Origin of the sequence: Micropruina sp., from assembly GCF_047606665.1 — a bacterium.
Taxonomy (GTDB): Bacteria; Actinomycetota; Actinomycetes; order Propionibacteriales; family Propionibacteriaceae; genus Micropruina.
In genome coordinates this window covers 1-55,360 of sequence record NZ_JASGEF010000063.1, presented here as the reverse complement: position 1 = coordinate 55,360, position 55,360 = coordinate 1, and the positions used below count along the sequence as shown (strand labels likewise).

The window sequence follows — 55,360 nt, the reverse complement described above, 5'->3', positions numbered from 1 at the left end:
GCTGAACTCGGGCTTCAGTACGGAGTGGTCGATGTAGGCCGCGAGCTCGGTGGCGGACATCGCGGCGGCGGGCTTGTCGGGGAGCATGGGAGAACCCTCTGCAAGATTTGTATATACTTACGATGTCCGCAGCCGGTTCCGTTGCAACCTGAGGTGCACGAGCGGCACAGCCGGTGGGCGACAGCGGGTCGGAGCGGCGCCGTACGGACGCCTGCACTAGGTTGTCCACCGTGACGGATACGGAAGGTGTGGGCGGCCGGAGCGCCGTCGTCACCGGTGGGAACAAGGGCATCGGCGCGGCCATCGTCGCGGCGCTGCTGGAACAGGGACATCGGGTGGCCAGCTTTTCGCGAGGCGGGGACGCCCCCGAGGGCGCGTTGGGCATCGCCTGCGACGTGACGGACACCGCACAGGTGGACGCCGCGTTCAAGCAGGCCGAAGAGGCGCACGGACCGACCGAGATCCTGGTCGCCAACTCCGGCGTGACCAAGGACACCCTGGTGCTGCGGATGAGCGAGGCCGATTTCGACCTGGTGTTGGAGACCAACCTCAAGGGCGCGTTCCGGTGCGCCAAGCGGGCCAGCCGCTCGATGCTGCGCCGGCGCTGGGGACGGATCATCTTCACCGGCTCTGTGGTCGGCCTGTACGGTTCGCCCGGCCAGGTGAACTATTCGGCGTCCAAGGCCGCCTTGGTCGGCATGGCCCGTTCGCTGACCCGCGAGATCGGCGCTCGCGGCATCACCGCCAACGTGGTCGCGCCCGGCTTCATCGAGACCGACATGACCGCCACGCTGCCCGACGATGTGGTGGCCGGCTACCAGGCGTCCATCCCGGCTGGACGGCTCGGCGCCACCCGCGAGGTGGCCGCCACCGTGGCGTTCCTGGCCAGCGAGGGCGCCGGCTACATCTCCGGCGCGGTCATTCCGGTCGACGGCGGCCTCGGCATGGGGCACTGAGCATTCGGGCATTTAGGGAAAGGGAGCGGAGTGGGAATCCTGGAGGGCAAGAACATCCTGGTCGCGGGCGTGACCATGAACACGTCGATCGGCTACCGGGTGGCCGAGATCGCGCAGCGCGAGGGCGCCACCGTGCTGGTGTCGAACTTCGGCCGGGCGCTCAGCCTGACCCGGCGAATCATCAAGCGGCTCGATCCCGAGCCGGTGCTGCTCGAACTGGACGTCACCGACGACGAGCACCTGGCCGGCCTGGCCGACAACATCCGTGAGCATGTCGACCACCTCGACGGCCTCGTCCACTCCATCGCCTTCGCCAACCCGGCGACCGCGCTGGGCGGCAAATTCCTCACCACGCCGGCCGAGGACGTGAAGACCGCGATGCACGTCTCGGCGTACTCCCTTGCCAGCCTGACGATGGCCTGCAAGCCGCTGATGGGCAGCGGCGCGTCCGTGGTCGGGCTGACCTTCGACGCCCGGCAGTCCTGGCCGACCTATGACTGGATGGGCGTGGCCAAGTCGGCGCTGGAGAGCACCTCGCGCTACCTGGCCCGCTACCTGGGCCCCGAGGGCATCCGCTGCAACGTGGTCGCCGCCGGGCCGCTGTCGACGATCGCCAAGAACGCCATTCCGGGCGCCGAGACCTTCGACGACATCTGGGCGCAGCGCGCCCCGCTCGGCTGGGACCCGAAGAACCTCGACCCGACCGCCCGCGCCGTGGTCGCGCTGCTCTCGGACTGGTTCCCGGCCACCACCGGCGAGATGGTGCACGTGGACGGCGGGCTGCACTCCACCGGAGCCTGACCTCGCCCGGACGCCGGCCCGCGCGTCCCGGTTCGACTCCCGGCGTCCAGCCGGTAGGTTGGCTCGCATGGCGGCTGTTGCGGAACTGACGGGCGTGTCCATCGTGCGTGGCGAGGCCACGCTGCTGGACAAGGTCGACTGGCGAGTGGACGAGAGTGACCGCTGGGTGATCATCGGCCCCAACGGTGCCGGCAAGACCACCATTCTGCAGATTCTGGCCGCGCAACTGCACCCGTCGTCCGGGACCGCCGAGATCCTCGGCGAGACTCTCGGCCGGGTGGACGTCTTCGAACTGCGGCCCCGCATCGGGGTCGCCTCCGCCGCGCTGGCCGACCGGATCCCGCGCAGCGAGCGGGTCGCGGACGTCGTGGTGTCGGCCGCCTATGCGGTGATGGGACGCTGGCGGGAGAACTACGAGCAGGCCGACTTCGAGCGGGCCGTCGAGTTGATGGCGCAGCTCAAGGTCGGGCACCTTGCCTACCGCACCTTCGGCACGCTGAGCGAGGGGGAGCGCAAGCGGGTGCAGATCGCCCGCGCCCTGATGACCGACCCCGAACTGCTGCTGCTCGACGAGCCGGCCGCCGGTCTCGACCTGGCCGGTCGGGAAAGCCTGGTCGGCACGCTCAGCGAACTGTGCGGCGACGCTTTCGCCCCGGCCACCGTGCTGGTCACCCATCACGTAGAGGAGATCCCCACCGGAATCACCCACGCGCTGCTGTTGAAGAAGGGCACGGTGCTGGCCGCCGGGCCGATCGCTGAGGTGTTGACCGCCGACCGGCTCAGCGAGACCTTCGACTTCGCCCTCGAAGTCACCCACACGAACGGACGATGGAGCGCCCGCGCGCGGGCATGATAGACGCATGTGGGAGTGGTTGAGCGCCAACTGGTGGGCGGTGTGGTTGATCGCCGCTACTGTCCTGGCGTTGACCGAATCGCTTACGCTCGATTTCACCCTGCTGATGCTGGCTGCCGGCGCTCTGGCCGGCGCGTGTGTCGCGTTGTTCTTTCCGGGGATGCTGCTGGTTCAGGTGATCGTCGCGGTCCTGGTGGCGTTCGCGCTGCTCTTTCTGCTGCGGCCGACGTTGCTCGAGAAAGTGCGCACCGCGCCGGGCTACCGCTCGTCGTTGCAGCGCATGGTCGGTAGCACCGGACAGGCGATGACCGCGATCACCGGCAGCTCCGGCGAGGTCAAGGTGAACGGCGAGGTATGGCGGGCCCGCAGTTTTGGGGACGTCGAGATCGATGCGGGCGCCTCGATCGAGGTCTTCGAGGTCGACGGGATCACCGTCGTTGTCTATCCCAAGGAGTCCTGACCATGGAATGGATACTCCCGATCGTCATCGCCGTGCTGGCGGTGGCGCTGCTGACCCAGGCATTGAAAGTGGTCCGTCAGCAACAGGTGGGGATCGTCGAGCGGCTGGGCAAATTCCGCCGCACCCTCGACCCCGGTCCGCATCTGCTGGTGCCGCTGATCGACAACGTCCGCTACACGATGGACATGCGCGAGGCGGTCGTCCCGTTCCCGCCCCAGGGCGTGATCACCGAGGACAACCTGATGGTCAGCATCGACTCGGTGATCTACTTCCAGGTGGTCGACCCGGTCCGGGCCGCGTACGAGGCGCAGAACTACATTCAGGCCATCGAGCAGTTGACAATGACCACGTTGCGTAACATCATCGGCGGGCTCGACCTGGAGCAGACCCTGACCTCGCGCGAAGAGATCAACGCCAAGCTGCGGGCCGTCCTCGACGAGGCCACCGGCAAGTGGGGCATCAAGGTCAACCGGGTCGAGTTGCGCTCGATCGAGCCGCCGGCCACCATCCGGGACGCCATGGAGAAGGGCGCCCGGGCCGAGCGCGACAAGCGGGCTGCGATCCTGCTGGCCGAGGGCCAGCGGCAGTCGCAGATCCTGTCGGCGTCCGGTGACCGCGAGGCGTCCATCCTGCGGGCGCAGGGCGAGCGTGAGTCGGCGGTGCTGCGCGCGCAGGCCGACCGGCAGGCGCAGATGCTGCGGGCCGAGGGCGAGGCGCAGGCCATCACCACAGTGTTCGGTGCGATCCATGCCGGCAAGCCCGACCAGTCGCTGCTGGCCTACCAGTACCTGCAGATGCTGCCGAACCTGGCCAAGGGCGACGCCAACAAGGTGTGGGTGGTGCCGTCCGAGCTCAACGACGCGCTGAAGGGCCTGGGCCGGGCCGCCGGCAATCTGTTGTCCGGCGACTATGGCGAGGCCGACGGCGGCGAGTTCGAGGCGCCGGAGAAGATCGACGTGTTCGCCGAGATCGCCCAGCAGAAGATCGAGGCCGAGGGCGAGGCCGGACGCGCTGTCGAGCAGGCGATCGCCGAGGCGCAGCAGATGGAGAACAGCCGGGCCGCTCGGCGGGCCAGCATCAACACGCCCCAGGCCGAGTTGGGCGCCGGTGTGACAGCGGCCGAGGACGCCGCCCCGCAGCCTGAGCCGCAGGCGGAACCGGAGCAGTAGGCCGTAGTCAGTCCAGCTGTTTGGCGTACCGAGCGGCCAGCGACCCGCAGGCCATCAGCTGGGCCTGATGGAACAGCATCAGCGGCAACACCAGCAGGCCGATCGGCGAACCCGCGAACAGCACGTTCGCCATCGGCAGGCCGGTGGCCAGCGACTTCTTGGTGCCGCAGAACTGGATCGCGATGGCGTCGGAGCGGTTGAAGCCGAGCCGGCGCGCCAGCCAATAGCTGAAGCCCAGCATCACCGCGAGAATCACCAGGCAGACGCCGAGCAGGGCGAGCAGCGCGATCGGCTCGACCTGCTGCCACATGTGCTCGCGCATGCCGGCGGAGAACGCCGAATACACCACCAGCACGATCACACCGTTGTCGAACAGCTTGAGTCGGGGGTGCGCGGCGACCCAGTCGGCCGTCCAGCGTCGGGAGAGCTGCCCGAGCAGGAACGGCAGCAGCAGCTGGAGCACGATGTCGAGGATGGCGGACGGATCGAAGCTGACCGTGCCCGAGATGCTCATCAGCCCCCAGCACAGCAACGGGGTGAGGAACACGCCCAGCAGATTGGATGCCGAGGCGCTGACGATCGCGCCGGCCACGTTGCCCTTGGCCACCGAGGTGAAGTTGATCGAGCTCTGCACGGTGGACGGCACCAGCGTCAGGTACAGCACGCCGGCGTACAGCGCGGGGCTGAGCAGCCACGGCGACAGCACCTGCAATGACCAGCCGACCAGCGGAAACGCCAGGTATGTGAGCGACAGAATGGTCAGGTGCAGCCGCCAGTGCTTCAGGCCGGCGAGCGCCTGCTCGGGCTTGAGCCGGACGCCGTAGACGAAGAACAGCACGGCGACGGCGATCGTGGTCAGCCAGTCGACGACCTCAATGGCGGCACCCTGGGCGGGCAGCACGCTGGCCACCAGCGCGGCGCCGACGATGGCCAGCAGAAACCGGTCGATTCGCTTCAGCCAGCCCATGCCGAAACCCTAGTGGTGCCGAGGCGGCCCGCGACGCGATGCGCGAGACTGGGACGGTGCCCGATCCGATCGACATCGACGACCCGACCGATCCGCGGCTGGCCGACTATGTGGCGCTGCGGGACGCGTCCCTGCGCCGGCATCTGGAAAGCGAGCAGGGCCTGTTCATCGCCGAGGGCGAGAAGGTGATCCGGCGGGCGATCGAGGCCGGATACCGGCCGCGGTCGTTCATGCTGGCGCCGCGCTGGCTGGCGTCGTTGCAGGACGTGGTGCGCGACGCCCCGGTGTACCGGGTCAGCGAGCAGACCGCGGAGCGGGTGAGCGGATTCCACGTCCACCGCGGCGCGCTGGCGTCCCTGCACCGAGAGACCCGGCACACCATGGCCGGTCTGCTCGGGCTCCGCCGGCTGATGGTCTGCGAGGACATCGTCGACCACACCAACATGGGTGCCATCCTGCGCAACGCCGCCGGCCTGGGCTGGGACGGCGTGCTGCTCGCGCCGCGCTGCGCCGACCCGCTCTACCGGCGTTCGATCAAGACCTCGATGGGTGCGGTCTTCTCGCTGCCCTGGGCGCGGGTGGACGACTGGGGCAGCGCGGTGCCGACGCTGCAGGCGTCCGGGTTCACGGTGATCGCGCTGGCCCTGACCGACGGTGCGGTCGAACTGGACGCCGCGGCGTCCGCTCTCGGCTCGGACGACCGGGTCGCCGTGCTGCTCGGCACCGAGGGCGCCGGGCTGTCGGATCGCTGGATCGAGCAGGCGGACGTGGTGGTGACGATCCCGATGCGCGCGGGCGTCGACTCGCTCAACGTGGCGGCGGCCAGCGCCATCGCCGGCTATGTGCTGCGTTGACCGGGACGCCCCGGTCGGCACCGGGGCCGACGGCATCGGTATATGGTTCTTCATATAGATAGGGGTGCATCGTGGCAATGACGAGCGTTGACCTGGATCCGCAGCTGATCGAGCGCGCCAGGGTCCTGACTGGTGAGAAGTCGAACCGCGCCGTCCTCGATCTGGCATTGCGTCGCCTGATCGCGTCGAAGCAGAAAGGGGCGATGATCGACGGCATCGCTGCGCTGGCCGATCTGGAAGCTGAACTCGGCGCTCCAGTTCGATGACCGACTATCTGGTCGACAACGCGGTCTGGGCCAGGTTGGCTTCGGGCGATTCTGGGATCACCGCGCGGCTGCGGCAGATTGAGCGTGCGCCGGCGGATCTTTTCGTGACGTGCCCGCCGCAGGTCCTGGAGTTCTGTCACAGCGCCCGGACTCCCGCTGAGCATGCTCGTTATCGAGAGCAGATCTCTCTCGGGTTCCCGTTGGAGCGTGCCCCGGACGAGTCGCTGGTACTCGATATTCAGAGCGCGCTGTGGAACGCGGGACTCGTCCGCGCGGCGGGGTCGCTCGACATCCTTATCGCCGGCTACGCCATCGTGAACGATGCGACGGTCCTGGCGGCCGATCGTGACTTCGACCACATCGCGAGGGTCACGGATCTGCGGCACGAATACATCGCTCCTTCGCCGGTCAGAGACGAACGTGGCGACCGCTAGGTTGACCCCATGACGATGCCACGCAGCACACCCGCGGCGGAGGGGGTGGACGCGGGCGGGCTGCTCGCCTTGCTGGACGCCTTCGAGACCCCTGATCACGGGCTTCATTCGTTGATGGTGGCTCGGCATGGGCAGGTGATCGCCGAGGGCTGGTGGGCGCCGTACGCGCGCGACCGCGTCCACCTGGGGTATTCGCTGAGCAAGAGCTTCACCGCGACCGTGCTGGGCAATCTGGTCGGCCGCGGCCTGATCGACCTGGACGCCCCGGTGCTGTCCTACCTCACCGACCTGGCGTCCGTGTCGCCGAAGTGGCGGCGGGTCACCGTGCGGCATTGCATCACGATGACGGTCGGGCACACCCAGGACGCCTGGGAATGGCGGGGCGCCGAGCCGGAGCTGGCGTCCATCCTCGCCCGCGAGCCGGACGGCGAACCGGGGCAGGTGTGGGCCTACAACCAGGTGGCCACCTATCTGGTCGCCCAGGCCATCGCGGCAGTCACCGGCGAGCCGGTGACGACCCACGTCCGGCGGTTGCTGCTCGACCCGTTCGGCGGCGGGCCGGGTCGCGCCCAGCGCACCCCGCAGGGACGCGACCTGGGGTTCAGCGGCATGCACGTCACCACGCCGGCCATCCTGGCGTTGGCCCAGACCTGGCTGGACGGCGGTGTCTGGCAGGGGAGCCGGCTGGTTCCTGCCGAGTATGCCGAGGCGGCGCCGCGTCCGACGCCGGCGTCCCTGGCCAGCGACGGGACCGGCGATTGGGACTGCGGCTACGGCTTCTCGTTCTGGGGCGCGACGCACGGCTACCGCGGCGACGGCGCCTGCGGCCAGTACGCGATCGTGCTGCCCGAGCAGGACGTCGCGGTCGCGATCACCTCCGAGGTCGAGACTATGCAGGACGTCCTGGACTGGCTCTGGCAGCATCTGCTGCCCGCGATCGACGTCCGGACCGACCCGTCCGCCGACCAGCAACTTGCCCGGAGACTCCGCAGGCTGGAGCATCGCCCCTTGTCAGGGCCCGGACGCCGGCCGCGGGTTCGGGTGCTGCGGCACGAGGCGTCCCAGCTGCCGAGGAGCTATCGGGCGGTCACCCTGGCCACCACGCCCGGCGGCCATCACCTGCTGACCATTGACCACCCGGACGGCGACCTCGTCACCGTGGTCGGCGACGGGCAATGGCTGGAGTCGCGCTGGGCGACCCCGGCCGGTCCGGAGCTGCCGGTGGTGGCCAGCGGCGCCTGGCGGCGCGGCGTCTTCACCGCTCAACTACGACTGATCGAGACCCCGCACACGATCGTGGTGGACGTCGACCCGGCGGCCGGGACGGCGCGGCTCGACTGGCGGCTGGTGCCGCTCACCGGGCCCGACCCGTTGGCCACGGCGTCCTTCCCGATCTGACGCCGCTCACTCGCCGGCGTTGAACCACTCCTTGGATTCGGGGAACTGCTCGGTCAGGTACTCGTACAGCTGGCCGGAGGTGCCGACCATGCAGCGCACCTGCTGGCGCAGGAAGTCGTCGGTGACGCCGGTCTCGATGTCGATCACCAGATCGCCGAAGACGCCGAGGTGGTCCTCGCCGCGCACCACGCTGGCCTTCGGCCAGAAGTGATCGCGATTCCAGCTGTTGACCGCCTCAAGGACGAAGTCGTAGGCGGCGACCGGCGGGCGGATGTCCCACATCGATCGCATCGCCATCAGGTCGTTGTTGTTGCCCTCGACCAGGAACCACAGCCGCATGGCCTCCCAGTCGGCGTATCGGTCGCCGTCGTCGTCCAGCGCGAACTGGATCTCCAGGCTGGTCAGCACGGCGTCCCAGCGCTCCCGGTTGAACGGCTGCGGACCCTGCGGCGGGTCGGGTGGCTGGGTGGGGCCCCAGTTGAACATCGTCATCTGCTGGATCCTTTCAGTTCGCCCGCCACGCTACTAGCTGAAGCGTCCCGCCGCCGGATCGCCCGGTTCGATGCTGGACGCGCGGCGAGCATCCCCAGGGTGACCAGCGTCAGCAGCGTCCAGTTGTCCTGGGTCAGCTTGCCGACCAGGTCGTGGCCGTATTCGACGGTCCCGCCGGCCGGGTACCACCAGGTCAGCCGGCCGACCAGCAGCACGCCCCAGGCGTAGCCGAGCCCGCGCAGTCCGTTCACGACACACCACAGCACCAGCGGCAACAGCCAGATCCAGTGGTGGATCCACGAGATCGGCGAGATCAGCAGGCCGGCCAGACCGGTCACCACGAGGGCGAGGACGTCGTCGGACGTCCGGCGCAGCACCACGATCGTCGCCAGCAGCACGGCGATCGACAACGCGGCGGTGAGAACCGGGACGCCGTCCGGGGCGGTCGCCCGCGCCACCGCCCCGGTCAGCGACTGGTTGGTGGCGTAGCCGATGCCGATCCGGCTGGGGGCGGCCAGGACGAGGTGGGTCCAGTAGCCGGTCGAGGCGGCCGGGGCCAGCAGCCAGCCTGCGGCCACCGTGCCGGCGAATCCGCCGAGCGTCTGAGCGGCGCCGCGTAGGTCGCGGCGCAGCAGCAGCGGCAGCAGGAACACCAGCGGGGTCAGTTTGAGCCCGGCGGCCACCCCGATCAGCCAGCGCCGGCGTCCCAGGAATCCCTCGGTGACAAGCCAGGTCAGCACGATGTTGAGCTGGCCATAGCCGAGGGTGGACGCCACCGGCTCGGTGACCACCGCCAGCGCCAGGCAGGCCGGGGTCAGATCGGGACGCCTGGGTAGCAGCCGTCCGAGCACCAGGTGCAGGGTGCGGACCAGGGCAGCCAGCGAGATGAGTGCGACGATCACCGCGGCCGCCGGGAACGGCACCGCGAGCAGCGGCAGGTACCCGACGGCGGCGAACGGCGGATACAGCCAGGGCAGCTGGCCGGCCGGCGTCAGGTTCGGGTCGCGTCCGGCGGCCAACTCGGACGCCGCCCACAGGTAGACGCCGAGATCGATCGATCCGGCACCCAGCGCCACGGCGCAGGCACCGAACGCGGACCAGGCGACCAGAGCGCCGACGGCGCTGCGGGGAAGCGGCCGGCGGGGAAGGGGAGGAAGGGAACAGTGCAGCAAGGACCACATGGGCCGAAGCGTGTCGTCGGCGCGACGCCCGGTGCGTCGGGGGCAGCCACCGGAGGGGGGTAGGGCTAACCCCCGGTCAGGACGCCTGGCGGACCTCGACCGGCACGCGCGGATCCGTTCCGGCGATCGTCGCGCCGGGGCGCTGGACGATCACCACCCGAGTTGTCGCGGGGGCGCGCACGGTCAGCCAGATCGTGCATCGGCTGAGTGGGGTCGGGGTGTGGCAGCGGGCGGTCAGCCGGCCCGACTCGGTGGCGGTGACCTCGGCCCGGCCCAGCACCGAGTCGGTCTGCCAGCGGGCGTCGGCGACGCCCTTCTTTCCGCCGATGCGCTCGACGCCGACCTGGACGCCGGCCGCGGCGTCCACCTCGATCGCGGTCACCGCCGCGGACCAATCGGCGCTGTCGTCCTGGTATTCGGTGAACAGCACGGGAAACGAGAAGGCGCCCGCCGCCAGCACGACGAGCGTCGCCAGCACCGCGGCCGCCTGCACCGCTCGGCGCCTCACCGGCGGTCACCGCTCAGATAGGCCAGCACGGCCTGCACCCGACGGTGCCCGCCTTCGGCGCCGGACAGGTCGAGCTTGGCGAAGATGCTTGTCACATGCTTCTCCACGGCTCCCTCGCCGACCACCAGCTGGGCCGCGATGCCGGCGTTCGAGCGGCCCTGGGCCATCCCGGCCAGCACGTCGCGTTCCCGCGGAGTGAGCCGGGACAGCGCCCCGGCGTGCCGGCTGCGCGCCACCAGCTGGCTGACCACGTCGGGGTCGAGGGCGGTGCCGCCGGACGCCACCCGGGCCAGGGCGTCGGAGAACTCGGCCAGGTCGGCCACCTTGTCCTTCAGCAGATAGCCCAGCCCGCGGGCTCCGGCGGCGAGCAGCTCGGAGGCATAGCGTTCCTCCACGTACTGACTGAGGATCAACACCCCCAACTCCGGACGCCGGCGGCGCAGCAGCAGGGCGGCCCGGAGGCCCTCGTCGGTGAAGGTCGGCGGCATCCGGACGTCGACGATGACGGCGTCCAGGCCGGCGGTGGCGTCGACGGCCCGCAGTAGCTGTTCGGCGTCCTCGACGGCACTGACCACCTCGACGCCCCGCTCGGCGAGCGCGCCGGTCAGCACCTCCCGGAGCAGGCCGGAGTCCTCCGCGAGCACTACCCGCATGGCACCTCCACGGTGACGACGGTGGGCCCGCCCGGTGGACTGGACAGGAACAGCCGACCGTCGACGCCGCTGAGCCGGTCGGCGATGCCGCTCAGCCCCGAGCCGCCGGCGACGTCCGCGCCACCCGGACCGGTGTCGGTGACGGTCGCCCGGATCAGGGCCTTGTCGCGGACCAGTTCGATGGTTGCCGGCGCCCCCGCGGCATGCTTGGCGACGTTGGTGAGCAGTTCGGCGGCGGCGAAGTAGAGCATCGCCTCGATCGCCGGCTCCGGACGCCGGTCGATCCGGGCCTCGATGGTGACCGGCATCGGCAGCCGGGCGGCGACCGCGGACAGGGCGGCGTCCAGGCCGCGGGATTCCAGGATCGGCGGCCGCAGTCCACGGGTCAGGGTGCGCAGTTCGTCGATGGTGCCGCTGGTCTCCGCCCGCGCCCGGCGGACCAGGGCCAGCGCGCCGGCGTCCGTATCGTCGGTCAGCCGGGACTCGGCCTGGCCGAGCAGGATGGACAGGGCGATCAGCCGCTGCTGGGCACCGTCGTGCAGGTCGCGTTCCAGCCGGGTCCGTTCGGCGTCCGCGGCTGTGACGGTGCGCGCACGGGCTTCGACCAGCTCGCCCACCCGGCGGGCCAGCGCCGCCGACTCCGGGCTGCCCAGCAGCGCCTGGGTGACCCAGCCGTCCAGCCAGGCCAGCCCGCGGATCACCGCTGGCGCGATCAGGGTGAGCACGATCACCATCGTGACCGGATTGGCCATCAGCGCCCACCACGTGCTCAGGTAGAGCAGCGCCATCGGCTGGTACGACAGGGTCACCGCGGCCAGCAGCGCGACGAGTTGCAGCGTCGGCAGGACGACTGCGAGGCCGAGCCCGACCAGTTCCAGCGCTGCCAGCGCGAGGCGGACGACCGCGTAGCCGGATGCCCGCCGAAGGCCCGGATCGCGCAGCACCGCACGGGCCCGCTCGATGGCCGGCCGGTTCCGCGGCGGCAGCGGCAGAGTGAGGGCCGGGACGCGGTCGTGCAGCACCGCGAAACGTTCCCGCTCGAAGCCGATCAGGCCGGCGAACAACCGGACCAGAAGCAGGAACGGCGGGGCCGCGAACACCGTGAACGGGATGGCCGCCGCTGCCGCCGCGAGCACCGCCACCAGGATTGGAGCGAGCACGATGCCCAGCGCCAGATGGCCCAGCTGTCGCCATGGAAACGGGCGGAGCAGGCGGTGCACGGGCGCTGCGCTCAGTCCTCCGACGCGGAGCTGCGGCGCGGCGTCACCGGCCAGTCGTCGGGGTACAGATGGGCGAGTTCGGTGTGCTGCTTGGTCAACAGCCGACGGGCCCGAGTGGAGAGCCGGTCAGCGAACACCATGCCGTTGAGGTGGTCGGTCTCGTGCTGCAGGCAGCGGGCCAGTAGTCCGGTGCCTTCGACGCGGACCGGGTTGCCGTCGGCGTCCTGGCCGGTGCAGACCGCGACGTCGGGACGAGCCAGTATCTGGTAGCTGCCGGGGTAGGACAGGCAGCCCTCCTCGGTGGAATCCAGGTTCCGGTCGCGCCGGTTGGGCAGAGTGACGACCGGGTTGCAGACCACTCCGCGGTGGACCGTCTCGTCGGCGTCCGGGCATTCGAAGACGAACACGGCCAGATCGAGGCCGACCTGGGTGGCGGCCAAACCGACGCCCTGGGCGGCGCGCATGGTGGCGAACATGTCACGGACCAGTTCGCGCAGTTCGTCGTCGAATTTCTCCACGGGACGGGTCTGGTTGTGCATCACGGGGGTGCCCCAGCGGGTGATCGGCAGCACCTTGCCGCCGGTGGTCAGGTCGTCGCCCATAGCCACCTTTCTCTCGGCCGCCACCGTACTAGAAGGAGAGGGGGCCGCCGTTCCATACGCGCGGGTCGTAGGCTCGGGTCATGTCCGCGGACCTGGTGGAGGAGTGGACGCGGCACCTGCGCGTCGAACGCAATATGTCGCCCCACACGGTGCGCGCCTACGCCGGGGATTTGGCGCATCTGGTCGACTACCTCGACCGCACCGGGTCGGGAGAGCTGACCGTGACAGATCTGCGCACCCTGCGCCGCTGGCTGGCCGGCATGTATGCCGTCGGCGCCGAACGGGCCACCATGCAACGCCGGGCGGCGGCCGCGCGGGTCTTCTTCGCCTGGGCGCATGCCACCGGACGCCTCCCCGCCGACCCGGCCGCCGGGCTGCGATCGCCACGGGTCGACCGGCGGCTGCCGCCCACTCTGGACGCCGGTCGGGCCCGGCAGATGCTGGAAACGCTGGCCGACCGGGCCAGCGCCGAGGACGACCCGGTGGCACGGGCGCGCGCTCTGCGCGATGTCGCGGTGGTCGAGGTGCTGTACGCCAGCGGCATCCGGGTGGCCGAACTGTGCGGGTTGGACGCCGCCTCGGTGGACGCCGAACGTCAGGTGCTGCGGGTGCGCGGCAAGGGCGACAAGGAACGCACCGTGCCGATCGGCGATCCGGCCGCCCGCGCCCTGGTGTTGTGGCGGCAGGTGCGCGAGTTGATCGCCGGCCCGCAGGCCGGGTCGGCGCTGTTCGTCGGCGACCGTGGTGGCCGGATCGATCCGCGGGTGGTCCGTCGACTGGTCCATCGGGCATTGGCGCGGGTGCCGGACGCCCCCGATCTCGGACCGCATGGGCTTCGGCACGCGATGGCCACCCATCTGCTGGAGGGCGGCGCAGACCTGCGTAGCGTGCAGGAGATGCTCGGCCACGCCTCGCTGGCCACCACCCAGATCTACACCCACGTGACTGCCGAACGGCTGCGCGCCGCCTACGCACAGGCGCATCCGCGGGCCTGACGGGTCGCTCATCATAAATACCGGGCCGGGTCGACGAGGCGTCCGTTGAGCTTGGTGGTCAGGTGCAGATGGCACGCGGTCGACCAGCCGGTGCTGCCCACGAAGCCCACCACCTGGCCGCGCTTCACCTTCTGCCCTCTGCGCACCCGATAGCGCTTCTGCGCATGCAGGTAGTGGGTGGTCAGGCCGCCGGCATGCGCGATGATCAGCCGGTGGCCGCCGGAGGAATCGTAGGAGACCGACTGCACCACGCCGTCCGCCGCGGCCCGGATCGGGGTGCCGCAGGAGGCCCGCAGATCGACCCCGGCGTGCAGCCGCCATTCGTGGAAGATCGGGTGGAAGCGGCGTCCGAACGGCGAGCTGATCCGGCCTCCGACCGGGTTCAGCAACACCCCCGACCCGGATGCCTCGGCGGCTCCGGCGGCGAGTGCCGCCGCCCGCTCGGCGGCGAGCTTGCGCGCCTGGGCGACCGCGGACGCCGGCAACAGCCGCACCTGGACGGCGCCGAGCGGATCGAGATAGTCGTCGCCGCGCTTCAACCCGAAGTGCAGGCAGCCGCCGTCGCAATGCCCGGCTTCGACCGTGCCGATGGGGTCTCCGGCCGCCACCTGATCGCCGACCCGGACGCTGGCCCGGACCGGCTCGTAGGTGGTCCGGAGTTCGCCGTGCACGATCGTCACCACCCCGCGTCCGGCGATCACCTGGGCGACGCTGACCCGTCCGGACGCCGCGGCCCGCACCACCGTGCCGACCGGTGCCGCCAGGTCGACGCCCCGATGACCGGGCAGCCAGTCGTTCGCCGGCGGATCGTAGCCGCGCACCACCGGGCCGGGAACCGGGCGCACCGAGCCGAACGCCCGGCTCTCGGGCGCGCCGGCGAGCAGCAGCAGCCAGGCCACCATCAGCACCGACCCCAGTCGGACGACCGTGCGCGACATGCGAACCACCTCCACCCTCATTACGGACTGGTCGGGGCGAAAGTGTTCAAAATCGTGGATTTAGACAACCCCAACGGGCCGTCGTAGAATCGGCGCAGCGGCTCGGCAGATCCGGGTCGACTTCGCATGCACCTCGAACCGTCGCACTCGACGGGTTGCCTCCGCGGTCCCTGCAAGGGGTGGAACGGCAACGGTCGCATCAGGCGGGCCGAAAGTTTCGGTCCGGACAACCCATAGCGGGTCCTCGCTCCGCCGCGCGACCCGCGCAGAAAGGAACGGCCATGGCCGTCGTCACCACGCGTCAACTGCTCGAGAGCGGTGTCCACTTCGGGCACCAGACCCGCCGCTGGAACCCGAAGATGAAGAAGTTCATCTTCGCCGAGCGCAACGGCATCTACATCATCGACCTGCAGCAGTCGCTGAGCTACATCGACCAGGCGTACGCCTTCGTCCGCGACACCGTCGCCCGCGGCGGGCAGATCCTGTTCGTCGGCACCAAGAAGCAGGCCCAGGAGGCCATCGCCGAGCAGGCCACCCGTGTGGGCATGCCGTATGTCAACCAGCGCTGGCTGGGCGGCATGTTGACCAACTTCGCCACCATCAGCAAGCGGATCGGCAAGATGAAGGAGCTCGAAGGCATCAACTTCGACGACGTCGCCGCGTCCGGGCTGACCAAGAAGGAGCTGCTGCAGCAGCGCCGCAAGAAGGACAAGCTGGCCAAGACCCTGTCCGGCATCCGCGACATGGGCAAGCTGCCGCAGGCCGTCTGGGTGGTCGACACCAAGAAGGAGCACCTGGCGATCGACGAGGCCCGCAAGCTGCGGATCCCGATCGTCGGCATCCTCGACACCAACTGCGACCCCGACGAGGTCGACTACGCCATTCCGGGCAACGACGACGCGATCCGTTCCGTCGCCCTGCTGACCCGGGTGGTCGCGGACGCCGTCGCCGAGGGCCTGCTGGTCCGTAGCCGGGGCGCTGCCGCCACCGGTGAAGAGGCCGAGCCGATGGCCGACTGGGAGCGCGAGCTGCTGGGCGCCACCGACGAGGCTCCGGCCGCCGAGGCCCAGGCCGTCGAGGGCGCCGTGACCGGTGAGGCCGAGCAGTCCGGCGAAGCCGAGCAGTCGGACGACGCCGCGCACGACGTCCAGGCCGCCGGCGAGACCGTCGAGGCCGAAGCCGCCAGCGAGACCAACTGACCCATCGCACGAACAGGACGAGAGAACAGACAATGGCAATCACTGCCGCTGAAGTGAAGAAGCTCCGCGACGCCACCGGCGCCGGGATGATGGACGCCAAGAAGGCCCTCACCGAGGCCGGCGGCGACTACGACGCCGCCGTCGAGATCCTGCGGGTGACCGGCCAGGCGAAGATGGCCAAGCGGTCCGACCGTGAGGCGTCGAACGGCCTGGTCGCCGCCGCCGGCAAGAGCGTGATCCAGCTCGGCGCCGAGACCGACTTCGTGGCCAAGAACGCCGAGTTCATCGCGCTGGCCGACGAGATCGCCGCCGCCACGGACGCCGCCGGCGCCACCGATGTGGCCGCCGCCAACGCGGTCGTGCTGGCGTCCGGCAAGACGGTCGCCGACACGGTGGCCGAACTGGCCGCCAAGATCGGCGAGAAGCTCGAGGTGGCCAACGCGGCCAGCTACGACGGCGACGTCACCATCTACCTGCACAAGCGTTCGTCCGATCTGCCGCCCCAGGTCGGTGTGATGGTCGAGCACGAGGGTGGCGAGGCCGACTTCGTCCGCGGCATCGCCATGCAGATCGCCGCCATGTCGCCGCAGTACGTGACTCGCGACGAGGTTCCGGCCGAGGTGCTCGACCACGAGCGGCACATCGCCGAGCTGACCGCCAAGGAAGAGGGCAAGCCCGACAAGATCATCCCGCGGATCGTGGAGGGCCGTCTCGGCGGCTTCTTCAAGGACGTCTGTCTGGTCGAGCAGCCCAGCGTCTCCGACGACAAGAAGACCGTCGGCCAGCTGCTCAGGGAGAACGGCGTGACCGTGAAGCGTTTCGTGCGCTTCGCCGCAGGCGCCTGAACCGTCAGAACTGTCCGACCGGCAAACTAGAGTGTCGTGCGCCACGAGCCTTCCTCGTGGCGCACATCGCTATAACCCCACGCGAAGGAGAACCATGACCTATCACCGCATCATGCTCAAGCTGTCCGGCGAGATGTTCGGCGGCAGCCGCGGCATCGGCGTCGATCCGGAGGTCGTGGCCAGCCTCGCTCGCCAGATCAAGGCGGTGGCGGACGCCGGCATCCAGGTCGCCGTGGTGATCGGTGGCGGCAACTTCTTCCGGGGCGCCGAGCTCTCCGAGCACGGCATGGACCGTGACCGCGCCGACTACATGGGCATGCTCGGCACCGTGATGAACTGCCTTGCCCTGCAAGATTTCTGCGAGAAGGCCGGGGTGCAGACCCGGGTGCAGACCGCGATCACCATGGGCCAGGTCGCCGAGCCCTACATTCCGCGCCGCGCCGAGCGGCACCTGGAGAAGGGCCGTGTGGTGATCTTCGGTGCCGGTTCAGGCATGCCGTACTTCTCCACCGACACCGTCGCCGCGCAGCGTGCGCTGGAGATCGGCGCCGACGTCCTGCTGATGGGCAAGCAGGGCACCGACGGCGTCTACGACTCCGATCCGAAGAAGAACCCGAACGCCGTCCGCTTCGACGAACTCACCTATGACGACTACCTGGCCCGCGATCTGAAAGTGGCCGACGCCACCGCGATCAGCCTTGCTCGCGACAACAACCTGCCGATGATCTTCTTCGACCTCGGTGTCGAGGGCAATATCCGGCGCGTGGTGCAGGGTGAGAAGATCGGAACGACTGTCCACGCCTGAGCCGAGACCATCACCACCGAAAGGATCACGATGATCCCCGACATCATCAAAGACACCGAGCAGAAGATGAAAGGCGCGGTCGAGCACGCTCGCGAGGAATTCGCGGCAATCCGCACCGGACGTGCCCATCCGGCCATGTTCAACAAGCTGATGGTCGACTACTACGGTGCCCCGACGCCGCTGCAGCAGTTGGCCACCTTCCAGGTGCCCGAGGCGCGCACCGTCCTGATCAGCCCGTTCGACCGGGCCGCGATGGGCGGCATCGAGAAGGCGATCCGCGACTCCGACCTGGGCGTCAACCCGGCCAACGACGGCAACGTGATCCGGGTGGTGATGCCGCAGCTGTCCGAGGAGCGCCGCCGTGATTACGTCAAACTGGCCCGCACCAAGGCGGAAGAGGCGCGCATCGCGGTGCGCAACATCCGCCGGCACGCCAACGACGCGGTGCACAAGCTCGCCAAGGACAAGGAAATCGGCGAAGACGATGCCCGCGGCGCCGAGAAGCAACTCGACGGTGTCACCAAGAAGCACGTCGACACCATCGATGAGCTGCTGAAGGCCAAGGAAGCGGAATTGCTGGAAGTCTGATGGCAGGCGAGCAGGAGGCGTCAGCAGCCGAGCCGGCCGTCCGGAAGTCGCGCGCCGGGCGCGATCTGCCGGCGGCCATCGCGGTCGGCTTGGCCCTCGCGGCCACGGTGGTGGTCACTCTGCTCTACTGGCATTGGGGCTTCGTGCTGCTGGTGACCGCGATGCTCACGCTCGGCACCATCGAATTGCACGACGCGCTGAAGCGGATCGGGATGAACTCGGCGGTGCTGCCGATCATGGCCGGCACGGTGGCGGTGATCTGCGGCTCGTATGCGGCTGCTACCCAGCAGGGCACGGGAATGCTGCCGTGGCACTCGGTGCTGCTCGGCTTCTTGGGCGCGACCACGCTGGCCGCGCTGATCTGGCGGATGCCGGGCGGCGCCGCCGGCTACGTCAAGGACGCCGCCGCCAGTCTGTTCACCATCGGCTACATCCCGCTGCTCGGCTCGTTCGCGGGGCTGATTCTGGCCGCCGATAACGGCGGGGCGAAGATGGCGACCACCTTGCTGATCGTGATGGGCACCGACACCGGTGGCTACGCGGTGGGCGCCCGCTGGGGCCGGCACCCGATGGCGCCGCAGATCAGTCCGAAGAAGACCTGGGAGGGCATGGCCGGCTCGATCGGGCTGGCCACCGTCGTGTCGATTCCGCTCACCGTGTGGTGGCTGGGCTCGACCTGGTGGGTCGGGCTGCTGCTGGCGCTGACCATCGTGGCGGCCGGCACCTGCGGCGACCTGATCGAGTCGATGGTGAAGCGCGACGTCGGCATCAAGGACATGTCGTCGTTCCTGCCCGGGCACGGGGGTGCGATGGACCGGCTGGATTCCATCCTGGTGGCGGCCCCGGTGGCCTGGCTGATCCTGTTCCTGCTGGTCCCGAACTGACGAGGGCAAACATTCGATGATCGACCAACCGATGCCGGCCGTGGACGGCCTGCGTCCCGACGAGATCAGCGCCTATTCCGCGCTGGAGGACAGGGTCCGCGCCGGAGCCACGGTGCCGCTCACCATGGCCGCGCCGCGACGCGGCAAGCCGCCCCGGCACTGGCTCGACCTGAGCCGCGAGGAGCGCCGGGACGCCGTGGTCGAACTGGGCCTGCCCACCTTCCGCGCCGACCAGATCTCCCGGCACGTCTTCGAGCATCTCGACCTCGACCCATCCGGCTGGACCGACCTGCCGGCCGCCGTCCGGGGTCGGGTGGCGGAGGCGTTCCTGCCGTCGCTGCTGACCTCGGTGCGGCCGCTGTCCTGCGACGGCGGCACCACGCTGAAGACCTTGTGGCGGTTGCACGACGGCTCGCTGATCGAGTCGGTGCTGATGCGCTACGGCGTCCCCGGCATCCGTTCGTCCGGCTCGGGACGCAACCGGGCCACCTTGTGCATCTCGTCGCAGGCCGGCTGCGGCATGGCCTGCCCGTTCTGTGCCACCGGACAGGGTGGGCTGCAACGCAACCTGAGTGCCGCCGAGATCCTGGCCCAGGTGGTGGCCGGCGCCCGCGCGTTGCGTGACGGCGAGATTCCGGGTGGACCCGGCCGAGTCAACAACATCGTCTTCATGGGCATGGGTGAACCGATGGCCAACTTCAAGGCGATCCTGGCCACCATCGGCACCCTGACCGCGCCGGCCCCGCACGGGCTCGGGATCAGCGCCCGCGGCATCACCGTGTCCACGGTGGGTCTGGTGCCGCGGATCAACGCGTTGGCGGACGCCGGCGTCCCAGTCACCCTGGCGGTCAGCCTGCACGCCCCGGACGACAAACTGCGCGACGAGTTGTGCCCGATCAACACTCGCTGGAACGTCGCCGAACTGGTGGACGCGGCACACCGCTACTTCCGGCTCACCAAGCGCCGGGTGTCCATCGAATATGCCCTGATCAGGGACGTCAACGACTCCGTCGAGAGGGCCGAACTGCTCGCCGATGTGCTGCGCCGGGACGGCGGTCACGGCTGGGTGCACGTCAACCTGATTCCGCTCAACCCGACCCCGGGATCGAAGTGGACGGCGTCCCGCCGCCGCGACGAGGCCGCCTTCGTCGCCGCCCTGGAACGTCGCGGTGTCGCGGTCACCGTGCGGGACACCCGCGGACGCGAGATCGACGGTGCCTGCGGCCAACTTGCCGCCAGCGTTCAGGGCAGCTCGGTGGCGATCTCGGCTTCCAGCCGGTAGGCGTCCGGATCGTAGGCCGTGTCGCGGTCGAACACGCAGCCGCCGGTGAGCGAGGCGTCCGTCGACGGCCATTCAGGGGAGGCGCCGGTGATCACCGCCAGCCAGGCGCTGTGGACAGCCGCCGAGAGGACGGCGTCCGCCGGTTCGCCGAGCGCTTCGATCACGCCCTCTCCGGAACCCAGGTTCCAGGCGTAGGGCAGGTCGAAGCAGTGCGCGGCCCGGTTCAGCGAGGGCGCGTGGTAGCGAAAGTCGTAGCTCCAGGTGTTCGCCGCGGCGCTCCCGGCCGCTCGCGCCTGGGCCACCGTGGCCACCGACAGCCGAAACATCCGCAGCGCGGTGAGCTGGGCACGGACGCTGTCCGCGCCGATCAGATCCAGCTCGGCCCAGAACCGTGACGTCCCCGGCCCGGACGCCCCCAAGCCGGCGAACGCCTCGTCGAGCGCCACGCGGTCGACGGTCTCCGGGTTGGCGCCGGGGAACTCGTTGGCAGCCGAACCGATCAGTAACAGGGTGTCTCGGTGCACTCCTGACCGCAGTCGCTGCCCTAGTGGAAACAGGGTTTCACCGTCCACGACGGGCGCCAGGGTGAGCCCGGACAACGCGTCGCCCGCTCCCAGCGTCCGCACATAGTCGGCCAGCGGAAGCGACGGTTCGGCCAGTGAGACGCCGATCTCTTCCCGTTCGGCGGCTAGCAGTCGGTCTTCGTCGACGCCGCGCCAGTCGTCCAGAGCGGTGCCGCTCAGTCCCAGGCTCGCGGCGACCCGTGCGGCGGCCTGGGCAGCCCGGTCCGGCAGCAGGTCGATGACCACCGGGGACGCCGCGATGGCGCCCCGGAACAGCCCGTCGGCGGCCGGAGCGGCAAGCAGCGCGAGCACGCTGGCCGCGCCCGCGGACTGACCGGCGATGGTGACCCGGTCGGGGTCGCCGCCGAACGCGGCGATGTTGTCCCGCACCCAGCGCAGCGCCGCGATCTGATCGAGGATGCCGCGGTTGGCCGGGACGCCGTCGATCCAGCCGAAGCCGTCGAAACCGAGCCGGTACGAGACGCTGACGGTGACCACGCCGTCCTGGTTGAACGGGGCACCGTCGTACCAGGGGCTGGATGGCGAGCCGGCGAAGAAGCCGCCGCCGTGGATCCAGACCAGCACCGGCAGTTTCGCCTGCCGGTCGCCGGGTGCCGGGGTGAACACGTTGACGTTGAGCGTGTCGTCGCCGGGAAAGGACGGTTCGGGAATGGTGGTCACCGGGCCGAACGGACGCCGTTGCGGGGTGGCGCCCGGACGGGTGGCGTCCCGCACCCCCGACCAGGGGCGGCGCGGCTCGGGTACGGCGAACCGGAGCCAGCCGACCGGCGGTTCCGCGAACGGAATGCCGAGGAACGCCGCCGAACCGGGCCGTTGGACGCCGCAGACCGCTCCGCAGCAGGTGTCGACGATCGGTTCCGCGTCCCTCATGCGGCCTACAGTATGCCCTGCGTCAGCCGGCGATGATCGGCGGATTGCGCAACGGGCTGTTGCGGGCGCTTGTCCACCGCAGCCCAACTCGGCGTCCCGGTCGGCGCTGCGGCGCTCGGCAAGACCATGGGAGTGCTGGAGTCGGGCGAGCCCACCGCGATGCTGCTCGGCGCCCTGATCACCATCGCTGCGGTCGCCGCATTCAGCAATCGACTGATCCGACTGGTGACTGCGGACGCCGTCTAGCTGGCCGTCCGGAGCCGCGGCTACCCTGAGCCATGCGTGCGACGGTAACCGAGAAGGAGTTCGTTCTCCCCTCGGCACGGGTCGCGGCGTTGACCGCGCTGGTGGTGTCGGCGTCCGACGCTCCCCGGCGCACCGTCGTCAGTCCGCTTTCCGGGCGTCCGCTGGCCCAGATTCCGCACTCGTCACGGGCCGACGTTTCCGGTGCCGTGCTGGCTGCCCGGTCGGCGGCCCGGCAGTGGCGCGAACTCGGCCCAAGGCGGCGGGCTGCGATCATCCTCGGCTTCCACGATCGGCTGCTGGCCGGCCGCGACGAGGTCCTCGACCTGATCCAGCTGGAGACCGGGAAGACCAGGGCGGACGCCTTCGAAGAGGTCGCCGAGGTGGCGAACGTGGCGCGCTATTACGCCCGCACCGCGGCCGATCTGCTTGCGCCGCGCCGGCGTCGCGGAGTGCTGCCGATGCTGGCGTCCGCGACCCAGACCCGGCTGCCCCGCGGGGTGGTCGGCATCGTCACCCCGTGGAATTGTCCGTTCGCGCTGTCGCTGGGCGACTCGATCGCGGCCCTGCTGGCCGGCAACGTGGTGGTGGTGCGGCCCGATCCGCGCACCTCGCTGTGCGTGCTGTGGGGGTTGCGACAATTGGTCGCCGCGGGGCTGCCGTCCGGCGTGTTGCAGGTGGTGGTCGGCGACGGCGATCCGGTGGGGGAGGCCGTCGTCCGGTGCGCTGACTACGTCAGTTACACCGGATCGACACGTACCGGACGCCTGGTGGCGGCCATCGCCGCCGAACGGCTGATTGGCTGCTCGCTGGAGCTGGGCGGCAAGAACGCCCTCTACGTGCGCCCGGACGCCCCGCTGGCCCGCGCGGTCGACATCGCCCGGCGCAGCGTGTTCACCATCGCCGGTCAGTACTGCGTGCACACCGAACGCCTGGTGCTGCATCGCGACATCGCCGAGGAGTTCCTGCGGCTCTTCCTGGCCGCGATCGCCGGCATGCGGCTCGGCGTCGGCCTCGAATACGGCTACGACATGGGGTCGCTGCTCGGTCCGGACCAGTTGCGTCGGGTCAGCGAGCACGTCGAGGACGCCCGTCGGCGCGGCGCGACGGTGCTCGCCGGCGGACGGCACCGGCCCGACATCGGGCCGTGGGTGTACGAACCGACCGTGCTGGAGGGGATCAGCGCCGCCATGGAGGTGCGGGACGCCGAGACGTTCGGTCCGGTGGTGTCGGTGTACCGGGTGGAGTCCGACGACGCCGCGGTGCGGCTGATCAACGACACCGACTACGGCTTGCACGCCACCATCGTCAGCGGCGACCGGACGGCGGCGCGGGCACTGGCGCCCCAGCTGCGCACCGGCACCGTCAGCATCAATGAGAGCTCGGCGTCCTCGTGGGGTGCGGTCGGCGCCACCATGGGGGCGCGGGGCGATTCGGGCACCGGGAACCGGCACGGCCCGGACGGGCTGCTCGCCTACACGGTGGTGCAGAGCGTCGCGGAGCAGCGCGTCGGAACCCTCGGTGCACAAGGGGCGCAGGGCCAGCGCCGGTTCGCCGACTGGTTCAGCCGGTCGCTGATGGCGGCTCGGCGGTCGGGGCTGCCCTGAGCGCCGCGAGGACTCCGTCGGTGGAGTCGACCAGCCGGATCGCGTCCGCCATCCGGCGTCCGGCGGCCAGGGTATGCAGCAGCGGCCAGACCGGGACGGCGTCCGTCCAGTATTCGGAGCCGACCAGCACCAGCGGTGTGACCGGCTCGGTGTCGGCGGCGTAGAAGTTCGGGGTGACCGCCTGGAACACCTCCTGCACCGTGCCGGCGGCGCCCGGAAGGTAGATCAGGCCGCCGCGGCAGACCCGCAACAGCACGTCTTCGCGCAGCGCGTTGGTGAAGAATTTGGCGATCCGGGTGGCGAACAGGTTGGGCGGCTCGTGCCCATAGAACCAGGTCGGGACGCCGAGCGACAGCCGCCCGCAACCGTGGCGGGCGATGATCGCTTGCGCCGAACGGGCCCACGCGGTGACATCGACCGACCAGGACGCCGCGGCCGCCAGCTCGTCGATCGCGGTCTGCAGGTCGGCGTCCGGACCCTCGAAAGCAGCGCCCAGGTTGGCCGCCTCCATCGCGCCCGGACCGCCGCCGGAGATCACCAGGTAACCGGAATCGGCCAGCAGGTGGGCCAGTTCGGCGCTGGCCCGGTAAGGACCCGAGCCGCGATGCTGGGCGTGGCCGCCCATGATGCCGACGATCCGGCGGACGTCGATGCCGTCCAACTGCTGCTGCAACGCCTCGGTGATCGAATGGTCGTGGAGCGCGGCGGCCAGGTCGGCGTCCAGCCCGCCGGGACGGAGCTGCTCCGACTGCCAGGCGAAGATCGCGGCGTCGGCGGTCGCGGGGTAGCCGTCCGCCAAACCTCGGTACAGCTCGTCGGCGGTGTACAGCTCGGGCCGGTACGGATCGAACGGCAGGTCAGGGAACCTCGGAAACACCAGCGCACCATGCCGCGACAGGTGCGAGGCGTCCGCGGGCCGCAACGCGCAACCGAGAAAGAGCGCACCGGTGACATCGGTCGAACGCAGGGCGGCGGAGCGTCCGGTCAGATCGATCGACTGGACGAACACCCCAGCCAGCGACGCGCCGGACGCCAGATGCCCATCGAAGGCCGTCAAGGACTCCAGGTCGATCCGCACCGGTTCACCCTACGGCGCCAGCAGTGCGAGCGGGATGACCGCGACGCCGTCGGGTCGACGGTACGCGTACGGGCCGGCATGAAGGACGACTCGCTCGATCACCCGGTCCCCGAGTTTCTCCCGCAGCCAGTTCAGGTGGCGGACGTCCTTGTCGCTCACGGATCCGCTGAGCTTGATCTCGATGGCGATCAGTCGGCGGTCGGACGCCTCGACGATCAGGTCGATCTCACGGGTGTTGTCGCGGGTACGCAGGTGGCCGACCTGGGCCTCGCAGGCCTGGGCGTATACCCGAACCGACTGGGCGACCAGAGACTCGAAGAGCGCGCCGAGCCACGTGTTCGTGTCGGGGCGCGCGATGAGCCCTCCGCCCTCGCCACGTAGCAACGCATCCTTGCTGACACCGACCAGGCGTGCGGCGAGGGCCGGGTCGACAAGGTGGTGCTTGGGGGAGTGGGTGAGCCGATTGAGTGGAGAGAACGACGGAATCCATGCCGGGATGGGATCGAGGACGAAGATCCGGGTGAGGTGTTCCCGGTAGCCGGACACGGTTTGCCGAGATGGCTTGTCGCTTTCGCCGGGAGTCGCGGCGTCAAGAATGCGACTGTAGGAGGCATCGGTCGCGGTCGCCGCGCCATAGGCGGCCAGCCATTCCCGCAAGGCGGCCGGACGACGTACGGTCACGCCGTTCTCGGGGAGTTCGCGCTCCACGATCCGGGCCAGGTAGCCGTCGAGTTGCATGCCACGGGCGCGTTCGGGAAGTTCGCGGATCCCGGGAAAGCCGGATCGGAGGATCTCATCGACATAGTGCGGGAGCTTGACTTCCGATGCGCCGCTGATCGAGGGTCGCTCACCGTTCAGCAGAGCCCGCAGCGAGATGCTGGGGTCGCCGACGCCGCGCTCCGCGAACGACAGCGGGCGCATCGGCAGGCTGACGATCCGGCCCGCGCCCGAGTGGATCCGGACCCCCGGTGCCACACCGGCTGAACCGGCCAGCAGGAACCGTCCACCGGTGCTGTCTTCGTCGACGGCTTGCCTAACTCGGTCCCACACCGAGGGCTCCAGCTGCCACTCGTCGATCAGGACCGGCGGCGGAACCTCGGCGACATAGCCCCAGTTGGCGGCGATGCTGAGCCGCAGCCCCGGTTCCGCCAAGTCGAGGACGGTCGTCGCCCGCTGGCTCGCGGTGGCCGTCTTGCCGACACCCTTGGCGCCCTCCAGCGAGATCGCCGCCAGGTGCGGGAAGAGCTCGTCGAGCAGGTCATCGACGATGCGGCGCCGGTAGGTCATGGCTCAATTTAACAGTGTGCCGACTTTCTATCTAACAATCTGCCAGGTTTCTATTGAGCCTTTCGCCGACCTGGCGACGCTCATCGATCGCGTCGTACGTCGGTGCTCTGCCAGGACTAACGTGAGCATGACGAAAGGAGACCGGCATGCTCCATCAGGTTCCGCAGCCCAGCCAGGATCGGATGACACCGTTCGGAGGCGGGGCGCTCGTGGTGGGGGTCCGACGAGTCAATGACCCGTTGGTGGTGCTGACCGCGGCCGCGCTGGCACGGGCGACCGGTGGCGAGTTGTACTTCGCATACGTGGACGAACAGCGCTTCACCGAGCGGGAGTTCCCGGACGGCACGGTGCAACACAGCGACATCAACCCGGACGCCGCGGACGATTCGTGGCATCTGGTCGAAGCTGAACTGAAGGCCGAGGTGGACCGCCTGCTGGCGGGCTCGGGGCTGGCCTGGCAGTTCCGCTACTTGGCCGGACGCCCGGATCGGGCGCTGACCCACCTGGCGCGGGCCGTGGATGCCGCGGTGCTCGTGGTCGGCAATCGGGCGCCTGAGCACGGCGCCAAGGTCCATGAGTTCTTCGGTGGAGCGCTGGCCCTGAAACTGGCCCAGCATCAGCACCGGCCGGTGCTCGCCGTCCCGCTCTCGGTGGTCGACTGGAAGGCGCCGATGCCGTGGGCCTGAAACCGTTTCGTGGCATGTCCTCGACGGTCGTGCTGGTCGGGGGAGCGATCGGCACCGCGATCCGGGCCGCCCTGGAATTCGCGTTCCCGGCGCAACCGGGCGGCTGGCCGTGGGCCACGTTCCTGATCAATGTCAGCGGGTCGTTCCTGCTCGGACTGCTGCTGGAGACGCTCAGCCGGCGCCGTCTGGACGTCGGCGTCCGCCGTCTGCTGCGGCTCGGCCTGGGCACCGGAGTGATGGGCGGCTACACCACCTACAGCTCGTTCGCGGTGGAGACCGTCCGGCTGCTCGGCCTGGGGGGCGGCGCCATCGCCGTCGGAGCCGGGTATGCGCTGGGCAGCGTGGTGCTGGGGTTGGCCGGTGCGTTCGCCGGCATGTGGGTGGCGACGAGGTGGTCGCGATGATCGCGCTGTTCGTGGCCTTGGCCGGAGGCTTGGGTGCGGTCGCTCGATTCCAGATGGACGCCGCGATCGCCCGGCTGCATTCGTTGCGGATGCCGTTGGGCACGCTGACCATCAACACGCTCGGCTCCGGACTGCTCGGGCTGATCACCGGCTACGTGCTGTTCCACGCCGGGGCGCCAGAATGGGCGGCGATCGCCGGCACCGGCTTCATGGGCGGCTACACCACCTTCAGCACCGCCAGCGTCGAAGGCGTCCGCCTGGTGCGGGCCGGACGTCCGGTCGCCGCCGCCGTACACGCGGGCGGGGGACTGGTCGCCGGTCTGCTCGCCGCCACTCTCGGCATCTGGGTGATGTCGCTGTAACGTCCCGCGAAAGTGACCGTGGGGACGGTTCTTTTGGGCACTTTCGGTTACGTTTCCGTAGGTGTTGTCAGGGTGTTGTCAGTTATGCCGCTGGTGGTGTTTTTGTCGGTGGGGTCGGGTAGCTTGTCGGTATGGTAATCCAGGCGATAGAACAGGTGACACCGGCAGCGGTGTTGGCCGAATTATCCGCCTGCGACCACACAGAACGAGCCATGTCGGCACGCCGGATGGAATTAGCAGTGATCTGGGCCGGTCTGTATCCAGGAATCGCTGAGCAGCCGTACGACAAAGTCGTGGACTCCCTGATCGATGAAGCGACTGGTGTGGCGGTGGCGGCGATCGCCGAGTTCGCCGCCACCCACGGTGTCTCCACCAATGCGGGTCGGCAGTTGATCGGGGATGCTGTCGAACTGCATGACCGGCTGCCGCGCTGCTGGCACCAGATGCTCGGTTTGCGGCTGCCGGCCTGGAAAGCGCGGCTGCTCGCCCAAACCGTCCACCACCTGGGCGATACAGCAGTCGCCTGGGTCGACGCCCAAGCCTCACTGTTGGGGGACAAGTTGGGTGTGCGGACGATCAAACGACTCGCCCTGCTGGCCCAGGCCAGGTTCGAACCCGACACGCTCACCGACCCGGTGCAGCGGCGGTGGGTGCGGATCGGTGCCGACACCGACAGTCCGGACGGACGCAGCTGGCTTGATGGCTGCCTGGACACCCCCGACGCACTCGATTTGGACGCCGCACTGCGGCTGATCGCCGCCGACCTCGCCACCGACGAGGACGGGAAGACGGATCTGGATGCTCGCCGGGCACACGCGTTAGGCATCATGGCCCGCCGGGCCCTCGGACAACCCGAACTACCCACCACAGGCTCGGCCATGGACCCCGACACCCGTAGCGACAGGCCTGAAAGCGACTCCGACAAGGGGTTGGAGGGGACAGGCCGTGATTCTGCCGATGGGAAGGGTGCCGGCCAGGGCTCGGTCAGCGACCGTATCGGCCGGGACCGCGCCGACAAGGACCCGGACGGCGATCCTGTCGACACAACCTCGAACGACGAGTCCGCCGCTGCGGACGGGGAGACCGCCGCGGGCATAGAGGTGTCGGACGAGCCGGGCTCGCTGGACGACGCGATCGACGCCGCACGGACCGGAAGGCAGACCAGAACATGTCCTGACTTTGCGTCACCGCAGCCCGGTTCGGCGGACGCTCGCCGCGACAACACGCCCGCCCGACCGGTGGTGCCGTCGACCGGTGCCGCCGCTATCGGCGCACCGGTCACTGGACAAGGACTGTTTCAGCGCGCCGGGCGTCCGGTGATGATCTACCTCCACCTCGACGCCACCCAACTCACCCACGACTGCGGCGGATTGGCCGAGGTCGGCACCACCAGCCAACTCGTCACCGTGGACCAGATCCGCCGCTGGTGCAAGACCGCCGGAACCATCACTATCCGGCCCGTCATCGACCTCAACCGCACCCGCACCACCCACAGTTATCAACCCACCGACATCGTGCGCGAGCAGATCGCGTTACGCGACCGCACCTGCGTCTTCCCGCATTGCACCCGCATAGCCCACCCAATCCGGCAATCCAGAACCGGTAACTACAGTCATGACGCCGATCACATCACACCCTACGATTCCGGCGGCGACACCGCCACCGACAATCTCGCCTGCCTATGCCGACTGCACCACCTGCTGAAAACACACACCGGCTGGCGATACGAAATGATCGGCCTCAGCGAATACCTCTGGACCTCACCCAACGGCCACCATTACCTACGCACCAACAACGGCACCACCATGCTCACCACGCCCCGCCAGCGCGGGAAACCAAAGGCAGCGTGAAGCGTGCGACTACAGCCGGAACCAGGCCGTCCAGGTCTGGTTGCCGGCGTTGTCGCTGAGACCCAACCGGACCAGCGTTCCGCGTCCCAATCCGGCCGGCACGGCCAGGTCGAACCAGCCGGACGCGTCCAGCTCGGTGTCGGCGACGATGGTGCCGGTGGCGTCGTGCAGCGCCAGCGTCCGGGGGGCCGGTGATACCACGAGTCCGCGCAGGTGGCCGTCGAGAAGCTCGAGGTCGATGCCGACGCCCTCCGCGGTGAAGCGCAGCAGCCGCGCGTCCCCGGTGGATCGGACGCCGGCCAGCGGCTCGACCGCCGGGTCCGACACCAGATCGGCCAGTTGGGCGTCCGGATCGTGCCAACTCCACAGGCTCCGGCCGACCGCCGCCACATCGTCCGCTCCGGACGCCTCAGCCAACGCCTCGGCAAGTTCGCCGAGCAGTACCTCATCGGGATCCATCACGCACCTCCCCACGAAGCCAGCGCCGGCTGCTGACGCAACGTGGCGAGGCAGCGGATCCGGGTCGGGCCGATGGTGCCGATCTGGACGCCGAGCCGGGCGGCCACGTCCGCATAGGGGACGGGTGGGTCGCCGAACAGCATGCCGAGCAGCTCCCGGCAACGTTCGGAAAGTCCCGCCCACGCCTCCCGCAACGCCTGCCGGCGCAACTCGGCGATCAGATCCGTGCCCGCCTCCGGTAGATCGTCGGGAAGATCGCGATCGAAGTCGGTGGGAAATGTCCGGCGCCGCGCGCGCAGCAGCGCCAGACATTCGTTGCGGGCCGTCGTGGCGATCCAGCCCGGCAGCGCCGCCGGCTCGCGCAACGTGTGCAGATGTTCCAACAGCCGTAGCCAGACGCCGGCCGCGACGTCTTGACGATCGTGCGGATCGAGAGAGAACTTCGCGCACACCGAACCCACCAGCGGTGCGAATCGTTCGACCAGCCGATTCCAGGCGTCCTGGTCGCCGCCGCGGACGGCGGCGACCAGATCAACGACCGGCTCGGTGGTCATGACGATCAGGACCTTTCGGCGATCAGCGAATCCCAGGCCTCGCCGGCGGACATCCCCTGGCCCATCCGCGCGGCGACGGCGCCGGCGGCGTAGGCGGCACAGAATGACGTGCCGGTGCCCGTCGCATAGCCGCTGAACTTCTCATCCGAGCCATCCGGTTGACGGAGCGTTCCCTCGAGGAACGCCGCGGTGAAGGAAGAAGTCGATGTCATGACATCCACCCATGGGAGCTGTCCGTTGAGGGCGAGAGGCAAGCCGGCGCCACCCACAGCGATCACCTCGGGCAGGGCGGCGGGCCACACCGGGGAGGTATCGGTCACCCCGCTTGCCCAGCCCTCACGCACGACATGGTTGCCACCGGCGGCGATGACCATGCTGTGTTCGCGGACTCGTGCCATTGCGCGCGAATACAGCAGAGGTGCCTGCCCGTCGGCGGTGAAACCGCCCAACGGCATCACGATGATGTCGGCCTTCCAGCTCACGGCGAGATCGACCATGGCTGTCGCGATCCCCCACGTCGTGCTGCCCTCGTCGTCTACCGCGAGGACGCCCCGTAACTCGACCTCCGCCGCGGGTGCGGTTCGCTTGATGAGGTCCTGCGTGAAAACGGAGTGGCCGGCGCGAACCGCGGTCGACGACTTGAAGCCTGTCAAGCTGTCCGGCTGCTTCACGTCGATGAGGCCGATGCGAACGGGGGCGGCAGCGTTGCGGGGAGGGAGCAGCCGGACGCCCGGATGGAGGCTGATCGGCGTCCCTGACTTCTGGGCGGACAGCACATCGGCGTGTGGCGGCTCGGTCGGAGCCTCCTCTCTAGGAAGATCCTTGAAGCCGATCGCCATCGCGATCCGGGTACCGCCCATGGCGGCGGCCGGCGACTCGCGGTCCTTGCCGAGCGCAGGTACCCAGCCACCGAACCTGGCGGCGATGCGCCGGCGGAGTTCGAGGAGGAGCCGGTCCGTATCTCCGATCAAGGCGTTCTCCCGCTTGACCGTCAGGCGAGTGAGGCCCAGTTCCGCACCATGCTCGGATTGCTCGAGGTCTTCGCCGGCGAGACCGTCCTTAGGGTCAACGCAGACCAGCGAAAGATCGGAAAGAGTCTCGATGACAAGGTCACGGTGCAGGGTCTCGACGACCAACCTGACGGAGTCGGTTGCCGGTGATGGATCGTTCATGGCGTGCCTTCCTGGCGTGGGGACATTCTCGCCCCAATGGACGGTGTGTGGACAGACCCTGTGAGCCGATCCGACCGGAGGATGCCGATCTCTGGCGCTTGATGCATGCGACTATGAAAATGTTCCCGTGACTGCTGCCCGAACGGTGGCCGAGAAGGCGGTGCGCGCGGTTGACCAGAAGGGGGCGGCCGCGGTTCCGCAGGCGCGCCGAACGGTCGCGCGACTGGCGACCGCTGACCCGGCCGCGCAATCGATCGCGCACCGCGCACTGGGCCACGGTTTGATCTCGGGGGGCTCCCTCGATGAAGCGGTCGGGGTGTTGCAGACTTCCGTCCGATTGGCGCAGCGCTCCGGGGAGCGCGTGCTGGTCGGCGAGGCCAGGCTGAAGCTCGCTCACTGTCTGCTCATCTCGGGCAAGGTGAGGCGGGCGCTGAACACGGTCGATGCAGCCCTCGATGACCTGGCTGCCGCTCCGGTGCCTCGCGCGCGGGCTTGGGGGACCAGGGCGCTGATCCAGCGGGAGCTGGGCGACTTCGATGCTGCGCTGGCCGACTTCGACGCCGCCATCTCTGGGCTTCGCGAACTCGGGGACGCTCTCGGCCTGCAGCGAGCACTGATCAACCGGGCCATCACCAGAATCGACACCCTCGATACCGGCAGAGCATTCGTGGATCTTCTCGAAGCGGACGCCATCGCTGCCGCCGGACACCCGGCTGCCGCCGGCACGATCGCCGCCAATCTCGGATATGCCGCCAGCGTCGCCGGTGACGTGCCCGAGGCCCTCATCCAGTACCGACGCGCGTTGCGGTTGTTGCGGCAGGAGGGCTCCCAGCTCGGCAGCGTGCTGGCAGACCGCGGGAGCCTGTTGATCGGTGTCGGTCTCGCCGACGAGGCGTTCGCCGATCTGGCCCAGGCGTTGGAGCAGTCCATCAGCGAGGGCCGCACACTGCGCATGTCGGAACTGCGGTTGCTGTTGGCGAGCGCTGCCGATCAATTGGACGATCCGGCGACCGCATACGTCGAGGCGGCCAGAGCGCTTCGCGGATTCCGGGCGGAACAACGTCCGGTGTGGGCGGCGTCGGCACGGCTGGCCATGGCTGGGTCCGCTTTGCGAATAGGTCGGACGCCGCGCTGGCGCAGCGTTGCCGGATTGGCTGAGACCTTGGTCGCCGCCGGGTGGGTGGCACAGGCGATCGAGGCGTGGCTGCTGGTGGCGTCCTTGGCGCCTGCACCGCACCGTACTGAGGCGCTCGGGGCAGCCGCAGCCCATCGGAGCAAGGGGCCGGCTTTGGTTCGGGCCCGCGGTTGGTATGCGCAGGCCTTGCTGGACGCCGATCGTCCGGATCGGGCGCGCCGCGCCGTCCGCCGGGGCCTGGCCATTCTGGACGACCACCTGATCGGTGTCGGTGCCGACGAACTGCGCGCCGGGATGGCCCGGCATCGGTTGGAGCTGGCCGGGCTCGGCGTCGACCTGGCGTTGTCCCGCGGACGTCCGGCTGAGGTCTTCGACGCGGTCGAGCGGGCCCGCGCCACCGTCCTGGTCCGGGACGCCGTCCGTCCGCCCACCGACCCGGAACTCGCCGAGTTGCTGCGCCGCTACCGGGCCGCCGGCGGACAGCGGGAACGGACCACGCTCGCCGCCCGGATCAGGGACCGCAGCCGCACCGCGCGCGGTGCCGGCGAACTGGTGCGTCCGGTGCGGATGTCCGAGGTGGACGCCGGTCTGGGCGACGCCGCGCTGATCACCTGGTTCGCCCGCGACCAACGCCTGCACGCCCTGACCCGGGTCGCCGGCCGGACCCGGCTGCATCACCTGGGCGCCGAGCAGCCGCTCCGGTCGGCCGTCGACCGGCTGAGCTTCGCCATGCATCGCCTCGCCGCCGAGGGCGTCGACCACGGCCGGTTCGGCCACTCGCTGCATCGACTGTTGGACGCCGCAGCCGCCGGCGTCCAGGCCGCCTTGATCACCCCGCTGCCCGAACTCGGCGGACGCGAACTGGTGCTGATCCCGCCGGCCTTCCTGCACCAGGTGCCCTGGCATGAACTGCCCGCGCTGACCGGACGCCCGCTGATCGTCGCCTCGTCGGTGCGACAGTGGCGCCGCGCGGACACCGCCGCGGCGGCGTCCGGACGGGTGCTGGTGGCCGCAGGCCCCGGACTTCCCGGAGCCCGCCGTGAAGCCGAGGCGGTCGCCGCCGGCTACCGGGTCACCCCGCTGCTCGACCCGGACGCCGGCGTTCAGCGGGTGCTCGACGCACTCGCCGACGCCGACCTGGCACACCTCGCTGCCCACGGCTGGCTGCGTCCCGACAACCCTCAGTTCTCCGAGCTGACCATGTCGGACGGACCGCTGGTGGTGCACCACCTCGACACCATCGCCCGGCTCCCGTCCACCCTGATCTTGGCCAGTTGCGACAGCGGACGCCCGGTGTCGCGTCCCGGCGAGGCGCTGCTCGGCTTCGCCGCTGCCTGCCTGATCCGCGGCACCCGGACGCTGATCGCGCCGGTCACCCCGGTGCCGGACGGCGGCACCGAAACTGCGATGACCCGGCTGCACGCCGGCCTGGCGGCTGGGAAGAAGCCGGCAGTGGCATTGGCCGATGCTCAGGCGGACCAGCCGTCCGGGCATCGCGCTTTCGTCTGTTTAGGCGCATCGTAAGGGGAGTAGGGAGGGGACCGGATATGGACGCGCAACTCGTGCCCGCGGCGCTGGCCGCGGAGACCACGCTGTCGCCCGAGGCGGCGGCGCTCACCGTGGCGCTGTTGGAGACCCGGCTGCGGGCGTTCGCCGAGGATGCCGCCGGGGTGCAGGCCGTCATCGTCCAACTGGACGACGCACTGGGCCCGCTGGCCGCCCCGCTCGGCGGCGACCTGGCCAGCCTCGGTGCGCTGACCTTGCCGGTGCAGGCCGCCTGGAAGGGCGCCACCGCCCTGGTCAGCAAGGTGCTCACCGATTCGACCGGGGCGTCGTCTGAGGCTTGGCTAGGCCTGTTGTCCAACGGACGGGCCGCCTTCGACCACTACCTGGACACCCTGCGGGCCGTCGCCGGGACCGGCACGGACGCCGCCGACGAAGCCCTCACGCTGATTCTGGCGGCCAAATCGGCCACCGTGGCCTGGGGCGTGGCGATGCGTCCGGTGGCCGACTTCGCCCGCCTCCTCGACACCGCACTGCGGGAACTCACCAAACGCTCGGCCGGCACTGCCGAACCTGCCGGCACCCAGCCCGCCGCCGGCTGGCGCGGGCAACTGCAACGGGCCCAGCACGCGGTCGGCGAAGCCGTCGACCATACCGCCGACCGGATGCACCTGTCCCGTGCCGAAATGCTGGCGTTCGTGCTCGGACCGTTGCAGGACGCCCGCGGCCGGGCGGCCGCGCTGCCCGCCGAGCTGGGCCGGCTGCACGGCGAGGTCGAGCGGCTGAACGACCTGCTCGAACTGATCGAGGCACAGCTCCGGATCCGGCTGGGCCAATGGTCGCCGGCGGAACAGGAGGTCACCGCCCTGGTGTTCGCGGTCTCGGTCCGGGTGCCCCGGTTGGTCCGCGACCTGTCCGACACCCGCGCCGAACTGGACGCCGTCACCGGCTATCTGGAAGGCCTGGAACGGCTGGTCGGCGAGGGCGCGGTGCGCGAGCCGGCAGCCGAGGTGCTGCGTGCCGAATACACCGCCGCGCAGCAGGCGGTCCGCGACCGGCTGACCGCCCTCGAGCAGCGCGCCGAGATCTGGCGGCAGCACGGCCATCGACTGCTCCAGGCCGGGATGGGCTGGGTCGACCACGAGATTGAGGTCGCCAATCTGCGGCTCGGGCTGGGTCAGTGGACGCGAGCCGAGGCAGACCTCCGGCTGCGGCAGCTGCAACGGCGCGGGGTGGCGATCGGCCACGCAGGCGAACTGGTGGCCGATCTGACCCCGGTCAACCCAGCTTCTGGTTGAGGAATCGCTGCAGATGCCGGGTGGTGTCGGCGTCCCAGACACCGCTCGGCTCGGCACCCACCGTCCGTTGCAGGGCGCCTGCGGTGATGGGTCCGACCTCGCCGTCCACCGTCACCCCCAGGGTGCGCTGCAGCGCCTTGCGGGCCCGCACCGACCAGATTCCGTCCGGGCTCGACTTCGTCCACAGCTGGGTGGCCCGGATCGTCTTCGGGCCGAACTCGCCGTCGACCTCCAGCGGCCGGAACGGCACCGCCTTGGGCATCGTCCCGCCGGTCAGCTGGAGTTTCGGATACCGCCGGACGCCGGCGAAGTGGTTCCGCCGACGCCAGTAGCTGAGCGTGCTGCGGACGACCCCCGCGACATGCCCTCGGGCCTCGACCACCTCGAAGTCGCCGTGGGCGAGCTTGGCGGTGATCACTGCCACATGACCGATGCCGTTGGGTCGTGCCGGGTTGTTCCGCAGGAACACCAGATCGCCGGTCCGCGGCGTCCCGGTCACCTTGACGGTGGCGTCGAACTGGGCCGCCGCGAGGTCGGTGATCGGCGCACCCGCCTGGTGGAACAACCACTCGACGAGTTCCGAGCAGTCGAATTTCGCCGGGTCGGGGTCGCTCGCCTTGGCTTCGGCCCCGAACACGTAGGGCTTGCCGACCTGCTTGCGGGCCAGTTCGATGAATGTCGCTGCACTGGTCATGACTGGTCCTCCGCATCCTCGTCGTCGATGTCCGGGAACGCCTCGTTGGCGTCCTCGGGCTCCGGATCGCGGCCGGTCAGGCCCGCGTCCTCCATCAGTTGTGCAGTCATGGCTGCCTCCCTTCTGCCCGATCTGATGGCGCACCGGGCCGAATGATGCAGACGAGAATGCCCCTGTAGCCTGACCGGGTGCGTGACGTCGTCCTGCTGGGCAGCACCGGCTCGATCGGAACCCAGACCCTGGAGGTGATCGCCGGCCACCCCGACCGCTTCCGCGTCGTCGGACTGTCCGCCGGCGGCGGCAATCTCGACCTGCTGGCCGCTCAGGCGAACGCCTGGCGTCCGGACGTGGTCGCCGTCCCCACCCCGGCCGCCGCCGCAGCCCTCGACGGACGACTCCCGCCGACCACCGCGGTCTGGGCCGGCCCGGACGCCTCGCAGCGGCTCGCCGCGCTGCCCTGCGACGTGGTGGTCAACGCGATCACCGGTGCCGCCGGGCTGGAGCCGACGCTGGCCGCGCTGGCTGCCGGCAACACCCTCGCCCTGGCCAACAAGGAGTCGCTGGTGATCGGCGGCGCACTGGTCACCGCGGCGGCCGCGCCGGGCCAGATCGTCGCCGTCGACTCCGAGCATTCCGCCTTCGCGCAGGCGCTCCGAGCCGGACGCGGCGACGAGGTCCGCCGGCTGATCCTGACCGCGTCCGGCGGACCGTTCCGGGGCCGGACGCGGGCCGAACTGACCGCGGTCACCCCCGAGCAGGCGCTGGCCCACCCGACCTGGACCATGGGCCGGATCATCACCATCAACTCGGCCACCCTGATGAACAAGGGCCTCGAACTGCTCGAGGCCGGCCTGCTCTACGGCATCGACCTGGACTCGATCGAGGTCGTCGTGCACCCCACCTCCGACGTGCACTCGATGGTCGAGTTCTGCGACGGCTCCACCATCGCGCAATGCTCGCCGCCCGACATGAAGCTGCCGATCGCGCTGGCCCTGAACTGGCCCGACCGGCTGCCCGGCGCCGCCCGCGCCTTCGACTGGAGCCGCGGCATCGACTGGCACTTCGAACCGCTCGACGACCAGGCTTTCCCCGCCGTCCACCTGGCCCGGCGCTGCGGTCGGGCCGGCGGCACCGCACCGGCGGTCTACAACGCCGCCAACGAGGTCTGCGTAGACGCCTTCTGCGCCGGCACGATCGGCTTCCTCGACATCGTCGACACGGTCAGCGCGGTGGTCGACGAGCACCTGGCGACGCTGTCCAATGGGCCGTTGAGCGTCGAGCGGGTGCTGGCCGCGGATGCCTGGGGCCGGGCCCGCGCCGCCGCGCTGATCGGGAACGCATGAACACCTTGATCACCATCGTCTTCGCGCTGCTCTTCTTCGGCTGCATCCTGGTCTCGATCGCCCTGCACGAGATCGGCCACATGGTGCCGGCCAAGGCGTTCGGCATCCGGGTGCCGAAGTACTTCGTCGGCTTCGGCCCGACGCTGTGGTCGACCACCCGCGGCGAGACCGAATACGGCATCAAATGGCTTCCGCTCGGCGGCTACGTCCGGCTGATGGGCATGTATCCGCCGGCCACCACGGGACGCCGGAACAACCGGCTGACCCGGCTCGCCGACACCGCCCGGTCCTACGAATGGGCCGAGATCACCCCCGACGACATCGCCGACAACCGGCTCTTCTACCAGAAGAAGACCTGGCAGAAGCTGATCGTGATGGCCGGCGGGCCGGCGATGAACGTGCTGATCGCGTTCGTGCTGCTCTGGTCGATCCTCGGCCTGCACGGCAGCTGGCAGCCGCAGCCGGTGGTGGCCGAGATCGAGTCGTGCATCGTCCGGGAAGACCAGCCCACCGCCCAATGCCTGGTGCCCGACACGCCCGCGGCCAAATCGGGTATCCGGGCCGGCGACACGGTGGTCGAGTTCAACGGGGTGGCGATCACCAGCTACCCGCAGCTGCAGGGCCTGATCCGGGCCAACCTGGACGCCGAGGCCCGGCTGGTGGTCGAGCGCGACGGCGTCCGGACGCCGCTGACACCGGTCCACACGGTCGTCACCGGCGTCCCCGACCTGGTCGATCCGAGCAAGCGGATCCCGGCCGGCTGGTTCGGCATCACGCCCGTCTCGGCGCTGGTCAAGGGCGGTCCGCTGGAGGTCGTCCAGCAGATGTGGGGGATGACCCAGCAGGGGCTGGTCGCGATCGGCCAGTTCCCGGTCAAGGTCTACACCGTGGTGGCCGACCTGGTGCAAGGCAAGCCGCGGGACATCTACGGCCCGCTGAGCATCGTGGGGGCCAGCCGGGCGGCCGGCGAGGTGGTCGCCAGCGACAGTATCGACGTCACCGACAAGCTGGTGCTGTTCGGCTCGCTACTGGCCGCGGTCAACCTGTTCCTGGCACTGTTCAACTTCGTCCCGCTGCCTCCGCTGGACGGCGGACACATCGCCGGCGCGCTGTGGGAGGCGCTGCGCCGCGCCGGCGCCCGGCTGTTCGGCCGGAGGGACCCCGGGCCGTTCGACACCGCATTGCTGCTGCCGGTCGCCTACGTGGTGGGCGCCTTCCTGCTGCTCAGCGGCGCGGTGCTGATCGTCGCCGACATCGTCAGCCCGATGCAGCTGTTCTGAGGCCGGGCTGCAAGACTGAGAACCATGCGTCGCATCGTCCAATCCAAGAAGCTGCAGCACGTCCGCTATGACGTGAGAGGTCCGATCCTGGTCGAGGCTCAGCGGCTGGAGGCCGAGGGGCACAAGATCCTCAAGTTGAACATCGGCAACACGGCACCCTTCGGTTTCGAGGCGCCGGAGGCGATCCTCGCCGACATCGCCCATCATCTGCCGAAGTCGCAGGGCTATTCGGATTCGCGCGGCATCTACTCGGCACGCACTGCGGTGGCGCAGTACTACCAGTCCAAGGGGCTGCTGCACACCACCGTCGACGACGTCTTCATCGGCAACGGCGTCTCCGAGCTGATCATGATGGTGCTGCAGACCTTCATCGACGACGGCAACGAGATCCTCGTCCCGGCCCCCGACTACCCGCTGTGGACGGGGGCGGTCACCCTGTGCGGCGGCGTCCCGGTGCACTACCGCGCCGACGAGAGCAACGGCTGGAACCCCGACCTGGCCGAGATCGAGTCGCTGATCACCGAACGCACTCACGCCCTGGTGATCATCAACCCGAACAATCCGACCGGCGCGGTGTACAGCAAGGAGACGGTGCGCGGCATGATCGACATCGCCCGCCGCCACGACCTGGTGGTGATGGCCGACGAGATCTACGAGAAGATCATCTTCGACGACGCCGTCCACCACCACGCGGCCTCCTTCGCCGGCGACGACGTGCTGTGCCTCACCTTCTCAGGACTCTCCAAGGCCTACCGGGTCTGCGGCTACCGGGCCGGCTGGGTGATGATCTCGGGCCCGAAGCACCTGGCCACCGACTTCCTCGAGGGCCTGACCCTGCTGGCGAACATGCGGATGTGCTCCAACGTGCCGGCCCAACACGCCATCCAGACCGCGCTCGGCGGCTACCAGTCGATAAACGAGCTGATCGTCCCCGGCGGCCGCTTCTACGATCAGTCGAAGCTGGCCGCTCGGCTGCTCAACGAGATCCCGGGCGTCAGCTGCGTGGAGCCGATGGGCGCGCTGTACTGCTTCCCGCGCCTCGACCCGGAGGTCTACCCGATCGCCGACGACGAGGCGTTCGTGGTCGAGTTGCTGCGCGCGAAGAAGATCCTGGTCACCCACGGCACCGGGTTCAACTGGCCCTCACCCGACCACTTCCGGCTGGTCACCCTGCCGGACGCCGAGGTGCTGACCGAGGCGGTCGGCCGAATCGCCGACTTCCTGGCCGGCTGGCGCGAGTAGGCTGTCTGGCGGCGGCCGTCGGGCCGTCGTGTGCCGTCGAACGAGGAGTCCATGACCGTCAACCTGGGCATGCCCGCCACGCCGCCCCCCGTCCTGGCCCCGCGCCGGCCCACCCGGCAGATCAAGGTCGGCAAGGTGCTGGTCGGAGGCGACGCACCGGTCTCGGTGCAGTCGATGACCACCACCAAGACCACCGACATCAACGGCACCCTGCAGCAGATCGCCGAACTGACCGCCACCGGATGCGACATCGTCCGGGTGGCCGTGCCCAGCCAGGACGACGCCGACGTGCTGTTCATCATCGCCAAGAAGAGCCAGATCCCGGTCATCGCCGACATCCACTTCCAGCCGAAGTACGTGTTCGCCGCGATCGACGCCGGCTGCGCCGCCGTCCGGGTGAACCCGGGCAACATCCGCCAGTTCGACGATCAGGTGAAGCAGATCGCGCAGGCGGCGTCCGATGCCGGGGTCTCCATCCGGATCGGCGTCAACGCCGGATCGCTGGACAAGCGGCTGCTGGCCAAGTACGGCGCGCCGACGCCGGAGGCGCTGGTCGAGTCGGCGCTGTGGGAGGCGTCCCTGTTCGAAGAGCACGGCTTCCGCGACTTCAAGATCTCGGTCAAGCACCACGACCCGGTGGTGATGGTGCGCGCCTACGAGATGCTCTCCGAGGCCTGCGACTACCCGCTGCACCTCGGCGTCACCGAGGCCGGGCCGTCCTTCCAGGGCACCATCAAATCCGCGGTCGCCTTCGGCGCGCTGCTCAGCAAGGGCATCGGCGACACCATCCGGGTGTCGCTGTCGGCACCGCCGGCCAAAGAGGTCAAGGTCGGCATCAAGATCCTGGAGTCGCTGAACCTGCGGCCCCGACAGCTGGAGATCGTCTCCTGCCCGTCCTGCGGACGCGCCCAGGTGGACGTCTACACCCTGGCCGAAGAGGTCACCAAAGGTCTCGAAGGTCTGCAGGTGCCGCTCCGGGTGGCCGTGATGGGCTGTGTCGTGAACGGTCCCGGCGAGGCCCGCGAGGCCGACCTCGGGGTGGCGTCCGGCAACGGCAAGGGCCAGATCTTCGTCAAGGGCAAGGTGATCAAGACCGTCCCCGAGGACCAGATCGTCGAGACGCTGATCGCCGAGGCTAGCCGGATCGCCGAGGAGACCCCGGAAGGCGCGTCCGAGGGTGCGCCGATGGTCTCCGTCAGCTGAACCGGGAACTCCGGGAATGAGGCGCGCGCGGGTTCTGGGCACCCGTGACGACGCCCTGGTCCGGAATCTGCTCGCCGCCGACCCGGTCGGCAATCTCTTCGTCGCCTCCCGTGTGGACGCCGGGGTGCTGTGGCGCGGATCGCCCGCCACCCTGTACGGCTGGCCCGGCGATCACCCGCGGCACCTGCTGCACGCCGGCTCGAATCTGGTGCCGGTGTTCGCGCCCTGCGAACCCGGCGAACGGGATGCCGCGATCGCCGCCTTCGCCGACGCGGTCGGTCCGCACCGCTGGTGCCAGTCGATCGTGGGCCACAGCGAGGGGGCGCTCGCCCTGCACCGGGCGTTCGCCGTCCGCAGCCGCAGCTATGCCGGGCAGCGGGAGATCCGGCCGCGACAACCGCTGATGGTCGCGAGCGAGGTCCCCGCCGACCTTCCGGACGCCCCCGTCCGGCGGATCACGATGGCCGAGTTCGCCTCGTACCAGTCGGCCGCGATCGCCATGTACATCGAAGAGGTGGGCATGGACCCGACGGTCGGCGGCGGACGCGCCGGCTATCGGGCGCACTGCCAGGCCGCGGTCGAGAGCGGACGCGCCTGGGGCGTCGTCGACGACACCGGCCACGTGGTGTTCAAGGCCGACGTCGGCATCAGCTGCGGCCGGATCGCCCAGGTCCAAGGCGTCTGGCTCGACCCCCGGCTGCGCGGACGCGGCCTGGCGGCACCGGCGATGGCGTCCGCCACCCGGCAGATCCTCGAAGAGCACGACCTCGTCTCGCTGTACGTGAACGACTTCAACACCCGTGCGGTGCGCACCTACCTGCGCACCGGCTTCGCCATCGTCGGCCAGCTCGCCACTGTCTTGTACTGAAGGGGACGGTTCTCCGACGTTCGACCCGCCGGCATCGTTCTGGAAGACTCGACGCAGCCGATCGAAGGGGACGTGCCGATGACGGATCGCATTCGTTGGGGGTTGTTGGGGGCCGGCGGGATCGCCGGGACCTTCGCGGAGAACCTGCGTACCGAGGGACTGCACGTCCAGTCCGTCGCGGCACGGGACGGCGCCAAGGCACAGGCCTTCGCCGATCGGTTCGGCATACCGAGCGCGCACGCCGGCTACCGGGCGCTGGTCGACGACCCGGAGGTGGACGCGGTCTACGTCAACACCACCCACAACTTCCACGCCGAGCATGCCCTGCTGGCGATCGCGGCCGGCAAACCGGTGCTGGTCGAGAAGGCGTTCACCGTCACCGCCGCACAGGCTCGGCAGGTCGCGGACGCCGCCCGCGCCGCCGGCGTCTTCGCGATGGAGGCGATGTGGACGCGGTTCCTGCCGTCCACCGACTTCGTCCGGGCGCGGATCGCGGACGGCTCGCTGGGGGAGGTGCGCGCTGTGATCACCGACCACAGCCAGAAGCTGAACCCCGACCCCAAGGGACGCCTGCACAACCCCGAACTGGCCGGCGGCGCCCTGCTCGACTTGGGCGTCTACAACGTCTCGTTCGCGCTCGACTTGCTCGGCGCGCCGTCCGCGGTGATCGGGCGCGGCACGCTCACCGCGACCGGGGTGGACGCCGAGGTCTCGATGATTCTCAGCCACACCGGCACCGCCCGCTCCGAGGGCCACGCCACGATGGTCAGCGCGGGCCCCTCCCGCGGTCTGGTGATCGGCACAGACGGCTACCTGGAGATCGACGGCCCCTTCTACAACTGGACGACGGTGCGCCGCTACACCGGACGCCACGAGCTCGCCGAGACCTTCGAACCGCACCGCACCTCGCGCGGCATGCACTTCCAGGCGCTCGAGGTGGAGCGCTGCCTGCGCGAGGGCCTGACCGAGAGCCCCCGGCTCACCCTCGACGACAGCATCGCCGTCATGGGGGTGCTGGACGAGTTGCGCCGTCAGGTCGGCTGTCGGCTGCCAGAGGACGCCAGGGAGAGCGCGGCGACCGCCGACACCCGGCCGTCCACAGCATCGGAGCGCCCTGCCCGATGGTGAGGTGTCCGGCGCGACACCGTCCAGCCGCCGACGGCGCAGGTGGCCAGCAGCGTCAGTGAGGCGAGGCCGAAGACCAGGTAGTAGCGAGCCAGCCACCGTGCCGACCGGCGGCTCTTGACGGCCAGTTCGTCGATCTGGGCGAGGGTGAGCTGGAGAATAGAGAACAGTGTCGCGACGCCGCGACTCGTGGCCCTCGAAAACCCTACACTCACCCACACAGCGGGAAGGACAACGCAGGTGAGTCAGAACGGACCTTTTCCGGGCGGGGGCACCCCGGATCCTCAACAGCCGCCCATGCCGCAGCAGAATTACGGACCTCCGGGCGGATATCCCTCCGCCGGGACGCCGGCCGGCTGGGGCCAGCAGCCGCCGCCCGGATGGCAACAACAGCCCGGCGGTTGGACCCCGCAGCAACCCCCGCAGCAGCCGCCACCCGGCTATGGACCGCCGATGGCGGGACCGCCACCGCAGCAGTGGGGCGCGCCGCCAGCCCCGAACCGGCCCGGTCGGTCGAACCGGATGGCGCTCGGCATCATCGGTGCCGTCGTCGCGTTGGCGCTGATCGCCGGCGTGATCTGGATGGTGCGGAACAACAACAACCTTGCCGGCCCGCAGCCGACCTCCTCCACTGGGACTCAGCCAGTTCCTACCCGTGCGTCGGACGCCGTGGCCACCTACTTGCGGGCGCTGAGCGCCGGGGACGCCGCCGCCGCGCTCAACATGTCGGCGACCCCGCCGACCGACAGCACCTTCCTGACCAACGCGGTGCTGGCCAAGACCACCGCCGGCAAGATCGCCAACATCTCGGTTCCCGAGGTCGCCGATCAGAACGCCAGCACCGTCTCGGCTAGCTACACCCTGGACGGCACGCCGATCTCCACCACGTTCCCGGTGTTCTGGTCGGGCGGCCGGTTCTGGCTGCTCAACACCACCGCGTCCGTGGACATCTCCGATCTGTGGGAGCCGTGGGCCCCGGTCAGCCTGGCCGGGGTGGCGACGAAGAACTCCGACCTCACCCTGTTCCCCGGGGTGTATTCGGTGGCGTCGGCCAACAAGAACTTCTCCTACGGGTCGACCAAGATCGTCGTCGGCGACCTGACCGAGCAGAAGGCCGCAACCAGCAAGATCTCGATCAGCGCGGCGGGCAAGAAGGCCGTCCTGGCCGCGGCCAAGGAGAAGTACTCCTGGTGCCTGAATCAGAAGGCCCTGATCCCGTCCGGGTGCGGGTTCTATGTCTCGGTGCCGCGCGGCACAAAGGTGCGCAAGGACACGATCCGCTGGACCACGCGCAGCGGCGGAAAGGTCGGGTCGGCCAAGCTGAAGCTGATCAGCAACGGCTCCATCGAGGGTACGATGCCCGCGACGGTGCACTTCTACGGCCGAGACGCCAAACGCTCCGGATGGTATTGGTACAAGGACGTCAAGCTCAAAGGGTTCGACGCCAAGCTGTCCGGGTCGAAGATCACGGTCTCCTTCTACTGATCATTCGGCGGGGCCCTTGTCGTGCAACTGGTCGAGGTAGCACCACCGCCAGTGCTCGCCGGGCTCGATCGAGCGCATCACCGGGTGACCGGTCTGCCGGAAGTGCATTGCGGCATGCTGTCCGGGCGAGGATTCGCAGCAGGCGATGTGCCCACAGCTCAGGCACATCCGCAGTTCGACCGGGTCCTGGTCGGCGGCGACGCAGTCCAGGCAGTCGCCGTGCGCCTCGAAGTCGACCTCGGCGGGAGCCTCGTCTAGGTGGACGCACGGCGCCGCGCCGGTCACCCTCGGCGGCGCCGCCCGCACCTCGCGCTCCCTGTGCTCGCGAGAGAGCAGGCTGGCCTCTTCGACGTCCAGCTCAGCGAGCAGGGCGCTGAGCACCTCGTGATCGGCGAAGCCGCGGTCGCGGATCTCCAGCAGCTTGGTCCGTTCGGCGGTCAGCCCGACCAGCCGGAGCCGGCGGTAGGCCATTGCCCGGCTCTCCGCGGACGGGTCGTCACGGGCCAGGCCCAGCCGTTCCCATTGCAGATCGACCCGGCGCTTGGCGGACTCCTTCAACCCGGCCAGCAGCTCGGCGTCCTGCTGGCCGGCGGCGGCCTTCATCGCCGCCATGCCGGCGATCACCGACCGCTGGGTGACCATCGCCTCCTGCAGGGCGTCCTCGCGCGGATCGGGGCCATGGACGCCGAGCCGGCGGGCCAGCAGCGGCAGGGTGAGGCCGTGGATCAGCAAGGTGCCGGCGACGGTGACCAGCGCGATCAGCAGCAGCACCGGCCGCAACGGGGTGTCGGCCGGCAGGGTCAGGGCGGCGGCGAGCGTGACGACGCCGCGCATGCCGGCCCACGACACGATCAGCGCCTCCTGCCACGACAAGGTGCGATGGGCCCGGTCCAGGAACGGACGGACCGCCATCACGTAGACGATCCGCGACCCGATCGCCACCGCCAGCACGGCCAGGGACACCCCGGCGATGGTCACGTTCGACACCGGGTAGGACGCGGCCGAGTCCAGGATCTGGTGGGTGTGCAGCCCGATCAGCAGGAACACGGTGTGTTCCAGCACGTATTGGATGGTCGACCAGTTCATCCAGGTGGACAGCCGGGCCGGCGCCGAGCGGACGATGGGGGTGACATGCCCGATCATCAACCCGGCGACCACCACCGCCAGCACACCGGACGCGTGGAAGCTCTCGGCCAGCGCGTAGGCGGCGAACGGGATCAGGAAGGTCAAGGTGGTGCTGGTCACGGCGTCGGTGAGGACGCCGAACAGCCAGATCGAGATCTTCGCGACCACGAAGCCGGCCAGCGGTCCGACGATCACCGCGAGCGCCAGATCGGTGCCGACGTCCATCAGGGTCACCGACGCCCCGAGTGCGGCCACCGCGGTGCGCAGGCCGACCAGGGCGGTGGCGTCGTTGAGCAGCGATTCGCCCTCCAGGATGGTGACCACCCGGCGGGGTAGCCCGGCCTGCCGGGCCACCGCGACGGCCGCGACGGCGTCCGGCGGAGCGACGATGGCGCCGACCGCGAAGGCCGCCGCGAACGGCACCGGCAGCAGACCGGTGATCACCATGGCAACCCCCAGCGCGCAGAACAGCACGAAGCCGATCGACAGGTAGCCGATGGCGGCCAGATTGGTGCGGAAGTCGACCAGCGAGGTGTTCACCGCGGCCGCGTACAGCAGCGGCGGCAGGAAGCCGAACAGCGCCATCTCGGCGGTCAGCTCGGGCAGCGGGAACCAGGGTTCGTAGGACGCCACCGCGCCGATCACCAGCAGCAGCAACGGTGCCGGCACCGGCACCCGGCGGCACACCCAGGTCGCCGCCAGCACGGTGCTGACGCAGCCCACCACCAAAAGCAGGATCTCCATTGGGCTCCTCCAGCCGTTCGATGCTCGCGGATATCTCATCACGTCGAGACCGTTAGGCTGAGTCCGTGATCACCCGCCTGTCCCAGTTGTTCGTCCGCACGCTGCGCGATGACCCGGCCGACGCCGAGGTCGCCAGCCATCGGTGGCTGGTTCGCGCCGGCTACATCCGGCGCGCCGCGCCGGGCATCTACAGCTGGCTGCCGCTGGGCCTGAAGGTGCTGGCCAAGGTCGAGGCGATCGTCCGTGAAGAGATGGACGCCATCGGCGCGCAGGAGGTGCGCTTCCCGGCGCTGCTGCCGCGGGAGCCCTATGAGGCGACCAATCGGTGGACCGAGTACGGCCCCAACATCTTCCGGGTCAAGGACCGCAAGGGCGGCGACTATCTGCTCGGGCCGACCCACGAAGAGATGTTCACCCTGCTGGTGAAAGATCTGTACAGCTCGTACAAAGACCTGCCGCTCAGCCTGTACCAGATTCAGACCAAGTACCGCGACGAGGCCCGGCCCCGTGCCGGCATTCTGCGCGGTCGCGAGTTCGTGATGAAGGACTCCTATTCCTTCGACGTCGATGAGGCCGGCCTGGAGGCGTCCTACCAGGCGCATCGCCGGGCCTACATCGCGATCATGAACCGGCTCGGCCTGGAGTTCGTGATCGTCAAGGCAACCTCGGGCGCGATGGGCGGGTCGGCGTCGGAGGAGTTCCTGGCGATCGCCGAATCCGGCGAGGACACCTTCGTCCGTTCGCCCGGCGGTTACGCCGCCAACGTCGAGGCGGTGCAGCGTCCGCTGGCCGACGAACAGGACTCCACCGGCGTCCCGGCCGCCCACGTCGAGGACACTCCGGACAGCCCCACCATCGAGTCGCTGGTGAAGTTGAGCAACGCCCGCTTCCCCCGGTCGGACCGGCCCTGGCAGGCGTCCGACACGTTGAAGAACGTGCTGTTCATGCTGCGCAACCCGGACGGCACCCGGGCGCCGCTGGCGATCGGCCTGCCCGGCGACCGTGAGGTCGACATGAAGCGGCTCGAGGCGGCGGTGGAGCCGGCCGAGGTCGAGCCGTTCGGCGAGGCTGATTTCGAGGCCTATCCGGGTCTGGTCAAGGGCTACATCGGTCCGGGTGCGCTGGGCGCCGCGAGCGCCGACAAGGTGCGATACCTGACCGACCCGGCGGTGGTGCCCGGCACCCGGTGGATCACCGGCGCCAACCAGGCCGGTCGCCACGTCTACGACCTGGTCTGTGGGCGCGACTTCGGCTCGGACGGCGTCCTGGACGTCGCCGAGATCCGTGAGGGCGACCCAGCTCCCGACGGCTCGGGGCCGCTCAGCCTGGCTCGCGGCATCGAGATGGGCCACATCTTCCAGCTCGGCCGCAAGTACGCCGAGGCGCTGGGCCTGAAGGTGCTCAACTCCAACGGCAAGCTGGTCACCGTCACCATGGGCTCCTACGGCGTCGGGGTCTCCCGCGCGGTGGCCGCGGTCGCCGAGTCGCACTGCGATGAGCGCGGGCTGTCCTGGCCCCGGACGCTGGCGCCGTTCGACGTCCAGATCGTCCCGGCCGGCAAGGACGCCGCGATGATCGACTACGCCGAACGGCTCGCCCTGGAGCTGTCAGCCGCCGGCATCGAGGTGCTGCTCGACGACCGCAAGGCCAGCCCCGGAGTGAAGTTCACCGACGCCGAGATGCTGGGCATGCCGACCACGGTGGTGATCGGACGCGGCCTGGCGTCCGGGCTGATCGAGGTGCGCGACCGGGCCAGCGGCGAACGGACCGAACTGACCGCCGAGGGTGCCGCCGAGGAACTGATCGCGCTGCTGCGCTCCTGATGGTGTCGGGGCTCGAGCTCCCGCTGCTCACCCTGGCGTTGCTGGTGGCGGCGTCCTTCGTCGCCGGCTGGGTGGACGCCGTGGTCGGTGGCGGGGGACTGATCCAGTTGCCGGCGCTGCTGATCGGGCTGCCGTCCGAGGTTCCGGTGGCGACCATCGCCGGCACCAACAAGCTGCCCTCGTTCTTGGGGACGGCGACCGCCAGCGCCACCTACCTGCGCTCGATCCGGGTGAACTGGTCGCTGGCCTGGCCGCTGCTGGCGATGGCTGCGGTCGGTTCGGCGGTCGGCGCCCAACTGACCCATTTCCTGCCCCGGCAACACTTCACCCCCTTGGTGCTGCTGGCTGTGGTCAGCGTCGGCTGGTACACCTGGCGGCGTCCGCACCTGGGGCTGCACGGCCACGTCAAGCACACCGGGAACGACGCCCGGCTGCGGATGGCGGCGATCGGCCTGGTGGTCGGTGCCTGGGACGGCTTCATCGGACCGGGAACCGGCACCTTCTTCGTTATCGCACTGGTGTCGATCATCGGCCACGACTTCCTGGCCTCCAGCGCCCTGGCGAAACTGGCCAACCTGACCACCAACGCCGCCGCGATCGTCGCGTTCGCGCTGACCGGCAACATCCTGTGGGGCCTCGGCCTGCTGATGGGCGCCGCCAACCTGACCGGCGGCTTCCTCGGCGCCCGGACGGCGCTGAAGCAAGGCAACACCTTCGTCCGCAAGGTCTTCCTGCTGGTCGTCACCGCCCTGGCCGTCAAGCTCGCCTGGGACACCTGGTTCAGCTACCTCGGCTAGCCCGTGGTACGCGGGGACCGTCCCTCCGTACCACGCAGTTGGTCCCTCCGTACCACGCAGTTGGTCCCTCCGTACCACGCAGTTGCTGGTCGTCACCGCGCTCGCCGTCAAGCTCGCCTGGGATACCTGGTGCAGCTACATACCCTGGTTGAACCGATTTCTGGTGGTTATGGCGACGGTAGCGGTGTCCAGTTTGGGCTCGAACCACTTTCTGGTGGGTAACGCATACCCCGTGGGGGTACGCATACCCACCAAAAATCGGTTCGACCTCGAATCGCGGTTCGGCACGGCGCCGATAACCACCAGAATCCGGTTTGGGCGATGCCAAGCGCCTCGGGTCCAGCACTATCCTCGGCGCCAGAAGCTCTGGCGAAGGAGGCTGGCGATGGCAAAGGTTACTGTCCGTGTGACGCCCGCCCAGAAGAGCGCCGCAAGGGCCCTGGTCGACCGCAGCGTCAAGACCGGACGGGTCGTGTCACCCGCGGTGACCAAGATCGCCAACGCCAAGCCTGCGCGGTCAGCCCGGCCAACCGGGCCAGCGGAGCACGGTGCCGCCGAAGCTGGTCAGGGCGGTGTTGCTGGCGATCAGTGCATCCACACCGAGCCGGCGTTCGGCTGCGGACGACGTCCCGGCTAGCCAGGCGCCGAGCAGCGGGAGCGCCATCGTCTCGGTGTGGGCGGCCAGTTGCCGGGCGGCGGATCGGTTCCGGGCCGGCCGGATGTCGTATGCCACCGGGGGAGTGCCCGCATCGATCTTTGGCGACGCGGTGAGGATCGCGGCCCGCAGCGTCCGCCACTGCCCGAGCCGGACGCGCAACGCGGCGGTGTCCGCCGTGCCCAGCCCGGTCGCGGCCAGCGCCATCTCGTAGCTGTAGGCGGCCTGCGCCGCCAGCTGCAGCGCACGGTCGGCGCCCGTCCCGGTCAGATCCGGGGTGAGGTCGGTTCCGTCGTCGCCGAGCGCGCCCGAGCCGGACGGCAGGACGGCGGTCATGGTCGCGCTGAACGCCGCCAGGGACGCCCACAGCAGCGCGGCGGGTCCGGACGCCGAACGCGCCGAGTCGCGATGGCTGCTCTGGAGCGCCGACAGCTCGCTGGTGAGCGCCGACTGGGTCCCGGAGGCCGTCCGTTGCGTGGGCGACGGCGTGCTCGACGGCACCGCGGTGGCCTGCTGCCGGCGGGCCGGATCGCCCGAAGTAACGACTTGCAGATGCTCGGCGGTGGCCTTCCGGAACCACTCCAACGTGGTCACCCGGCGTCCGGTCAGCTTCCAGGCCGAGGCGTTCGCCAACAGATGCCCGGCCAGGGCGTCCGTCCGCGCGATCCGGCCAGCCACATCGTCCGGAACGGTCACCGGCAACGGGCTCGGCGCCGTCCACGGCAGCCACTGGACGTTCTCGCCGATGGTGCAGCCGGCCAACGCCGCCACCCCACCGAGCAGCAGCAGCCGGCGTCCGATCACGGCTCCGACCGTACCGGGTAAACTCCCGACCAGCCGCACCGGCCGACAACTGCAACGAAAAACCGGATCGAGGAGAACCATGGACCCAGCAACCGTCTCCACGCTGGTGACGCCCGTGGTCAGCGCCTGTGGTCTGGAGGTCGACCGCGTCGAAGTCGTCCCGGCCGGCAATCGTCGCATGGTGCGGATCTTCCTCGACGGCGAAGGCCCGAAAGGCCGCGGCCCCTCCCTCGACGACATCGCGGACGCCACCCGTGAGATCTCCCGCGTCCTCGACGACGCGCCCGCCATGGGCAGCCGGCCCTGGACGCTGGAAGTTTCCTCGCGCGGCGTGACCCGGCCGCTCACCGAGGCCAAGCACTACCGCCGCAACACCGGCCGGCTGATCGCAGCCACCACCGCCGAGGGCCCGCTCACCGGCCGGATCGTCGGCGTGACGGGCGCCGAGGTGACCCTTGACGTTGGCGGGACACCGCGCACCGTGCCCTTGGACTCCCTCACCCGTGCCGTGGTCCAGGTGGAACTCAACCGCAGCATCGACGACGAAGGACAGTGACATGGACATTGACATGGAGGCCCTGCGGGCTCTGGAACGCGACCGCGAGATTCCGATGAACGTGCTCGTGGGCGCCCTCGAGGACGCCATGCTGAACGCTTACGAGAAGACCGACGGCGCCGTCCCCGGCTCGCGGGTCGAACTCGACCGCAAGACCGGGCACGTCACTGTGTTCGCGCCAGAACTGGACGAGGACGGCGAGAAGATCGGCGAATACGACGACACCCCGGCCGGTTTCGGACGGGTCGCCGCGACCACCGCGCGGCAGGTCATCTACCAGCGAATCCGGCAGGCCGAGGACGACCAGAAGTACGGCCACTTCTCCGCCGTCGAGGGCGACATCGTGGTCGGCGTGGTGCAGCAGGACCGCGATTCGCGCACCGTCCGGGTCGACCTGGGCAGCATCGAGGCGATCATGCCGCTGGCCGAGCAGGTGCCCGGCGAGGACTACTCGCACGGCAAGCGGCTGCGGGTCTACGTGGTTTCGGTGCGGCGCGAGCTGCGCGGCCCCCAGGTGGTGGTCTCCCGGACCCATCCGAACCTGGTCCAGAAGCTGTTCCGGCTTGAGGTGCCTGAGATCGAGCAGGGCGTCGTCGAGATCAAGGCGATCGCTCGCGAGGCCGGCCACCGCAGCAAGATCGCGGTGCTCTCGCACAACCCGGACGTCTCGGCGAAGGGCGCCTGCATCGGCCCGATGGGGCAGCGGGTGCGGGCGGTGATGCACGAACTCAACGAGGAGAAGATCGACATCATCGACTACTCCGCCGACCCCACCGTCTTCGTCAAAGAGGCGCTGTCGCCGGCCAAGGTCTCCCAGGTGATCGTCACCGACGCCACCGCACGGGCCGCTCGGGCCATCGTCCCCGACTACCAGCTGTCGCTGGCGATCGGACGCGAGGGTCAGAACGCCCGGCTGGCGGCGCGACTGACCGGCTGGCGGATCGACATCCGTCCCGACACACAGGCATAGCAGACCGCTGGTCGGTCGAGACCCGGCGAACGCCGCTGTCGTCCAGGTTGCACGCCCCGTCCGTCCCGTGGCCCACGGCCCCGTCATCCCGGCGAATGCCGGGATCACGGCCTCGCGACGGTGCCGGGCGACTGACTCAGGCGCTGGCGCTGGCGCTGGGCTGCGGGGCGGTCCCGCCGTCGTCCGGACGGTTCGCCTGCTGCTCCGAGCGGATCTCAGCCAGCGCCGCGGTGACCTTGGCCTCGTCCACGCCCAGTTTCTCGGCCAGCGCCTTGGCGATCGCGGCATCCCGGTCCTCACCGCCACCACCACCCGGCTGGGCGCCCTGGCTCGGCCGGGCCCCGGCACTGGGCTGGGCGCCGGCACTGGGCGGGGTGCCCTGATCCGTGCCGCCGTCCGGACGGCTCGCCTGCATTACCTCTTGCAGCGCCTCTGTCACCGCGTCCTCCTCCAGACCGAGCTTCTCAGCAAGCGCCGCGGCCAGGTTGCCCATGCCACGGGTGCCGTCCTGGCCACCGGGTCCCTGCCCGCCGCGGCCCTGGCCGCCCGGTCCGCCGCCCTCCACGGTGCCTTCCGCACTCTCGCCGGCCTGCACCTGGGCCTGGCCCGACGTGCCCGCCACGGCGTAGCCGACGCCGAGCACCGCGCCCACGCCGATCACCGCCGCGCCGACAGCCAGGCCGGTCTTCTGCTTGACGTTCATCTGTCTCCCTTGGTTGGTGGGGTTACTGGTGACTCCAGTGAGCCGGACGCTGCTGGCAGACCAGTAGGCGGACGCTGTGTCCCGGCTGAGAGCGACGTCCGTCCGCCCCCAACGGCAGCGCGGTGGCACGGTGGCACGCGGGGACAGACCCCTCGGTCCACATCCCGTTGCGGCCCGAGATGCCCAGCTAACCTGTCCGGGTGCCGTCCGACCACAGCCGACCCCGCCGTCCCGCCCTCCGAGCTCCCGCGCTGCTGGAGTTGATGGGGGAAGGCTCCGATCCGATCGCCCAGTTGCATGCCGCGCACGAGACCGCGGCGGTGCTGCTGCACACCGGACGCGCGGCGCAGGACCCGTCGGTGACCGAGCGGCTGGTCGACCTGGTCGGTGAGATCGGGCTGTCCACCCTGGCCGACCTGTGGGCGACCCGACCGGCCCGGACGTTGCCGGGCGCGCTGTGGCGGCTGTACTTCCTGCGCGAGTGGATGCGCACCGACTCGGACGGGGTGGCGCGCTGCTACGCGGCCGGCGTCCGGTTCACCGAGCCGAACCACGTGGTGGCCGGCATCGAGCCGCCCCGGCCCGAGGACGTCCGGCGGGTCGCCGATGACCTGATGCGCGGCGTCTTCACCGGCGACTTCGCGGTGGCCCTGGAACGGGCGGCCGCGTTCTGCCATGTCACCTCCGCCGGTTCCGCCGAACTGCAGGGCATCGAGCCGCTGGCGCGGGCCGCGAAGCTGCAAGAGATGGCCGCCGACCTGACCGCCGCCGCTCGGCTCTGGCGGACGGGTGAACTGCGCTGATCAGCGACCGAAGCCGGACGACATCGCCTGCGCTGACACACGTCGCCTGCGTTCCTGCACAGGCGATGTGCGTTACCGCAGGCGATCTCACCGGTGGCCCGGACCCGATTTGGTCTGTGGGCGCGGACGCCTATGATGGTCGCTCGGTGTCGGGCTGAGGTAGCCCCGGGCTCCAACACTTGCCGCTGCGAGCGGCCACGCGCCGAGAGGCGCTCCCAGCCCGACACCAACCTGATCAGATCAGAGGGGGAGCGGATGCGCCGGCTCCAGTACGAACTGACCGACGACGACTACATCGCCTTCCACCTGCAGGTGTACCGCAGCGCGCCGACCTTCGTCGCCTACGTCGCCAAGCAGCGCCGGATGATGACCATCGTGCTCGTGGTGCTGCTGCTGGCGCTCGGGCTGCTGCTGACCCTGATCGACCAGGAATCGGCCGGTAGCCCGACCGACGGGTTCCTGTTCGCCCTGCCGGTCGCCGTCGTGGCCGGTCTCATCTCCTGGTTCGGCTGGCCGTGGTTCCATCGCGTCGCGCTCGAATCGCAACTCCGCAATCTGGCCGGCCGGGGCGCCCTCGGCCGTACCGGGCCGGTTGTCCTCAGCTGGGACGACTTCCGGGTCTATCAAGAGTTCCCTGGCACCGGCGGCTACGCCGACTGGGCACGCATCCGGCGCATCGACGAGGGACCAGAGCACCTGTTCCTGACTCTCGAAGAGACCGAGGCGCTGATCGTCCCCAAGCGGATCGGGCCGGCGGCGGCCGAGTTCGCGCACCTGGCTCGGACACGGGTGCCGGGCAGATAGAAGCCCGGCCACCCACGGGGTGGCCGGGTCACGGGAGAGGAATCTATCGATTGCGGTGAGGTCAGCGGCGTCCTCCCTTCCGTTTCGTCGTGTCGTCCATGGCCACTACTCAACCGGTCGTGCCCTGGTCTGCACTGGACGCCCGCTGTGCCTCTGCTGTGAGTGCCGATCCGTCGTAGCCTGGACGCCATGACGGCACCCCAGCGAATGTGCGCAGGTTGCCGGGCGCGGGCCGACAAGGACGCCCTGCTGCGGCTGGTCTGGGACGGCGGCACCTCGGTGCTGCTCGACGAGCGCCAGAGGCTGCCGGGACGTGGGGTCTATCTGCATCCGGCCTGTGCCCCCCGTGCGCTGAAGACCCGGGCGATCGGGCGCGGGCTGCGCCGCAGCCTCGACTACGCCGCGATCGGCACGCTGCTCGCCTCCCGCTCGGTTGGGTGATTTGCAGGCGTCGGCGATACACTCGCAGCTGCGCCTCCGCCGACTCCCGGCGGATCCCAACCAGAAAGTGGGCTAACGCTCATGACCACTCGATGAGTACCTCGAAATGAGCAACAACAACTAACTGGTCCGCGCGCCCGCGGACCTGAAGGAGAGTAGTGGCCAAGGTCCGCGTCTACGAGCTCGCCAAAGAGCTCGGACTCGAAAGCAAAGATCTTCTCAAGAAGTTGAACGACATGGGCGAGTTCGTCCGCTCCGCGTCGTCCACCATCGAGCCGCCGGTCGTCCGGCGGCTCAACGAACGCATGTCCGCAGAGAAGGCGGGCAGTGCTCCCGCCGCGAAGGCGCCGGCCGCCAAGCCCGGCGCTCCTTCGCCGCGTCCGGCCGCGCCGGCCCGGCCGGCGGCCGCGGCGGAGGAGCGCCGGGCATGGCGGCCGGCGCCGTCGCGGCGGG

Annotated in this window: 58 protein-coding genes (1 of these 58 cut by a window edge); 39 read left to right on the top strand and 19 right to left on the bottom strand. The window is 69.8% G+C overall.

Annotated elements, in window-relative coordinates:
* On the bottom strand, nt 1-87 hold the start of the coding sequence (locus tag QM619_RS14960; RefSeq protein ID WP_415110398.1) for a deoxyribose-phosphate aldolase. Its footprint begins 492 nt before the window's first position; only the first 87 of its 579 coding nucleotides appear in the window; its start codon is at nt 85-87; its stop codon lies beyond the left edge, outside the window.
* Between the two features lie 143 nt (nt 88-230).
* On the opposite strand from QM619_RS14960, the gene fabG reads away from it, so the two are divergent.
* The 5 genes from fabG (at nt 231) to QM619_RS14935 (ending at nt 4,239) form a co-directional block, all read left to right on the top strand.
* Nucleotides 231-956 carry a 3-oxoacyl-ACP reductase FabG gene (fabG, locus tag QM619_RS14955; protein WP_415110395.1) on the top strand — a complete coding sequence of 242 codons (726 nt, stop codon included), beginning with the start codon at nt 231-233 and terminating at the stop codon, nt 954-956.
* Nucleotides 957-986: 30 nt separating this feature from the next.
* Nucleotides 987-1,757 (top strand): enoyl-ACP reductase FabI, encoded by a 771-nt coding sequence (gene fabI, locus QM619_RS14950; RefSeq protein WP_415110392.1) that lies wholly within the window; start codon nt 987-989, stop codon nt 1,755-1,757.
* Nucleotides 1,758-1,824: 67 nt separating this feature from the next.
* Complete coding sequence (locus tag QM619_RS14945; protein WP_415110389.1) at nt 1,825-2,610, top strand: ABC transporter ATP-binding protein; 786 nt, start codon at nt 1,825-1,827, stop codon at nt 2,608-2,610.
* 7 nt (nt 2,611-2,617) lie between these two features.
* Nucleotides 2,618-3,070, top strand: coding sequence for an NfeD family protein (locus QM619_RS14940; RefSeq protein ID WP_415110386.1), 453 nt, complete (start codon nt 2,618-2,620; stop codon nt 3,068-3,070).
* A gap of 2 nt (nt 3,071-3,072) precedes the next feature.
* Nucleotides 3,073-4,239: an SPFH domain-containing protein gene (locus QM619_RS14935; RefSeq protein WP_415110383.1), complete on the top strand. Its 1,167-nt coding sequence runs from the start codon at nt 3,073-3,075 to the stop codon at nt 4,237-4,239.
* 7 nt (nt 4,240-4,246) lie between these two features.
* Here the strand turns inward: QM619_RS14935 and QM619_RS14930 are convergent, their stop codons facing one another.
* The gene (locus QM619_RS14930) at nt 4,247-5,206 is read right to left on the bottom strand and encodes a bile acid:sodium symporter family protein (protein WP_415110380.1); all 960 of its coding nucleotides are present in this window, start codon (nt 5,204-5,206) and stop codon (nt 4,247-4,249) included.
* A 56-nt stretch (nt 5,207-5,262) separates the two neighbouring features.
* Between QM619_RS14930 and QM619_RS14925 the strand changes: the two genes are divergently transcribed.
* From QM619_RS14925 to QM619_RS14910, 4 genes are all read left to right on the top strand, one after another.
* Complete coding sequence (locus QM619_RS14925; RefSeq protein ID WP_415110377.1) at nt 5,263-6,060, top strand: TrmH family RNA methyltransferase; 798 nt, start codon at nt 5,263-5,265, stop codon at nt 6,058-6,060.
* Nucleotides 6,061-6,137: 77 nt separating this feature from the next.
* Nucleotides 6,138-6,326, top strand: a complete 189-nt coding sequence (locus QM619_RS14920; protein ID WP_415110818.1) for a type II toxin-antitoxin system VapB family antitoxin — start codon at nt 6,138-6,140, stop codon at nt 6,324-6,326.
* A complete protein-coding gene (locus tag QM619_RS14915) occupies nt 6,323-6,760 on the top strand; it encodes a PIN domain-containing protein (protein WP_415110375.1) in 438 nt (145 codons plus the stop codon). Before QM619_RS14920 ends, QM619_RS14915 begins: the two co-directional genes overlap by 4 nt.
* Nucleotides 6,761-6,769: 9 nt before the next feature.
* Nucleotides 6,770-8,158, top strand: coding sequence for a serine hydrolase domain-containing protein (locus QM619_RS14910; protein ID WP_415110372.1), 1,389 nt, complete (start codon nt 6,770-6,772; stop codon nt 8,156-8,158).
* Between the two features lie 6 nt (nt 8,159-8,164).
* On the opposite strand, the gene QM619_RS14905 is transcribed toward QM619_RS14910, so the two are convergent.
* The 6 genes from QM619_RS14905 to def all read right to left on the bottom strand — a co-directional run bounded on the left by QM619_RS14905 (nt 8,165) and on the right by def (nt 12,814).
* Nucleotides 8,165-8,650 carry a YbjN domain-containing protein gene (locus QM619_RS14905; RefSeq protein ID WP_415110369.1) on the bottom strand — a complete coding sequence of 162 codons (486 nt, stop codon included), beginning with the start codon at nt 8,648-8,650 and terminating at the stop codon, nt 8,165-8,167.
* The gene (locus tag QM619_RS14900; protein ID WP_415110366.1) at nt 8,647-9,831 is read right to left on the bottom strand and encodes a glycosyltransferase 87 family protein; all 1,185 of its coding nucleotides are present in this window, start codon (nt 9,829-9,831) and stop codon (nt 8,647-8,649) included. Before QM619_RS14900 ends, QM619_RS14905 begins: the two co-directional genes overlap by 4 nt.
* A 76-nt stretch (nt 9,832-9,907) precedes the next feature.
* Nucleotides 9,908-10,339, bottom strand: a complete 432-nt coding sequence (locus QM619_RS14895) for a hypothetical protein (protein ID WP_415110363.1) — start codon at nt 10,337-10,339, stop codon at nt 9,908-9,910.
* Nucleotides 10,336-10,992 (bottom strand): response regulator, encoded by a 657-nt coding sequence (locus tag QM619_RS14890; protein WP_415110360.1) that lies wholly within the window; start codon nt 10,990-10,992, stop codon nt 10,336-10,338. The genes QM619_RS14895 and QM619_RS14890 overlap by 4 nt, the downstream gene beginning before the upstream one ends.
* Nucleotides 10,983-12,212, bottom strand: a complete 1,230-nt coding sequence (locus tag QM619_RS14885; protein WP_415110357.1) for a histidine kinase — start codon at nt 12,210-12,212, stop codon at nt 10,983-10,985. The genes QM619_RS14890 and QM619_RS14885 overlap by 10 nt, the downstream gene beginning before the upstream one ends.
* An 11-nt stretch (nt 12,213-12,223) precedes the next feature.
* Nucleotides 12,224-12,814, bottom strand: a complete 591-nt coding sequence (gene def / locus QM619_RS14880) for a peptide deformylase (RefSeq protein ID WP_415110354.1) — start codon at nt 12,812-12,814, stop codon at nt 12,224-12,226.
* An 80-nt stretch (nt 12,815-12,894) separates the two neighbouring features.
* Between def and QM619_RS14875 the strand changes: the two genes are divergently transcribed.
* On the top strand, nt 12,895-13,809 hold the full coding sequence (locus QM619_RS14875; protein ID WP_415110351.1) for a tyrosine recombinase XerC: 915 nt from the start codon (nt 12,895-12,897) through the stop codon (nt 13,807-13,809).
* Between the two features lie 11 nt (nt 13,810-13,820).
* Here QM619_RS14875 and QM619_RS14870 read toward each other — a convergent pair whose 3' ends face one another.
* Nucleotides 13,821-14,747 carry a peptidoglycan DD-metalloendopeptidase family protein gene (locus QM619_RS14870; protein ID WP_415110348.1) on the bottom strand — a complete coding sequence of 309 codons (927 nt, stop codon included), beginning with the start codon at nt 14,745-14,747 and terminating at the stop codon, nt 13,821-13,823.
* A gap of 281 nt (nt 14,748-15,028) precedes the next feature.
* Between QM619_RS14870 and rpsB the strand changes: the two genes are divergently transcribed.
* The 6 genes from rpsB to rlmN all read left to right on the top strand — a co-directional run bounded on the left by rpsB (nt 15,029) and on the right by rlmN (nt 20,350).
* Nucleotides 15,029-15,946, top strand: coding sequence for a 30S ribosomal protein S2 (gene rpsB / locus QM619_RS14865; protein ID WP_415110345.1), 918 nt, complete (start codon nt 15,029-15,031; stop codon nt 15,944-15,946).
* A 32-nt stretch (nt 15,947-15,978) separates the two neighbouring features.
* Nucleotides 15,979-16,791, top strand: a complete 813-nt coding sequence (gene tsf, locus QM619_RS14860; protein ID WP_415110343.1) for a translation elongation factor Ts — start codon at nt 15,979-15,981, stop codon at nt 16,789-16,791.
* Nucleotides 16,792-16,885: 94 nt separating this feature from the next.
* On the top strand, nt 16,886-17,596 hold the full coding sequence (pyrH, locus tag QM619_RS14855) for a UMP kinase (protein WP_415110340.1): 711 nt from the start codon (nt 16,886-16,888) through the stop codon (nt 17,594-17,596).
* 33 nt (nt 17,597-17,629) lie between these two features.
* Complete coding sequence (gene frr / locus QM619_RS14850; protein WP_415110815.1) at nt 17,630-18,184, top strand: ribosome recycling factor; 555 nt, start codon at nt 17,630-17,632, stop codon at nt 18,182-18,184.
* Nucleotides 18,184-19,068: a phosphatidate cytidylyltransferase gene (locus QM619_RS14845; RefSeq protein ID WP_415110337.1), complete on the top strand. Its 885-nt coding sequence runs from the start codon at nt 18,184-18,186 to the stop codon at nt 19,066-19,068. Before frr ends, QM619_RS14845 begins: the two co-directional genes overlap by 1 nt.
* A gap of 124 nt (nt 19,069-19,192) precedes the next feature.
* A complete protein-coding gene (gene rlmN / locus QM619_RS14840) occupies nt 19,193-20,350 on the top strand; it encodes a 23S rRNA (adenine(2503)-C(2))-methyltransferase RlmN (protein ID WP_415110812.1) in 1,158 nt (385 codons plus the stop codon).
* Here rlmN and QM619_RS14835 read toward each other — a convergent pair.
* Nucleotides 20,311-21,804 (bottom strand): carboxylesterase family protein, encoded by a 1,494-nt coding sequence (locus tag QM619_RS14835; protein WP_415110334.1) that lies wholly within the window; start codon nt 21,802-21,804, stop codon nt 20,311-20,313. The two genes, rlmN and QM619_RS14835, sit on opposite strands and share 40 nt — an antisense overlap.
* Before the next feature lie 69 nt (nt 21,805-21,873).
* On the opposite strand from QM619_RS14835, the gene QM619_RS14830 reads away from it, so the two are divergent.
* Entirely contained in the window at nt 21,874-22,050 is a 177-nt protein-coding gene (locus tag QM619_RS14830; RefSeq protein ID WP_415110331.1) for a hypothetical protein, read from the top strand.
* Nucleotides 22,051-22,082: 32 nt separating this feature from the next.
* Nucleotides 22,083-23,654: a succinic semialdehyde dehydrogenase gene (locus QM619_RS14825; protein ID WP_415110329.1), complete on the top strand. Its 1,572-nt coding sequence runs from the start codon at nt 22,083-22,085 to the stop codon at nt 23,652-23,654.
* Here QM619_RS14825 and QM619_RS14820 read toward each other — a convergent pair.
* The gene (locus QM619_RS14820) at nt 23,611-24,732 is read right to left on the bottom strand and encodes an LOG family protein (RefSeq protein WP_415110326.1); all 1,122 of its coding nucleotides are present in this window, start codon (nt 24,730-24,732) and stop codon (nt 23,611-23,613) included. The two genes, QM619_RS14825 and QM619_RS14820, sit on opposite strands and share 44 nt — an antisense overlap.
* Before the next feature lie 9 nt (nt 24,733-24,741).
* Nucleotides 24,742-26,019, bottom strand: a complete 1,278-nt coding sequence (locus QM619_RS14815; RefSeq protein ID WP_415110323.1) for an ATP-binding protein — start codon at nt 26,017-26,019, stop codon at nt 24,742-24,744.
* Between the two features lie 146 nt (nt 26,020-26,165).
* On the opposite strand from QM619_RS14815, the gene QM619_RS14810 reads away from it, so the two are divergent.
* From QM619_RS14810 to QM619_RS14795, 4 genes are all read left to right on the top strand, one after another.
* The gene (locus QM619_RS14810; RefSeq protein WP_415110320.1) at nt 26,166-26,705 is read left to right on the top strand and encodes a universal stress protein; all 540 of its coding nucleotides are present in this window, start codon (nt 26,166-26,168) and stop codon (nt 26,703-26,705) included.
* Between the two features lie 14 nt (nt 26,706-26,719).
* Entirely contained in the window at nt 26,720-27,109 is a 390-nt protein-coding gene (locus tag QM619_RS14805) for a fluoride efflux transporter FluC (RefSeq protein ID WP_415110317.1), read from the top strand.
* Nucleotides 27,106-27,471: a fluoride efflux transporter FluC gene (locus QM619_RS14800; protein WP_415110315.1), complete on the top strand. Its 366-nt coding sequence runs from the start codon at nt 27,106-27,108 to the stop codon at nt 27,469-27,471. The genes QM619_RS14805 and QM619_RS14800 overlap by 4 nt, the downstream gene beginning before the upstream one ends.
* A gap of 293 nt (nt 27,472-27,764) precedes the next feature.
* Nucleotides 27,765-29,321: a hypothetical protein gene (locus QM619_RS14795; RefSeq protein WP_415110313.1), complete on the top strand. Its 1,557-nt coding sequence runs from the start codon at nt 27,765-27,767 to the stop codon at nt 29,319-29,321.
* 9 nt (nt 29,322-29,330) lie between these two features.
* On the opposite strand, the gene QM619_RS14790 is transcribed toward QM619_RS14795, so the two are convergent.
* From QM619_RS14790 to QM619_RS14780, 3 genes are read right to left on the bottom strand one after another with little or no spacing between them, the layout of a single operon-like run.
* On the bottom strand, nt 29,331-29,780 hold the full coding sequence (locus QM619_RS14790) for a hypothetical protein (protein WP_415110310.1): 450 nt from the start codon (nt 29,778-29,780) through the stop codon (nt 29,331-29,333).
* Nucleotides 29,780-30,334 carry an RNA polymerase sigma factor gene (locus QM619_RS14785; RefSeq protein WP_415110307.1) on the bottom strand — a complete coding sequence of 185 codons (555 nt, stop codon included), beginning with the start codon at nt 30,332-30,334 and terminating at the stop codon, nt 29,780-29,782. Before QM619_RS14785 ends, QM619_RS14790 begins: the two co-directional genes overlap by 1 nt.
* A 5-nt stretch (nt 30,335-30,339) precedes the next feature.
* A complete protein-coding gene (locus tag QM619_RS14780; RefSeq protein ID WP_415110304.1) occupies nt 30,340-31,506 on the bottom strand; it encodes a S8 family serine peptidase in 1,167 nt (388 codons plus the stop codon).
* Between the two features lie 127 nt (nt 31,507-31,633).
* On the opposite strand from QM619_RS14780, the gene QM619_RS14775 reads away from it, so the two are divergent.
* A complete protein-coding gene (locus QM619_RS14775) occupies nt 31,634-34,165 on the top strand; it encodes a CHAT domain-containing protein (protein WP_415110301.1) in 2,532 nt (843 codons plus the stop codon).
* A gap of 23 nt (nt 34,166-34,188) precedes the next feature.
* A complete protein-coding gene (locus QM619_RS14770; protein ID WP_415110299.1) occupies nt 34,189-35,442 on the top strand; it encodes a hypothetical protein in 1,254 nt (417 codons plus the stop codon).
* Here the strand turns inward: QM619_RS14770 and QM619_RS14765 are convergent.
* Complete coding sequence (locus QM619_RS14765; RefSeq protein ID WP_415110296.1) at nt 35,423-36,136, bottom strand: NlpC/P60 family protein; 714 nt, start codon at nt 36,134-36,136, stop codon at nt 35,423-35,425. The genes QM619_RS14770 and QM619_RS14765 overlap by 20 nt on opposite strands.
* A 188-nt stretch (nt 36,137-36,324) precedes the next feature.
* Between QM619_RS14765 and dxr the strand changes: the two genes are divergently transcribed.
* The 7 genes from dxr to QM619_RS14730 all read left to right on the top strand — a co-directional run bounded on the left by dxr (nt 36,325) and on the right by QM619_RS14730 (nt 44,682).
* Nucleotides 36,325-37,479 carry a 1-deoxy-D-xylulose-5-phosphate reductoisomerase gene (gene dxr, locus QM619_RS14760; protein WP_415110293.1) on the top strand — a complete coding sequence of 385 codons (1,155 nt, stop codon included), beginning with the start codon at nt 36,325-36,327 and terminating at the stop codon, nt 37,477-37,479.
* The gene (locus tag QM619_RS14755) at nt 37,476-38,759 is read left to right on the top strand and encodes a M50 family metallopeptidase (protein WP_415110290.1); all 1,284 of its coding nucleotides are present in this window, start codon (nt 37,476-37,478) and stop codon (nt 38,757-38,759) included. The genes dxr and QM619_RS14755 overlap by 4 nt, the downstream gene beginning before the upstream one ends.
* Nucleotides 38,760-38,783: 24 nt before the next feature.
* Nucleotides 38,784-40,001, top strand: a complete 1,218-nt coding sequence (locus QM619_RS14750; protein ID WP_415110287.1) for a pyridoxal phosphate-dependent aminotransferase — start codon at nt 38,784-38,786, stop codon at nt 39,999-40,001.
* Nucleotides 40,002-40,052: 51 nt separating this feature from the next.
* Complete coding sequence (ispG, locus tag QM619_RS14745) at nt 40,053-41,204, top strand: flavodoxin-dependent (E)-4-hydroxy-3-methylbut-2-enyl-diphosphate synthase (protein WP_415110284.1); 1,152 nt, start codon at nt 40,053-40,055, stop codon at nt 41,202-41,204.
* Between the two features lie 16 nt (nt 41,205-41,220).
* A complete protein-coding gene (locus QM619_RS14740; RefSeq protein ID WP_415110281.1) occupies nt 41,221-42,072 on the top strand; it encodes a GNAT family N-acetyltransferase in 852 nt (283 codons plus the stop codon).
* A 78-nt stretch (nt 42,073-42,150) separates the two neighbouring features.
* Nucleotides 42,151-43,200: a Gfo/Idh/MocA family protein gene (locus QM619_RS14735; RefSeq protein ID WP_415110278.1), complete on the top strand. Its 1,050-nt coding sequence runs from the start codon at nt 42,151-42,153 to the stop codon at nt 43,198-43,200.
* Between the two features lie 450 nt (nt 43,201-43,650).
* Entirely contained in the window at nt 43,651-44,682 is a 1,032-nt protein-coding gene (locus QM619_RS14730) for a hypothetical protein (protein ID WP_415110275.1), read from the top strand.
* Here QM619_RS14730 and QM619_RS14725 read toward each other — a convergent pair whose 3' ends face one another.
* Complete coding sequence (locus QM619_RS14725; protein ID WP_415110272.1) at nt 44,683-46,551, bottom strand: cation:proton antiporter; 1,869 nt, start codon at nt 46,549-46,551, stop codon at nt 44,683-44,685.
* A gap of 65 nt (nt 46,552-46,616) precedes the next feature.
* Between QM619_RS14725 and QM619_RS14720 the strand changes: the two genes are divergently transcribed.
* Nucleotides 46,617-48,374: a proline--tRNA ligase gene (locus tag QM619_RS14720; RefSeq protein ID WP_415110269.1), complete on the top strand. Its 1,758-nt coding sequence runs from the start codon at nt 46,617-46,619 to the stop codon at nt 48,372-48,374.
* A gap of 2 nt (nt 48,375-48,376) precedes the next feature.
* Nucleotides 48,377-49,171, top strand: a complete 795-nt coding sequence (locus tag QM619_RS14715) for a sulfite exporter TauE/SafE family protein (RefSeq protein WP_415110266.1) — start codon at nt 48,377-48,379, stop codon at nt 49,169-49,171.
* Between the two features lie 517 nt (nt 49,172-49,688).
* Here QM619_RS14715 and QM619_RS14710 read toward each other — a convergent pair.
* The gene (locus QM619_RS14710) at nt 49,689-50,630 is read right to left on the bottom strand and encodes a hypothetical protein (protein WP_415110263.1); all 942 of its coding nucleotides are present in this window, start codon (nt 50,628-50,630) and stop codon (nt 49,689-49,691) included.
* 79 nt (nt 50,631-50,709) lie between these two features.
* Here QM619_RS14710 and rimP point away from each other — a divergent pair, with 79 nt between their 5' ends.
* Together rimP and nusA are read left to right on the top strand one after the other, a co-directional pair.
* Nucleotides 50,710-51,186 carry a ribosome maturation factor RimP gene (gene rimP / locus QM619_RS14705; protein ID WP_415110260.1) on the top strand — a complete coding sequence of 159 codons (477 nt, stop codon included), beginning with the start codon at nt 50,710-50,712 and terminating at the stop codon, nt 51,184-51,186.
* Nucleotide 51,187: 1 nt separating this feature from the next.
* Nucleotides 51,188-52,156, top strand: coding sequence for a transcription termination factor NusA (gene nusA / locus QM619_RS14700; RefSeq protein WP_415110257.1), 969 nt, complete (start codon nt 51,188-51,190; stop codon nt 52,154-52,156).
* 136 nt (nt 52,157-52,292) lie between these two features.
* Here the strand turns inward: nusA and QM619_RS14695 are convergent, their stop codons facing one another.
* Nucleotides 52,293-52,859 (bottom strand): hypothetical protein, encoded by a 567-nt coding sequence (locus tag QM619_RS14695; protein ID WP_415110254.1) that lies wholly within the window; start codon nt 52,857-52,859, stop codon nt 52,293-52,295.
* Between the two features lie 200 nt (nt 52,860-53,059).
* Here QM619_RS14695 and QM619_RS14690 point away from each other — a divergent pair, with 200 nt between their 5' ends.
* The 4 genes from QM619_RS14690 to QM619_RS14675 all read left to right on the top strand — a co-directional run.
* Complete coding sequence (locus tag QM619_RS14690) at nt 53,060-53,662, top strand: hypothetical protein (protein WP_415110251.1); 603 nt, start codon at nt 53,060-53,062, stop codon at nt 53,660-53,662.
* A gap of 255 nt (nt 53,663-53,917) precedes the next feature.
* Nucleotides 53,918-54,466 carry a YcxB family protein gene (locus QM619_RS14685; RefSeq protein ID WP_415110248.1) on the top strand — a complete coding sequence of 183 codons (549 nt, stop codon included), beginning with the start codon at nt 53,918-53,920 and terminating at the stop codon, nt 54,464-54,466.
* A 189-nt stretch (nt 54,467-54,655) separates the two neighbouring features.
* Nucleotides 54,656-54,907 carry a YlxR family protein gene (locus QM619_RS14680; protein ID WP_415110245.1) on the top strand — a complete coding sequence of 84 codons (252 nt, stop codon included), beginning with the start codon at nt 54,656-54,658 and terminating at the stop codon, nt 54,905-54,907.
* Nucleotides 54,908-55,065: 158 nt separating this feature from the next.
* On the top strand, nt 55,066-55,360 hold a 295-nt coding region (locus tag QM619_RS14675), incomplete at its 3' end, for a translation initiation factor IF-2 N-terminal domain-containing protein (RefSeq protein WP_415110242.1).

What these genes read in the sequence shown, in the direction of transcription:
- QM619_RS14945 (WP_415110389.1), top strand. Translation starts at nt 1,825, where the DNA reads ATGGCGGCTGTTGCGGAACTGACGGGCGTGTCCATCGTGCGTGGCGAG.
- QM619_RS14940 (WP_415110386.1), top strand. Translation starts at nt 2,618, where the DNA reads ATGTGGGAGTGGTTGAGCGCCAACTGGTGGGCGGTGTGGTTGATCGCC.
- QM619_RS14935 (WP_415110383.1), top strand. Translation starts at nt 3,073, where the DNA reads ATGGAATGGATACTCCCGATCGTCATCGCCGTGCTGGCGGTGGCGCTG.
- QM619_RS14930 (WP_415110380.1), bottom strand. Translation starts at nt 5,206, where the DNA reads ATGGGCTGGCTGAAGCGAATCGACCGGTTTCTGCTGGCCATCGTCGGC.
- QM619_RS14920 (WP_415110818.1), top strand. Translation starts at nt 6,138, where the DNA reads ATGACGAGCGTTGACCTGGATCCGCAGCTGATCGAGCGCGCCAGGGTC.
- QM619_RS14915 (WP_415110375.1), top strand. Translation starts at nt 6,323, where the DNA reads ATGACCGACTATCTGGTCGACAACGCGGTCTGGGCCAGGTTGGCTTCG.
- QM619_RS14910 (WP_415110372.1), top strand. Translation starts at nt 6,770, where the DNA reads ATGACGATGCCACGCAGCACACCCGCGGCGGAGGGGGTGGACGCGGGC.
- QM619_RS14905 (WP_415110369.1), bottom strand. Translation starts at nt 8,650, where the DNA reads ATGACGATGTTCAACTGGGGCCCCACCCAGCCACCCGACCCGCCGCAG.
- QM619_RS14900 (WP_415110366.1), bottom strand. Translation starts at nt 9,831, where the DNA reads ATGTGGTCCTTGCTGCACTGTTCCCTTCCTCCCCTTCCCCGCCGGCCG.
- QM619_RS14890 (WP_415110360.1), bottom strand. Translation starts at nt 10,992, where the DNA reads ATGCGGGTAGTGCTCGCGGAGGACTCCGGCCTGCTCCGGGAGGTGCTG.
- def (WP_415110354.1), bottom strand. Translation starts at nt 12,814, where the DNA reads ATGGGCGACGACCTGACCACCGGCGGCAAGGTGCTGCCGATCACCCGC.
- QM619_RS14875 (WP_415110351.1), top strand. Translation starts at nt 12,895, where the DNA reads ATGTCCGCGGACCTGGTGGAGGAGTGGACGCGGCACCTGCGCGTCGAA.
- QM619_RS14870 (WP_415110348.1), bottom strand. Translation starts at nt 14,747, where the DNA reads ATGTCGCGCACGGTCGTCCGACTGGGGTCGGTGCTGATGGTGGCCTGG.
- rpsB (WP_415110345.1), top strand. Translation starts at nt 15,029, where the DNA reads ATGGCCGTCGTCACCACGCGTCAACTGCTCGAGAGCGGTGTCCACTTC.
- tsf (WP_415110343.1), top strand. Translation starts at nt 15,979, where the DNA reads ATGGCAATCACTGCCGCTGAAGTGAAGAAGCTCCGCGACGCCACCGGC.
- pyrH (WP_415110340.1), top strand. Translation starts at nt 16,886, where the DNA reads ATGACCTATCACCGCATCATGCTCAAGCTGTCCGGCGAGATGTTCGGC.
- QM619_RS14845 (WP_415110337.1), top strand. Translation starts at nt 18,184, where the DNA reads ATGGCAGGCGAGCAGGAGGCGTCAGCAGCCGAGCCGGCCGTCCGGAAG.
- rlmN (WP_415110812.1), top strand. Translation starts at nt 19,193, where the DNA reads ATGGCCGCGCCGCGACGCGGCAAGCCGCCCCGGCACTGGCTCGACCTG.
- QM619_RS14835 (WP_415110334.1), bottom strand. Translation starts at nt 21,804, where the DNA reads ATGAGGGACGCGGAACCGATCGTCGACACCTGCTGCGGAGCGGTCTGC.
- QM619_RS14825 (WP_415110329.1), top strand. Translation starts at nt 22,083, where the DNA reads ATGCGTGCGACGGTAACCGAGAAGGAGTTCGTTCTCCCCTCGGCACGG.
- QM619_RS14815 (WP_415110323.1), bottom strand. Translation starts at nt 26,019, where the DNA reads ATGACCTACCGGCGCCGCATCGTCGATGACCTGCTCGACGAGCTCTTC.
- QM619_RS14810 (WP_415110320.1), top strand. Translation starts at nt 26,166, where the DNA reads ATGCTCCATCAGGTTCCGCAGCCCAGCCAGGATCGGATGACACCGTTC.
- QM619_RS14805 (WP_415110317.1), top strand. Translation starts at nt 26,720, where the DNA reads ATGTCCTCGACGGTCGTGCTGGTCGGGGGAGCGATCGGCACCGCGATC.
- QM619_RS14800 (WP_415110315.1), top strand. Translation starts at nt 27,106, where the DNA reads ATGATCGCGCTGTTCGTGGCCTTGGCCGGAGGCTTGGGTGCGGTCGCT.
- QM619_RS14790 (WP_415110310.1), bottom strand. Translation starts at nt 29,780, where the DNA reads ATGGATCCCGATGAGGTACTGCTCGGCGAACTTGCCGAGGCGTTGGCT.
- QM619_RS14785 (WP_415110307.1), bottom strand. Translation starts at nt 30,334, where the DNA reads ATGACCACCGAGCCGGTCGTTGATCTGGTCGCCGCCGTCCGCGGCGGC.
- QM619_RS14780 (WP_415110304.1), bottom strand. Translation starts at nt 31,506, where the DNA reads ATGAACGATCCATCACCGGCAACCGACTCCGTCAGGTTGGTCGTCGAG.
- QM619_RS14770 (WP_415110299.1), top strand. Translation starts at nt 34,189, where the DNA reads ATGGACGCGCAACTCGTGCCCGCGGCGCTGGCCGCGGAGACCACGCTG.
- QM619_RS14765 (WP_415110296.1), bottom strand. Translation starts at nt 36,136, where the DNA reads ATGACCAGTGCAGCGACATTCATCGAACTGGCCCGCAAGCAGGTCGGC.
- QM619_RS14755 (WP_415110290.1), top strand. Translation starts at nt 37,476, where the DNA reads ATGAACACCTTGATCACCATCGTCTTCGCGCTGCTCTTCTTCGGCTGC.
- QM619_RS14750 (WP_415110287.1), top strand. Translation starts at nt 38,784, where the DNA reads ATGCGTCGCATCGTCCAATCCAAGAAGCTGCAGCACGTCCGCTATGAC.
- ispG (WP_415110284.1), top strand. Translation starts at nt 40,053, where the DNA reads ATGACCGTCAACCTGGGCATGCCCGCCACGCCGCCCCCCGTCCTGGCC.
- QM619_RS14740 (WP_415110281.1), top strand. Translation starts at nt 41,221, where the DNA reads ATGAGGCGCGCGCGGGTTCTGGGCACCCGTGACGACGCCCTGGTCCGG.
- QM619_RS14735 (WP_415110278.1), top strand. Translation starts at nt 42,151, where the DNA reads ATGACGGATCGCATTCGTTGGGGGTTGTTGGGGGCCGGCGGGATCGCC.
- QM619_RS14730 (WP_415110275.1), top strand. Translation starts at nt 43,651, where the DNA reads ATGGCGGGACCGCCACCGCAGCAGTGGGGCGCGCCGCCAGCCCCGAAC.
- QM619_RS14725 (WP_415110272.1), bottom strand. Translation starts at nt 46,551, where the DNA reads ATGGAGATCCTGCTTTTGGTGGTGGGCTGCGTCAGCACCGTGCTGGCG.
- rimP (WP_415110260.1), top strand. Translation starts at nt 50,710, where the DNA reads ATGGACCCAGCAACCGTCTCCACGCTGGTGACGCCCGTGGTCAGCGCC.
- nusA (WP_415110257.1), top strand. Translation starts at nt 51,188, where the DNA reads ATGGACATTGACATGGAGGCCCTGCGGGCTCTGGAACGCGACCGCGAG.
- QM619_RS14695 (WP_415110254.1), bottom strand. Translation starts at nt 52,859, where the DNA reads ATGAACGTCAAGCAGAAGACCGGCCTGGCTGTCGGCGCGGCGGTGATC.
- QM619_RS14685 (WP_415110248.1), top strand. Translation starts at nt 53,918, where the DNA reads ATGCGCCGGCTCCAGTACGAACTGACCGACGACGACTACATCGCCTTC.
- QM619_RS14680 (WP_415110245.1), top strand. Translation starts at nt 54,656, where the DNA reads ATGACGGCACCCCAGCGAATGTGCGCAGGTTGCCGGGCGCGGGCCGAC.